Below are 55,820 nucleotides of genomic sequence, written 5' to 3'. Positions count from 1 at the left end.
CTGAAGAGCTCGCCGTTACCATGAGCAACAGGGGCGACCCTGTGGGTAACCTTGATGAGTTCAAAGTGCTGGCCACGGATTACGAAGCCATGTTGTTAAAGCAGGGTTACATCGAGCCGCGTCGTGAAAGCGAAGGCGGAACGGGTGAAAACTATGAGCTGACAGAACGTGGGTCTCGCTTGCTAAGCCTGATCGACAGCTCAATACCGGGCGACAGCCATCCGTTAGAGGTGCTGGATGCGCAACAGGATCCGCTCGATCCGCAGACCTTTGATGCGCTGACTGCGCAGCCGCAAATTGCTTGAATGACGCTGCGGTAGTTGCAGGATCAGTAAAACGCGCGCTCGGCCTTGAAGGTGACCAGTCCGTCACATTGCGCGTTTTGCCCCGAATAGGCTGAGCATTGCGTGCCATCAAGGTTTGAGTCGCTGTAGATCAGATTTAGATCAATGCCCATGAACGGGCGTGAGAATTTGATCGACCAGTCATTGAAGGTGCGCACACTCCCGCCCTCGGCAATCGAGACCGGCGAACTGAGCTGGTGCGTGGTGTATTTCATGCTTACGCCAATGCCCAATGGCTGGTTGACACCCAAATCTGCAAACAGGGTGGTGTCCTTTCGGTCCGGGTCGTTGCTGAAGGCCGCGCCGAAGCGGGTGCCCAGAATGGTCAGCCCGGCATAGAACTGTTGGCTGTCGAGCGGGCTGAGCTTGGGGTAGCTGTAGTGAATCATTCCCAGCTCATAGCTCAGGGTCTGGTCGAAGGGGTGTTTGTAGCCCAGATAAGAGTCGATTTCGAGGTTCGTGCCAGGCTTGATGCCCATGGTGGGCGCCCATTGGCCGACGTACCAGCCGCTGTCGTGGGTCAGGTCAAGGCCGCCGTGGAAGGTTGAACCCGCGCTGGTGGGTTTGACCAGGCCCTGTGCCATGCTGCGGCTGGGTTGAGTGGCCAGTTTGAGGTCGAAATCCCCCAGCTCGCGGGAGAAGACGTGTGCATCAACTAATGTGCTGGTCAACAGGGTGCCGGCCAGCATCAATGCCCGGGTGAGCATGGTTCCCTCCTGTATAGGCTCAAAGGCTTGATCTAGAGGCCTTAGAGGATACGGATGAATGCCGGGCACAGGGTGCCGTTGGTCGATTACTCGACGATGGGAGGCGGATCGGGGAGTAGGGCTCGGTAGTCCTAGCGCTTTGTAGGCAAAGCGCAAGAGGACCAGGTCATGCGAGGGGTATTACTTTTTGCCGAGCGTGATTTGCTTGGACGGGCCGAAAGTTTGACCGCTGACACCTTTATCAATTTGCTGAATTTCGCCACCGGATTTCAGGAAGGCGGCAATTTGTGCATTGATAGAATCACTGGTTTCAACAGCAGGAGCTGGCTTTGCTTTGCTGGCGGATGCTTTTACACGCATGGCGGCTATTGACCTGTAGAAAATAACTTGGCCAGCGATAATACCTGAAAGGCTTGACAATTGCTTGTTAAATATCGGCGTAAAATAATTAACGCGTGCGAACATAAGTATGTTGAACCGCTTATTACTCCGCTAACTCGCTGTTTTAATTCATAACGGCGGGCGTTTTTTAGCCTTTTGCTACTGCCTTTCAGCACCGGCGGACTGACGAGCGGCACTTGGTAGCGCCCGCGCATGCCGCCAAATCAGGCGTGGCGCAGATTTTTTAAGGCCGCGACCTTGCGGCTTCGATGTGCCCGCCCAAACTCGGGTAGAATGCCGCCCACGTAATGAGGGTATTGGACATGGCTTTAATCGGTCGCTACAACAGTTTGCAAGTGGTTAAACACACTCACTTTGGTTTGTATCTCGATGGCGGGGCTGACGGGGAAATCCTGTTGCCCAATCGTTATATTCCCAAGGATATTCCCAGTGAAGATGAAGATTGGCTCAACGTATTTGTTTATTTGGACAGTGACGACAAGTTAATTGCCACCACTGAAAAACCAAAAGTTCAGGTCGGTGAATTCGCCAGTCTTAAAGTGGTTGAAGTTAATAGCATCGGTGTTTTCCTGGATTGGGGTTTGCCCAAGGATTTGCTGCTGCCGTATTCGGAAGAAAAGCGCCAGATGAAGGCGGGCGAATACGTGGTGGTGCACGTCTATCTGGACAAACATACGCGCCGCATTACGGCCACTGCGCGTCTGGACCGTTACCTGGATAAAACCCCGGCCACCTATCAAGTGGGGCAGGAAGTCGACTTGCTGGTGGCTGAAGCCACTGACATGGGTTTCAAGGCGGTGATCAACAACAAGCATTGGGGCCTGATTCACAAGAATGAAATCTTCAAGTTCATGCGCGCAGGCAAGCAAGAGAAAGGCTTCATCAAAGAAATTCGCGCAGATGGCAAGATCAGCCTGAGCTTGCAGCCGGTCGGCCAAGAGGCCGCCAGCAGCCTGAACTCGAAGATCCTCGGCAAATTGCGCGAAAATGATGGGGTGCTCCCGGTGAGCGATAAAAGCGCCCCTGAATTGATCAGCAGTCTCTTTGGCGTGAGCAAGGGCAACTTCAAAAAAGCCATCGGTTCGTTGTACAAGGAAGGCAAGATTACGATCCACCCGGACCGTATCGAATTGATCTGATCCACCAGCCAAGAGGGTTGTCGAGATGAGGAAAAGTGTTTGGGCGTATATCGGCGTATTACTGGCTTTCCTGATTCTCGACGGCCTGTGGTTGGGCGTGCTCATGAGCTCTACCTATAAAGAGCTGTTCGGCCCCTTGATGCTGGCCTCCCCCAACTGGGGGCCGGCGGCTGTGTTCTATTTGCTGTATGTGGTGGGCGTGGTGTTTTTTGTCGTGCGCCCGGCGTTGGCTCACGGCAGTGCGCGCAGGGCGGCGGTCACCGGCGCCTTCTTTGGCCTGATCGCCTACGGCACCTATGACATGACCAACTGGGCCACCCTCAATGGCTGGTCGGCGCAACTGGCGCTGATGGACATGGCATGGGGCACTTTGCTGACATGCCTGGCCTCGCTTTCAGGGTATTGGACTGCCCGTAAAATGGCTGCGTGACAGACGTGCGTGACCGACGCGTTCTTTGATGGACCCAGGGTGTTGATATGAATGTTTCGCGGCGGCCGACGGATGCGTTTGCACTGCAAGTGATGGTGGGTCTTTGCCTGATCTGGGGCGTGCAGCAAGTGGTGATCAAGACGGCGGCCCCGGACATCGCGCCAGTCATGCAGGCGGCAGGGCGTTCCGGGATTTCAGCGTTGCTGGTGGGTTTGCTGATCTGCTGGAAAGGTGGCTGGGACCAAGTACCGGCTACGTGGCGCGGTGGCTTGCTGGCTGGCAGTCTGTTCGGTCTGGAGTTCTTCTTTATTGCCGAAGGTCTGCAACTGACCAGTGCTGCGCATATGTCGGTCTTCCTTTACACAGCCCCCATTTTTACTGCCCTTGGCGTCAACTGGCTGTTGCCCAGTGAGCGCTTGCGACCGTTGCAGTGGCTGGGGATCTTTCTTGCGTTCCTCGGCATCGTGTTTGCCTTCGCGGGCGGCGTGTCGTTGGCCGACATGGATCGCAACATGCTGTTGGGCGATGCCTACGGGATTTTCGCCGGCATGGCCTGGGGCGCGACGACGGTAGTGGTGCGTGGCTCGCGATTGTCTGAAGCACCGGTCACCCTGACCCTGTTTTACCAATTGATGGTCGGTTTTATTGGGTTGCTGGTGATCGCGGCGGCCAGTGGCCAGATCAGTCATGTCAGCCTGACCACCGTGGCGGTGGCCAGCGTGCTGTTTCAAGGGTTAGTGGTGTCGTTTTTCAGTTATCTGGTGTGGTTCTGGATGCTCAAGCGTTATCTGGCGTCCAACCTGGCGGTGTTCTCGTTCATGACCCCGCTGTTCGGCGTGACCTTTGGCGTGCTGGTGCTCGACGAGCCGCTGAGTTTCAACTTTGTCGTCGGTGCCGTCCTCGTGCTGTTCGGCATCACATTCGTAAGTGCAGAGCAGTGGTTGCGGCGGCGTCTACGCACGCTGTTGGGCCATTGAGCGCGTGCAACGCCGGGTCTAGGGTAAGAGGCTGCAACATGGCGTAATGCCTTCAGTGCAACTTGCTGCATTGGCATGAGTTAGAGTTGTGCGAGATTAGCCTAAAGTCCATTGACTTCTGGCAAGCATTGCGTAGGACTTAGGACTATTATCTGTACGAAGCGACCAAGGATTAAGGGTTGCCGTCGTCACCCCAAGGGGGATCTATGAAAGACAAACTGCAAAGCTGGCTCCATGACTTGGGCGTAGCGCTTGGGCTGATTGAGCCGCCGCTGCAACCTGTACCGATTCCGGTCGAGGAACCGCGTCGTCGTCCGCAACGCCGCCGCTAAGTTCACACCTGCACGGGTTGCAGGTGTTGGCTGTCATAAAAAAACGGGTACGACTTGCATCGTCGCACCCGCTGAAGAAAGTATTGAGTCAATCAAAAGCCCTCAAGCCGTGCGGGTCACCGGGGCAAGTTGCCACGCCATCAGGCTGACCCGTGCGTAATTCACCCCGATGTCGCCGAGGTGCAGTAGATCGGTCTATTGACATCCGCCCCCTCCTTGAACATAAACACCCTCGCTGTAATCAAGCCCAGGCTCCTGCTGCAAATTTGAAGAGTTTTTGATCCATGTCTCGTGCCCACTGCCCGCACTGCTTACGCCCCCAGTCCCACTGTTTATGTGAATTGATCCCACGGTTGGATAGCCGCACCCGAGTGTTGTTGCTGCAGCATCCGAGCGAGGTCAACCATGCACTCAATACGGCGCGTCTGGCTGCGCTGGGGCTGATAAATGCCGAGCTGCGGGTCGGTGAAACGTTTGATGATCTGGACGTGCTGCTTAACGCGCCGGGTTATCAGGTGCGGTTGTTATTCCCAGGGGACGATGCACAGTTAATTGGGGCGTCATCCTCTTCAGAGGACACTCGGCCATGGTTGCTGGTGGTACCGGACGGCACGTGGCGCAAGGCACGCAAGCTGCTGCACCTCAATCCGCGGTTGGCGCAACTGCCGCGGGTGACGCTGGCGCCGGGGGCTGTCTCGCGCTATCGCTTGCGCAAGGCACCGGGGCCGGGGGCTTTGTCTACGCTGGAAGCCATTGTGCAAACCCTGGACATTCTTGAAGCACCGAAGTCCTTTGCGCCCCTGCTGCGCCCGTTTGAAGCATTGATCGAGGGTCAGATTGCCGCGATGGGGCACGACACCTTCCAGCGTAACCATGGGCAGGCTTGAGTTGGAGGGCTCGACCAGAAGGTGAGGGAGAGTCAGGGCTTTTCGAGGGTTTTTTGACGCAGGATGTAAATGCTGACCAGCACTGCACTGGTCAACATGAAGCCGCGGGCCCAGGGGAGCGGCACCAGGTAGCACGACACGCCAATGCTCAACCACATCAAACCGATTGCATAGACTTTGCCTTTAAGCGGGATACCGTTGCCGTCCAGGTAATCGCGTATCCAGGGTCCCAGTCGCGGGTGATCCACCAGCCATTGATAAAAGCGCGAGGAGCTGCGAGCGAAACAGGCGGCGGCCAAAAGCAGAAACGGGGTGGTGGGCAAGACGGGGAGGAAGATACCGATAACCCCCAGCGCTACACTCAGCCAGCCGATGGCGAACAGTGTGTAGCGCAGCAACCGGGGCCGGTTGCCGGGTAAGGGGTTAGCCACTGATCACTCAGTGATGACGAGGTTTGAGAATCGCCGGTTTTTCATCAGGTGCCTGGCACAACAGGTACAGGGCGGTCAGCGCCTCGGGGATCTGAACGATCATGTCGTCCATCAGGTTAGCGTCCTTGGCGATGTCTTCGAACTCGGGTTGCTCGTCGAACAGGCCCGATCCGACCATGATCGGCAGGAGCATTTCGCTGACTTCGTCTTCAGCGGTTTCAAACCAGGCTTCTTCACGCATGAAGACGCCTTCCATAAAGCCGATGCACCAGCCGCGCAGCTCGGAATCGTCCGGCTCATCACCCAGATCCAGGTCGCACGGCAGCTCGAACTCTTCGTCGGACGCCAGTTGGCGGGCGATGTGGGCCTTGAGTTGAATCAGCGTCGCTTCGATCTCTTCGCGCTGGGCGTCGTCTTTGTAATGCGGTGGCTCAGAGAAAACAGCGTCGATCCACTCGCGCTCAGGAACGTCTTCAGCGCAGATGGAAAGGGCGGTCAGAAAGCCGTGGGTGGCCACGTAGTCCAGCGCCTCGTCATGCAGATCGTCAGCGTCGAGGAAGACTTGCAGGCGGGTTAGTTGCTCAGCGAAGGACATTAGGACTACCTAGAAAATATACGATGCCGAATTCTAGGCTTTCTTGAGCCCGCAGGCCAGCCGCAGCACGCATTTGCCATCACTTCCCGGTGATCGGTCACGCAATCACAAGGCCCTGCGCAGTAGAGCGCTCGGGTATACTGCCGCGTTTTGTGATGCCCTGCGCTGTATGCAGTGCGTCCCGCGCTGTGTGCCCGGGCCTTTGAACGGGCCCGAGGCCGCGCCGGACGCCCCGCGTGCGCAGGGGTGTTTCAGCGATTTCTGGAGTTTCTATGCTCGAACAGGCTCAACGCGTACTCAAAGACATCTTCGGCTACGACAGTTTCCGTGGCCGTCAGGGTGACATCATTGAGCGCGTGGCCAGTGGCGGCGACGCGTTGGTGCTGATGCCGACCGGCGGCGGAAAATCCTTGTGCTTCCAGGTTCCGGCCTTGTTGCGTGACGGGTTGGCGGTGGTGGTCTCACCCTTGATCGCGCTGATGGACGACCAGGTCGCTACCCTGGAAGAACTCGGTGTGGCAGCAGCCTCACTGAATTCGACGCTGAGCGCTGAGCAGCAGCGTGATCTGGCCAATCGGATCAAGCGTGGCGAAGTAAAAATGCTTTACCTGGCGCCCGAACGACTGGTGCAGCCGCGCATGATGGCTTTTTTGCAGAGCCTCGATATTGCGCTGTTTGCCATTGACGAAGCCCATTGTGTGTCCCAATGGGGGCATGACTTCCGCCCGGAATACCTGCAGTTGGGCCAGTTGGCCGAAATGTTCCCCCAGGTGCCGCGCATCGCCCTGACCGCTACCGCCGATAAACGTACCCGCGAAGAAATCGTCACCCGGCTGCACCTGCAAGACGCTGAGCGTTTTCTGTCGAGTTTTGACCGCCCGAACATCTTTTACCGCATTGTGCCCAAAGAACAGCCGCGCAAGCAGCTGCTGGCGTTTCTTTCGGAACGGCGCAGCGATGCAGGCATTGTTTACTGTCTGTCGCGTAAAAAGGTGGATGAAGTCGCGCAGTTCCTCTGCGACCAAGGATTTCCGGCACTGCCGTACCACGCCGGTTTGCCCAGTGAGACCCGTGCTGCTAACCAGAAGCGCTTCCTGAACGAGGAAGGCCTGATCATGGTCGCGACCATCGCGTTCGGCATGGGCATCGACAAATCCAACGTGCGGTTTGTGGCGCATCTGGATTTGCCCAAGTCCCTTGAGGCGTACTACCAGGAAACCGGTCGTGCCGGTCGTGACGGTTTGCCGGCCGACGCGTGGATGGCTTATGGCCTGCAAGATGTGGTGATGCTCAAGCAAATGCTGCAAAACTCAGAGGGCGACGAGCGCCACAAGCGTCTTGAGCATCACAAGCTCGATGCCATGCTCGCCCTGTGTGAAGAAACGCGCTGCCGCCGTCAGACGCTGCTGGCCTACTTTGACGAAGACATGCCGCAACCTTGCGGGCATTGCGACAACTGTGTCGACGGTGTGCAAACCTGGGACGCCACCGAGCCGGCGCGCCAAGCGTTGTCGGCGATTTACCGCACCGGGCAGCGTTATGGCACCGGCCATTTGATCGACGTGCTGTTGGGCCGCGACAATGAAAAAGTCCGCAGTTTTGGGCATCAGCATTTGTCCGTTTTTGGCGTGGGCAAAGACCGTTCCGAAGGCGAGTGGCGCACCCTGTTCCGACAGTTGGTGGCCCGTGGTTTGGCTGATATTGATATCGAAGGCTACGGCGGCTTGCGCTTGAGCGACAGTTGCCGGCCATTGCTGCGCGGGGAGGTGACCCTTGAACTGCGTCGCGAACTCAAGCCGCAAACCACTGTGCGCAGCAGTTCTGCCAGCCCGGCCAGCCAGCTGGTGCGTGGCGAAGAGCGCGAACAATGGGAAGCACTGCGTGCACTGCGCCGCAAGCTGGCCGAAGAGCACGGCGTACCGCCTTACGTCATCTTCCCCGACTCAACCTTGCTGGAAATGCTGCGCAGCCAGCCCACCTCGTTGTCCGACATGGCCAAGGTCAGCGGCATTGGGGCGCGCAAACTGGAGCGTTACGGCGAAGCATTCCTCGAAGTACTGGGTGGGCAGGCCGAAACGCCGAAAGTGGTGGCCGATATTCGCCACGAGCTGATCAGCCTGGCCCGTGCAGGCATGACGCCGATGCAGATCGCCGGTCAGTTGCAGTGTTCTGAAAAGAATGTTTACACAATGCTGGCTGAAGCCATTGGTCGCCAGGAACTCTCGCTCGAGCAGGCGCTGGACCTGCCAGAAGCACTCATGGAGGAAGTCCAGGACGCTTTCCTGGACGGTGAAGGCGAGCTGCCGAGCGTGGCCAGCATCGCTGAGCAATTCAAGGGCCGGGTACCCGAAGGTGTGCTGTATTGCGTGCGCGCAGCCTTGCAATCGGAGTTTGAAATTTAAATCAAACAGCGATATGCAACGTTTCAGTGACTTCAGGGTCTTGCCTATTAACAGGCTCCATGCTTAGCTGCCTAACAATTAGTTTCACTCTATTTCAGTCTAATCATTGAGTTTTTTATGCCTTTAACCGATCAACACCGTTTCGGTATGCAACTGGCCCAAATGTCTCGCGGTTGGCGTGCCGAACTGGATCGGCGCCTCGCGGGTCTGGGGTTGTCGCAGGCGCGCTGGCTGGTGCTGTTGCATCTGGCCCGTTTTGAAGGGGCGCCCACTCAGCGCGAGCTGGCTCAAAGCGTTGGTGTAGAAGGGCCAACGCTTGCCCGTTTGCTGGACAGCCTGGAAGCGCAGGGCCTGGTACAGCGCCATGCTGTGATGGAAGACCGCCGGGCAAAAAAAATCGTTTTGAGTGAGACCGCTCGGCCCTTGATTGGCCAGATTGAAGCCATTGCTTCGGCCCTGCGCCAGGAGTTGTTTGTGGGCATTACCGAAGAAGAACAACAGATCTGCATGCGGGTGCACAAGCGGATCCTGGACAACCTCGAAAAAAATTGAGCAACCTCCTTTCCTGCAAGGGCCTGCGCCAGCCCTTGCAGTCCAGACGTCAGAACGTCTGTCCCAGATTCAAATACAACGCCTTCTGATCATCATCATTAAAGCCATAGCTGAAGTTGAGCGGGCCCAATGGTGTGTCGAACCCGATAAAGACGCTGGCGGCATTGATGTAACCGCTGTCGAATTCATTGTCGTTGTTCCAGGCGCGCCCGCGCTCCAGCGAGGCACCCGCATACAGCGGGAAATCAAACGGCAAGTAGGAGCGCGGCGTCAGGCGGCGGTAGTAGACGGCGCGCATCAGGCTGATGTTTTGCCCTGAGATGGCGTCCTGACGGAACCCGGACAGTTGCCGCGCACCGCCTAGCAGGAAGCTGGAGGTCACCACTTCGGCCTTGTCCAGTGTGCGTCCGTAGCGTCCACCCAGAATCCATGTGTTGGGACCGGCGCTCAGCGCTTTGTCCAGGTGGAATTCCCACTGGCGGTAACGATCGTCCGACCCAAGCGCCGGGTCGAACTGACGCACGCTTAAGCCAATGTCTTCGCCCTCATGGGGGAAGTACACGTTATCCAGCGAGTCGAATGAGTACTTAATGTCATAAAAGCCTTCGTTGAAGCTGGTGCTCGGCAGGTCGCGTTCGCCAATTCTCACGTCCGCTTTACCCCACGCTTCACCAACACCCAGACGAATCTCACCGCTATTGCCAATTTGACGGCCAAAGTTCAAGCCAAAACCGTAGCGCTCCAGCCGGTACTCGGCAATTGGGTCATTGTCGAGAATGGCTTCTACGTTCTGCGACTGTGCATGCAGGTAGGGCGCGACAAAATACCGCGAACCCGCATCGAGTGGCTGATAGAACTCGCTATACAGCTCTTGCTGATCGCCGATCTGCACCCGCGTCAGCCATTCGGCGCCCAGGGTGTTGATGCCGTTGACCCGGTAACTGGCGCCGATGTTGAAGGCGCTGTCGCCTCGCATGTCGTCGGACAGGTTCAGCCCCAGGCGCAGGTAATCGGTGCCGCTGCGTTTGCCGCGTGCGCTGATGACCAGGGTCCGCTCATTGCCCTTGTGCACCACGCGGTATTGCACCTGTTCGAAATAATCCAGCCCGTACAACGTGCCCATGTCCCGCTGCAGGCGACCCAAGTCCAACGGCTCGCCCACGGGTTGGCGGATGTAATAGCGAATCACCGAGTCGCCGATTTTCGAGTCGTTTTCGATTTTGATGGCGGTGATGACCGGGGTGCGCTCTTCGGGAGAACGGGCGGCGTTGAGCTGTGCGTCAGACGGCTGACGCAACCTGCTCATGCGCGTGGCGAGGACTTGAGTGGCGCGGTAGCCAGCGTCAATGATGTCTTGCGAGCGGCCAAAGTCGGTCACGCCATAACTGGCCAGTGCGGGCTGGATCAGGATGTCGTCGGGCGTCAAGGAGGCCAACTGCACTTCGGAGTTGCTGCGGGTCATCAGCGTGATGGATTGATTCAGGATGTCGAATACTGTGTTGAGCTGCTTGCGGCCGCGCAATGGCGTGCCGATATCGACCACGATCACCAGGTCGACGCCCATTTCGCGGGCCACATCCACGGGGATGTTGTCGACCATGCCCCCGTCCACCAGCAACTGCCCGTTGATCTCGACCGGTGCGAACACAGCCGGAATCGACATGCTGGCGCGGATCACTTGCGGGAGGTGGCCTTTACGAAAAACCACCTTCTCGCCATTGACGATGTCGGTGGCCACGGCGCGAAACGGGATCGGCAGCTTGTCGAAATCGCGGACATCACTGCTGTGTGCCAGCAGACTTTCGAGCAGCAATGACAGGTTTTGCCCCTGAATCACGCCGAGCGGCAGGCCCAGGCTGCCATCATCACGGAAGCTCAGTTTTTGCTTGACCAGAAAGTCGCGGTCATCCTGTTTACGTCGGAACGGGACGTCTTCGCGCGCCGGCGCGTCGGACAGCGCTTCTTGCCAATCGATGCCGAGTGCGAGTTTTTCCAGTTCGTCGATTTTGTACCCCGAGGCGTACAGCCCGCCGATCACTGCGCCCATGCTGGTGCCCGCGATCGCGTCAATGTGGATGCCTTGCTCTTCCAGCGCCTTGAGCACGCCCACGTGGGCCAGCCCGCGGGCAGCGCCGCCGGAGAGTACCAGCCCGATTTTCGGCTGCGTTTTTTCAGCGGCAAACAGCACCAATGGGCACAGGCAAAGCAGTAAACAACAAAGCAGGCGGCGCATCTTGAATCTCTGGGCAAGCGACAAAGGCGGCTATTATAGCGGCGCCTTTCTCTTCAAGAGCTTTCGAACATCATGTCAATGAACAAGCCGCACATCGTCATCACGTATTGCACTCAATGCCAATGGCTACTGCGCGCGGCGTGGCTGGCTCAGGAACTGCTCAGCACCTTCGCGGACGACCTTGGGCGTGTGGCGCTGGAGCCGGGCACTGGTGGTGTCTTTCGCATCACCTGTGACGACGTGCAGATCTGGGAGCGCAAAGCCGACGGTGGCTTCCCGGAGGCCAAGGTACTCAAGCAGCGGGTGCGGGACCAGATTGACCCGCAACGCGACCTGGGGCACAACGACCGGGCTCAGTGAGCGGCGTCCGGCTTCACGTTGGCCGGGACGGGTCCACTGGCCATACGGCTGGAAACCACAATCGCGATGATGATCAGCGCGCCGCCCAGCAGCATGCGCAGGCTTGGGGTTTCGTGGAACAACAGCCACGCCAGTGTGATGCCATACACCGGCTCTAGCGCGAACACCACGGCCGCCGTGCGGGCCTTGATGACCGCGAGGCTGGCCACGAACAGGCTATGGGCGACGCCGGTGCAGAGCACGCCGAGCAGGCCGATCCACAGCCAGTCGAGCGGGCGTACGGTGCTCAGTTGCGGCGCGCCAAACGGCAGCAGACACACAGCGACCACTGCGTTTTGCCACATGGCCGCTTGCACGGCGGGGACGCGCCCGGCATTGGCGCGGTTGTTGAGTGACAACAATGAAAACGTCAGACCTGAAGCGATGGCCCACAGCAGCCCTTCCGTGGCCTGACTCGCCAGGTCAAAACTGGGGGTGACCAGAATCAGCCCGACGCTGACCAGTACCACCAGCACGATTTCGTTGAAGCGAATGCGCTCGCGAAAGATCAGCCCTTCGAGCAGCACGGTGAACGCCGGGAAGCTGGCAAAGCCCAAGGTGGCAATGGCGACCCCGGCGACCTTGACCGCGATAAAAAAACTCACCCAGTGCGCGGCCAGCAGCAATCCGCTGAGCAGCAGGTTGCGTGCGTCTTTTAACGTAATCGGGTGCCAGCGCGATTGCCGGGAAAGGCTGGCGAAGCAGGCGAGGGCGATGACGGCGAAACCGGCGCGGCCCAACACAATCACACTGGCCGACGCCGCCGCAAGTTTGCCGAACACGCCGGTGAGGCCAAACATCAACGCGCCGATATGCAAGGCGCCCAAGGCGGTACGCGGAGTCATTACAATCCTTAAGTCGTTTCAGGCTTGGCGTGCAGTCTAGGGTGTCGGGCGAGCCGTTGTCTGTCGCGAAACAGGGCTTAATTGTCGCCAGACTCGCGGCGCAATGCGCGAGGGGACGCGCCGAACTCGCGCAGCATGGCCGCGGCAAAAGCACTTTGTGAGTTGTAGCCGACGCGGCTGGCCACCTCACCCACTGCCAGCGAGGTCTGGCGCAGCAGGTACAACGCGTGACGCAAACGGCGCTGGCGAGCGTAGTCCATAGGCGTTTGCCCGCACTCGCTAAGAAAGCGGCTGTGTAAACGGGCGCAGGACAGACCTGCAACACGTGCCAGATCGGCCACTTGCAGCGGGTAAGCAGCGTTCTGATCGATGTAGGCATCGAGCGTGGCAAAAGGCAGGCGTTTACCCGGGGCAGGGCTGGAGGCGTTCAAACTGGCGAGCAACAGGATCGCCCCTTGCCGGGCGATCAACGGGTCTGCTACCGGGCTTGCGGCGAGCCACTGCACCAGTTGCTCTTGACGCGGGTCGAGGGTGTGTTGGGCTGCGGTGCCCAGCAAGCGTCGACTGGCCTCGGCGTGGGTACCCAGCGTGTCGTCGAGCCATTGCTCGTCAGGCACATCCAGCACCAGGCATCGACTGCCCTGTGGGCTGTCGCAGGCATGGTGGGCACCGGCAGGGATCACCATGACGTGTTGCTGGCGCAACAGGCTGGCACGACCCTCGACTTCAAAATCAAGGGCGCCGGACACATTGATCACCATTTGCGCATGTTCATGAACGTGAGCAATCACGTCTTCATGGTAGTGGCGCAGGGAAAGAATGTGGCCCATTGAGACCTCCGGTCAGTGCCGCCAAAATGCCGGGATGCACAGCACGAACACGGTGATGATCTCCAACCGCCCGAGCAGCATGCCCAACGACAGGATCCACTTGGCCGCATCCGGCAGACTGGCGAAGTTGCCGGACGGGCCAATGATTTCGCCCAGCCCGGGACCCACGCCGGACACCGTACTGGCCGCGCCGGTCAACGCCGTCATCCAGTCCAGCCCCAGCAGCGACAGCGCCAGTGCAATCACGCAGATAGTGATGGCAAAGAAGAATGAAAACGTCAAAATCGAACGCACGATTTCTTCGTCGAGCCGATGGCCGTTGTATTTCTGTTTGATAACGGCGCGCGGGTGAATCAACTGATTAAGGTTGGCCTTGAGCAGGATGTACGCAACCTGAAAGCGGAAAATCTTGATGCCGCCCGCCGTCGAGCCGGAACAGCCGCCGATGAAGCCCAGGTAGAAAAACAGCATCAGTGAGAAGTTGCCCCACAAGCTGTAGTCGCCCAGCGCAAAACCGGTGGTGGTGACCACTGACGTTACGTTCAGCGCAACGTGGCGGAAGGCGTCCCACCAGGGCATGTCGGTGGTCCACCACAACCATGCGCTCAGTACCAGCCAGGTCACCAGCAGCAGGCCCAGCAAGCCTTGCACCTGCTGGTCCTTGATCAAGGCTTTGCGATGGCCGCGCAGGGTGGCGACGTAGAGTGTGAAGGGCATGCTGCCCATGATCATGACGCCGATGGCCACCCAGTGCACCGCCGGTTGCGACCATTTGGCCAGCGACTGGTCGGAGGTCGAGAACCCGCCGGTGGAAATGGCTGACATGGCATGGTTGATCGAATCGAACACGCTCATCCCGGCCCACCAGAATGCGAGGCTGCCGAGGATCGTAATACCGACGTAGGTCGCAACAATAAGGCGCGCAACCATGTGTGAGCGCGGCATGACTTTTTCGGAACGGTCAGAGGATTCGGTCTGGAACAGGCGCATGCCACCGATGCGCAGCAGCGGCAGGATCGCCACCGCCATGCCGATAAAGCCGATACCACCGAGCCAGTGCAGCATGGAGCGCCACATCAGGATGCCGGGGGACATGGTGTCCAGCCCGCTCAAGACAGTGGAGCCGGTGGCGGTGATGCCGGACATGCTTTCGAAAAACGAGTCGGTGTAACTGATGTGCTGGGTGAGCAAAAACGGCAGCGCAGCAAAGATGCACACGATGAGCCAGCTCGACACGGTCAGCAGGTACATGTCACGGGGGCGCAGGTGTACTTGCTCGGGGCGGCCCGGAAGCACCAGTGCCAGGCCGGCGATGAAGGTGATCAGGCTGGCCCACAGAAAGGACGGCAGATCGCCCATATGGTCGTAAATCACCAGGGTGAGCATGGGCACGGCCATGCTGATTGCCAACGTAATCAGGAAGATGCCGATTACAAAACCAATGATGCGTAGAGTCGGCAACGCCATGAAGTCAGCTCGGGCATGAAAGAGGGGCGCCATTCTACCTGTGGGCCCGGCTATGTAAACCGCCAGACATTGAGGAGATACCGTTAGAATAGCCGCACATTTTCTTCAGGAGGTGGCCAATGGAGGCTCTCGACGCTTTGCTCAATCGTGTTTCTGCCCCGCGTCTGGTTGAACCGGCGCCCACGGCCGAGCAACGTGAGGTACTGTTTGCGGCCGCCCTGCGCGCGCCGGATCACGGGCAATTGCGCCCATATCGGTTTTTGAGCATCGAAGGCGATGCGCGCAACCGTTTGGGTGAAGTCCTGGCGCAGGCCGTGCAGGCCCAGGGTGGCGAGGTGACGGAGGCTGCGTTGGACAAGGCGCGTGCCATGCCCCTGCGCGCACCGTTGGTGGTGGTGGTGATTGCGCGCTTGCAGGATCACGTCAAAGTGCCCAAAACCGAGCAGTTGATTACTGCTGGCTGTGCGGCGCACGCCATTGAACTGGCGGCTTATGCCCAAGGCGTTGGCGCTGTGTGGCGCACGGGCGAGTTGTCCCATGCACCGTTGGTCACGGCCGCTTTAGGGTTGCAAGAAGGCGAAGAAATCATCGCGTTCCTGTACCTCGGCACACCGCTCAAAGAAATGCGCGATGCGCCCAAGGTCGATACTGCCGAATTTGTAAAGGTGTGGTCGGCGGCCAACTGATCGCCACCCGCCCGCGCTGACCGGCCGTGCGAGGCAGCTTTACAGGTTGCCGTCAGGTATCAACGGCAACTCCAGCGTGGCGATGAACCCGCCTTCGGGATGGTTGGTCACGATCAGCCTTCCGCCATGCCGTTCAGCAGCGCGCCGGGCGATGGCCAGCCCAAGACCATGGCCTGCGGCTGTCTGGCCGGGCGCGCGAAAGAACGGCTCGCCCAATTGGGCCAAGTGCTCGGGCGCCACCCCCGGGCCGTGATCGCGCACGCTAACGTTGATGTGCTCGCCTTCACGATACGCCCGCAATTCAATCGGCTGGCCGGACGGGTTGAAGCGCTGCGCGTTGCGCAGCAGGTTATCCACGGCACGCTCGATCATAGTGGGCCAGCCCGTCAGGCTCAGCCCCGGCTCGGCCTCCAGTTGAATCCTTTGCTCCGGTGCGCTTAGGGCCGCGTCTTTTTGCAGGTTATTGAGCAACGGGTTGAGGTCAACGTGCTCGGCGCTGGCCTGGTCGGCGTCTACGCGGGCCAGCGCCAGAATTTCACTGATCAAAGATTCCAGCCGGTCACATTCGCGGGTCAGGCGCGGCCATAGCTTTTCGCGTTCTTCGGGGCCTGCGCGTTCAGCCAGCGCTAATGCGATGCGCAGACGCGCCAAGGGTGAGCGCAACTCGTGGGACACGTCGCGCAGCAGTTGACGCTGGCTGCTGATCAAGCTTTGCAGGCGCGCGCCCATACGGTTGAAGTCGGTGGCCAGGACACCAAACTCGTCGCGCCGCGAGGCCAGCCGCGCCAGGCTGTTCTGCTGGTAGGTGGTTTGTCCCAGGTCATGCACGGCCACGCGCAAGCGGCTGAGCGGGCGGGTGATAGACAAGGTCACCAGCAAGCTGAAGAGGGTCAGCACCACCAGCGCTATGCCCAGCGCACTCAGTGGCCAGATCAGGCTTTGACGGTGCCAGGCGTCCAGTTCTGGGTGCGGGATGCGGTAGATCAGCAGGTACGTGTCGGCTGTTTGCGGGCTGGTGTACTCGACGGTCAGGCGGCGCCATGGCAACGGGTCTTCGCCCGGATGCTGGCGGGCCTCCCAGGCAGCCGCCCGGCGTGGGAAGGTGCCGCGCACCACAGGGTCGCCGCTTTCGTTGAGCACCTGCACATCAATGTGATAACGGCGCTTGCGCCGCTCAAGGAATTCCTGGGCTGCGTCTGCGCCCTGGGTTTCATAGCGCTGGGTCCATTCTTGCGCCAGATTCGAGATGCCGGGGTGACGGCTCAGAATCCACGCGTCCTGGTTGAGCATGTGCCCCAGCAAGAGTGACAGCCCGGCGACCAAGGCTATCGCCAGCCAAAAGCTGGCCAGAATGCGCCAAAACAGTGATCGCACGGTAGGTCCTCATCATGACGTGAGTGAAACGCGCAAAGCCCAACGGCTGGGAGGCCGTTGGGCTTGGCATGTGCGCGGATTATTGCGCTTTTTGAGTTTGCTGTGCTTTCCAGTCTTTGAACTCTTTCCATTCAGCTTTACGTTCGGCGCGCTGCTTTTGCATTTCGTCGAAGCGCTTTTGCTGTTCAGGCTTGAGCAGGGCACGAATGTCCTTCTGGGTTTTTTCGTGCTTGGCTGCGATTTCGTCTTTCAGCGCTTTTTGATCAGCGGCTGGCAGTTTTTCCAGGTACTTGTCGACCAACTGTTTGCGTTCGTGCATTTGCTCGCCCATCAGCTTGCCGATTTGCTGGCGCTGTTCGCGGGTCAAGTCCAGTTGGCTGTAAGGTGCGTCGCCGCGACCATGGTGTTCACTGCCGTGACGTGGACCCATTGGGCCTTCGCTACCCGGCATGGCCATTGCGACGGTTGGCAGAGCTGCAGCAAACATCAAAGCAATAAGCGTCTTACGCATGGTGTGTCTCCTTTTAGTACGTTCCGGTGAATCCGGATGCGCTCAGTTTAGGGACATCAAGGTCAAGCGCTGTCAGCCAAGCGTAAAGCTTGAGTAAAGAGGGGTTTGCCTCGGGTTTACACACGCGCATCAAGCGCTATAGAAATACCCGCGGCTGCGCAGTGCCACAATGCGCGGGCGACCGTCCGGATGAGGGCCGATCTTCTTGCGCAGGTTGCTGACATGCATGTCCAGGCTGCGGTCATACAATGTCAGTTTGCGGCCCAGCGCCAGTTGCGCCAGTTCCTGCTTGTCAAGCGGCTCGCCCGGTTGGCGCAGCAGCGCTTCGAGGATGCGGCTTTCGGAGACAGTGAGGGTGATGTCATGTTGATTGAGGGTGACCACGCCGCGCATGGGGCTGAAGCACAGGTCGCCCAGCTCCATCTGGCTTGACGCGGGCGCCGGGTGGCTGCGTCGCAGCACGGCACGCAGGCGCGCGGTCAGCTCCCGCGGGTCGCAAGGCTTGGCCAGGTAATCATCGGCCCCCAGCTCCAGCCCCAGAATGCGGTCCAGCGGCTCGCCCCGGGCCGAGAGCATCAGCACCGGCAGCTCCGGGTGGTCGTTACGCAATTGCTTAAGCAGTTCCAGGCCGCTGCCGTCGGGCAGCATCACATCCAGAACTACGGCGTCGGGGCTTGATTCGCTCAATGCCTTGCGTGCGCTCAAACCATCGTGGCAGGCGCGCACATGAAAGCCTTCCTGGCTCAGCCAACTGGTCAGGAGTTCACACAACTCCTGGTCATCATCTATCAGTAACAGGTCGCTCATGACTCACTCTATTTATAGCCATTGCCGACGCTGTTTACGTCCGCCGCCGGCGAAGATACCGCAGAGTAGGGCCAATAGGGCAACTGCGCCACCAATCACAAACCACTGTTGTGAATCAGTCAGCAGATTAAAACCCGGGCTGGAACCGTTTTTTTCGAGCTGCTGCTTGAGTTGCTGGTTTTCCTTGCGCAGTTGTGCGAGCTGGCTGCTTTCGCGCGGGGTGTCGGCGTTTTTCAGGGCCTGAGTCAGTTCACCGCGCAGGCGTTCACTGTCGGCCAGGCGCTGCTGCAAGTCAGTGATGCGCGCACCGGCGCTCAATGAAAGCGGCACGGAAGTATCGGGGGCGAGAGCGTCTTCAGCATGGGCGAGGTGGCCCAGCGATAACATGATCAACAGCACACACAGCAAACCTTGGCGCATCGCAACTCCTCATTCCTGGCGGGATTCGGAGAGGTTGTCGGCCGCTGATCGGAAAGAATGAGGCCAACAGCGCAGCGAACCGCAGGTGCGGTCACGCTGCGCCGTGGGCTCAGGGCAGAACTTGCTTGAACGGCTTGACGGTCACGTGGGCATACACGCCGGCAGCCACGTACGGATCGGCGTCGGCCCATGCTTGCGCAGCGCTGAGCGAGTCGAACTCCGCGACAATCAGGCTGCCGCTGAAACCGGCCGGGCCCGGGTCATTGCTGTCGATGGCCGGGTGCGGACCAGCCAGGACCACTCGGCCTTCCTGTTTGAGTTGCTGCAAGCGCTCAAGGTGTGCCGGGCGTGCGGCCAGACGTGCTTCAAGCGAGTTGTCGACATCAGTGGCAATGATTGCGTAGAGCATGTCAATCCTCGGTTTTGGAGGTTGGAGTGTCGGAATCATGCAGGTGGCGCGACAGGTAAATGCCCTGGCCCACCAGGAACAGCACGGTCATGCCGAGGCTGCCGAAGACTTTGAAGTCGACCCAGATGCTCTGGAAAGTGAACGCCACAAACAGGTTGGCGGCACCGCAGAACACAAAAAAGGCGATCCACGCCAGGTTCAGGCGTGTCCACACGGCATCCGGCAGGCTCAGGGCGTGGCCCATGACGCGTTTGATCAGCAGTGTGTTACCGATAAAGTGGCTACCGGCAAACACCAGCGCAAACAGCCAGTTCACCACCGGGGCTTTCCACTTGAGGAAGGTCTCGCTGTGGAACGCAAGCGTCAGGCTGCCGAATACCAGGCAGGCAATCAGCGTCAGCCATTGGCTTTTTTCAAGTTTGCGTTGTTTGAAAAACAGAATGCCGTACACCACCAATGAGCTGATGATCAGCATGGCGGTCGCGCTGAAAATGCCACCGAAGGTCAGGCTATGGCCTGCAATGTCGACGGCGCGTGGCTCGATTTTGTAGACGATGAAAAACAGTAGCAGCGGGATGAAGTCGATGAATTGTTTCACAGTGGCAGCCAGAAGCAGGATGTGGCGGCATAATAACAAACATCAATGACAGCGAAAGCGTCAGCTAGAGGTTATTAAATCCCCGTGGAAATTGACTTGCATTGCCATAGCACAGCGTCGGACGGCGCGTTGGCGCCTGCGGTTCTGGTGGCGCGTGCGTTCGAGAAAGGTGTGCGAGTCCTGGCCCTGACCGATCACGACACACTTGAAGGCCTTGATGAGGCTCGCACAGCGGCTCAGGCGCTGAACATGCAACTGGTGAGCGGCGTTGAATTGTCCTGTACCTGGGGCGGCGCCACGATTCATATATTGGGTTACGGTTTTGACGTTCAGGCCCCGGCGTTGGTCCAGGCCATTGCGGCGTTGCATGATGGTCGCTGGCTAAGGGCCGAAGAAATCAGCCGCAAGCTTGCCCTTAAAGGCATGCCCGGCGCACTCGAAGGCGCGCGGGCCATTCAGGCTGCGCTGGGTGACAGCGGTAACGCCCCGGCGCGTCCACATTTCGCTGATTTTCTGGTCGAGGCCGGCTACGTCAAGGACCGCGCCGAAGCGTTTCGCAAATGGCTGGGCGCCGGCAAGCTGGGCGACGTCAAGCAGCATTGGCCGACGCTGGAAGAGACCGTGGGCACCCTGCGTGCAGCAGGGGCCTGGGTCAGCCTGGCGCATCCTTCGCATTACGATTTCACTCGCAGCAAGCGTCGGCGCCTGATTGGCGACTATATTCAAGCGGGAGGTCACGCAATCGAGGTGGTCAATGGCTATCAATCCGCCGATCAAGTGGGCAGCCTAGCGATTCTGGCCCGTGAGTTCGGTTTGCTGGTGACTGCCGGCAGCGATTTTCATGGCCCGGGAGGATGGTCCGAGATCGGCGAATACCGCCCGCTACCGGACGACCTGCCGCCTCTGTGGTCTCGTTTCAAATTGGACCCGTCCACAGCCAACGTCTGAACAGGTACACAACGTGAGTCAATTTTTCCAGATTCATCCGGAGAATCCTCAGCCGCGTCTGATCAAACAGGCGGTCGAGATCATTAAAAAAGGCGGTGTGGTGATTTACCCCACCGATTCGTCCTACGCTGTCGGTTGCCAAATGGGCAACAAGGATGCGATTGATCGCATCAAACGCCTGCGTAATCTGGACGACAAACACAACTTCACTTTGATGTGCCGCGACCTGTCGCAACTGGGCCTGTTCGCCAAGGTCGATACCGGCACGTTCCGCTTGCTTAAGGTTCATACGCCGGGCCCGTATACGTTCATTCTCAACGCCACCCGTGAAGTGCCGCGCCTGCTGTTGCATCCCAAGCGCCGTACCATCGGCATGCGCGTGCCCAGCCATCCGCTGGCCTTGGCCCTGCTGGCTGAACTGGGCGAGCCGCTGATGAGTGTCACGCTGATCCTGCCGGGTGAAACCGAGCCGATGGAAGATCCCTACGAGATCCGCGACAGGCTGGAAAAACAGGTCGACCTGATCATTGATGGCGGTTTCGGTGGGCACAAAGCCAGTACCGTAATCAGCCTGGTGGATGACGAACCGCAGGTGGTACGGGTGGGTTGCGGTGATCCCACGCCCTTTATGGTCGAGGCCTGATGTCTGACGTTGAAGTGATTGAACCTGTAGACCCGCAAGCCGATGCGCAGCAAGAGTTGCCGTTCGCCATGGTCTACGGCCAGGCCGTCATTGAAATGCCGCAAGACCTGTACATCCCCCCGGATGCGCTGGAGGTGTTTCTCGACGCGTTCGAAGGCCCGCTTGACTTGCTGCTGTACCTGATCCGCAAACAGAATATCGACATCCTCGACATCCCGGTGGCGGAAATCACTCGCCAGTACATGGGGTATGTCGAGCTGATGAAGACCGTGCGTCTGGAGTTGGCCGCCGAATACTTGGTGATGGCGGCCATGCTGGCCGAAATCAAATCGCGCATGCTGTTACCGCGTTCAGCCGAGGTTGAAGAAGACGAGGGCGACCCACGTGCCGAACTGATTCGCCGCTTGCAGCAGTACGAGCGTTTTAAAGCTGCGGCGCAAGGCATTGACGAGCTTGAGCGGGTAGGGCGTGACGTGTTTGTGCCCAAACTGGATGCCCCCGAAGCCCGGGCGCGCAAGCTGGTGCCGGACGTGGCCCTTGAAGAGTTGTTGATGTCGATGGCCGAGGTGCTGCGGCGCACCGACATGTTTGAAAGCCATCAGGTCAGCCGCGAAGCCCTGTCCACCCGCGAGCGCATGAGCGATGTGCTGGAACGCCTGAAAGGCGGTGGCTTTGTGCCCTTTGTCGAACTGTTTACGGCACAAGAAGGGCGTTTGGGTGTGGTGGTGACGTTTATGGCCATCCTTGAGCTGGTCAAGGAATCCTTGATCGAGTTGGTGCAAAACGAGCCCTACGCGGCGATCCATGTGCGGGCGCGAGCCGAATAAAGAGCTGAAACCATGAATTTGACTGATCCCCGCGAGCTGGCCCTGTTGCTGGAGGCGTTTCTGTTGGCCTCGGGCAAGCCGCAAAGCCTTGAGCGTTTGTTCGAGCTGTTTGAGGAAGGCGAGCGCCCGGAGCCGCCCGTGTTTAAAAAAGCGTTGGAGCTGCTGCGAAAATCCTGCCAGGGCCGCTCTTTTGAGCTTAAAGAGGTAGCGTCCGGCTACCGCCTGCAAATCCGCGACACGTTTTCGCCGTGGGTCGGGCGTTTGTGGGAAGAGCGCCCGCAGCGCTATTCCCGGGCGATGCTTGAAACCATGGCGCTGATCGCTTACCGACAGCCCATCACCCGTGGCGAGATCGAAGATGTGCGGGGCGTGGCGGTCAATAGCCACATCGTCAAAACCTTGCTCGAACGTGAGTGGATTCGCGTGGTGGGCTATCGCGAAGTGCCGGGCCGTCCTGCGATGTTTGCCACCACCAAGGCATTTCTCGATCACTTCAACCTGAAAAACCTCGACGACCTGCCGCCGCTGGCCCAATTGCGCGAACTGGAGCCCGACCCGATTCTCGATTTCGACGATGCGCCTGTGCCCGAGCACATTCAGGCGTTGGCGGATGCCAGCGCCGAGCCTGAAGAGCCGAAAGACGAAACCAGTTTCCGCACCCTGTTGACGGAACTGGATTCCATGGAAGAAGGTCTGAAAATCGACTTTGACGACTTGCTGCGTGACGACTTGGCCAAAGAGGCGGTGGTGCCTGACATGGCGGTAGAACCTGAAGTCGAACCCGCGCTGCCGCCAGGTGATGCGGAGCAGGCACGCAGCCAGTTACTGGCGGCGGTGGCGGCACTGGAGTTGCCCCCTGTCATGAGCGACGAAGCCGCCGAAGCGCTGGCATTGGCCGAAGCCATCGAGCAGGAGCGTCTTGAACGCGAAGAGTGATCCGGCTAACCGCGCATTCTCAGCGACCCCACGTAACGGGAGCACAGGTGATGAGCTCAACCAAAGACCCCTGCATCAGCGTCTGCAAGTTCTCCGATGACGTCTGTATCGGGTGCGGGCGCACCAAGCGTGAAATCAAGGCCTGGAAGAAACTCGACAAAGACGAAAAGCGTGGGGTGCTGGCGCAAGCTGACCTGCGTTTGCTTGCGCTTGGCGCCACCGGCCGGCGGAAAAAGAAATAGACCGGGCAGAACACGCCCGGCCTTTGATGCGAAATGCGCAAGATCAGCGTATGATTCACGACCCTTCGGCGCGCAGTCGCGTGCCAGGGCCTATTTTTAACACTTCAGGCGCCCGCCTGAATTGACACACCGGGAGGTGCCCAGATGAGTGATTTAACCCCTAAAGACGACCAGGAAATTGGCCCAGCAGGCGAGAAGCTGCAGAAGGTCCTCGCCCGTATTGGCGTCGGTTCGCGTCGCGACGTAGAGGCCTGGATCAGCCAGGGCCGGATCAAGGTCAATGGCAAGGATGCAACGCTGGGTTTGCGCGTTGACCTGCATGACGCCATTTCCATCGATGGCAAAGTGATCAAGCGCGAAGAGGCTGCCGAATCGGTGCGCCGCGTGATCATGTACAACAAGCCCGATGGCGAAATCTGCACCCGTGACGACCCGGAAGGCCGTCCAACCGTGTTCGACAAATTGCCGCGTCCGAAAGAAGGCCGCTGGATCAATATCGGTCGTCTCGACATCAACACCACCGGTTTGCTGATGTTCACCACTGACGGTGAGCTGGCCAACCGCCTGATGCACCCTTCCTACGAAATGGACCGTGAATACGCGGTACGTGTGCGTGGTGAAGTGGATGACGAGATGATCGAGCGCCTCAAGGCGGGCGTGGTGCTGGAAGACGGCCCTGCGCGCTTTACCGACATCAAACAGGCACCGGGTGGCGAAGGGTTCAACCACTGGTATCACTGCGTGGTGATGGAAGGCCGTAACCGCGAAGTGCGTCGTCTGTGGGAATCCCAAGGGTTGGTGGTCAGCCGCCTGAAACGCGTGCGTTTCGGCCCGGTGTTCCTCAACTCTGACCTGCCGATGGGTCGCTGGCGTGAAATGAGTCAGTACGAGGTGGACATCCTCAGTGCTGAAGTCGGTCTCACACCGGTTGCCATGCCTGAGATGAATGCCAAGAGCAAAGACAAGCTTGAGCGTATGCAGCGCAAGTCGTCGCGTCCTGTGGCCCGTGCCGACCGTGTTGCCCGCACCTTGCGCCCTGCCAACGGTGAGCCTGCTGCCCCGCGTCCAGCGCGTCAGCCGCACATCGAAGGTGAGCGCCCGGGTCGTCCGGCCCGTGATGAGGCTGCGCGTCCTGCGCGCAAGCAAGCCGGCCGCACTGATCGCGTGCCTGCGGGCCGCGGTGCGCCGGTTGCCGAGCGCCCGAGCGACGTCAACAAGCGTCCTGCCAAGCCGTCTCGCCAGGGTCCAAAACTGGTTGACGATGCGCCGTCAGGCAAGCGTCGTGGCGCCCCGGCCGGTTCGGGTCAGCGCCCTGGCTTCGGTCGTCGCAAGCCGCAATAAGCGTTTAACGCCGTTCAAGAAACGCCAGCCTTCGGGCTGGCGTTTTTTTTTGGGGTTTCAAAAACCCGATCCGCACAATGGCGCTGCCAGCTGACTGAGTGTTTGGTTTATTCATTCAAAATCAATGAATTAGACCTGCGGCAATCGGTCGCTCAGTGCCACGGGGCGTTTACAGTGGAAATATTTCTTTACGAGTCGTCAAGTAAACGTGACGTTTTGTGCCGTTTATCAAGCGTTCGCGCGAAATGATCACTTTGTGTATAGGAAATGTTCCGCGTTTTACAGATTTGTGACGTTTGAGGACTCATCTGCGGCTTGTTTCGTATTGCAAGCGGCGGTGTGATGGGATCTTGCCTTCGAGCAGGTGTACAATGCGCGGCGTTTTACCTGTGACTCAATTGCGTACCCGCGCATTTTGCGCCGCTCAGCGATGTGCTGACTGGCCAAAACCTCGAGGCAAACCCGCCTTGTAAACTCCGCGATGCCATAAGCATTGCGGGTCCGATTCCGTCACAGATAAAAACAAACAGGTGACGCATGACTCGTGAAACAACCTTGGATTCCTGGCGCCTGCGCTGGGGTTTGATTTGTGTTGTAGACCCTTCGATCACTGCCGGTGCTCAAGCGAAAACGCACTGAACGACATCAAACCTTGTGTGGGACCCTTTTCAATGAGTGGACAAACCTCGCATTCGGGCGAGCTTAAACGCGGCCTGAAAAATCGTCATATCCAACTGATTGCCCTGGGTGGCGCGATTGGTACAGGCCTGTTCCTCGGCTCGGCCGGTGTGCTGAAATCGGCCGGCCCGTCGATGATTCTGGGCTATGCGATCTGCGGCTTTATTGCCTTCATGATCATGCGCCAGTTGGGCGAAATGATTGTCGAAGAGCCGGTTGCCGGCTCTTTCAGCCACTTTGCACATAAATACTGGGGCGGTTTCGCTGGCTTCATGTCGGGCTGGAACTGCTGGGTGCTGTACATCCTGGTAGGTATGTCAGAGCTGACCGCGGTCGGTAAGTACGTGCACTACTGGTGGCCCGAGATCCCGACCTGGGCCTCGGCGGCGGCTTTTTTCGTGCTGATTAACGTCATCAACCTGACCAACGTCAAAGTCTTTGGCGAGGCTGAATTCTGGTTCGCCATCATCAAGGTCGTGGCCATTGTCGGCATGATTGCTCTGGGCAGCTATTTGCTGGTCAGTGGCAGCGGCGGCCCGCAAGCGTCGGTCAGCAACCTGTGGGAACACGGCGGGTTTTTCCCTAATGGCATGACCGGCCTGGTGATGGCCATGGCGTTCATCATGTTCTCTTTCGGGGGGCTCGAAATGCTCGGTTTCACCGCCGCTGAAGCCGACAAACCACGCACCGTGATCCCGAAAGCGATCAATCAGGTGATCTACCGCATCCTGATTTTCTACATCGGCGCCCTGGTAGTGCTGTTGTCCCTGACGCCATGGGATTCGCTACTTGAAACCCTGAACGCCGGTGGCGACAGCTACAGCAGCAGCCCGTTCGTGCAAGTGTTCTCGATGCTGGGCAGCAACACTGCGGCACACATCCTCAACTTTGTGGTCTTGACCGCTGCATTGTCGGTGTACAACAGCGGCACGTACTGCAACAGCCGCATGCTGTTGGGTATGGCTCAACAAGGTGACGCCCCGAAAGTGTTGTCCAAAATCGACAAGCGCGGCGTGCCGGTAAACTCGATTCTGGCCTCGGCTGCCGTGACCGTCATTGCGGTGCTGCTCAACTACCTGATGCCTCACGATGCACTGGAACTGCTGATGTCGCTGGTGGTAGCTACCTTGGTCATCAACTGGGCGATGATCAGCTTTTCCCACGTCAAGTTCCGCCAGCACATGAACAAAACGGCACAAACCCCGTTGTTCAAGGCCTTGTGGTACCCCTACGGCAACTATGTGTGCCTGGCGTTTGTGGCGTTCATTCTGGTCATCATGCTGATGATCCCGGGCATCCGCGTGTCGGTTTACGCGATCCCGGTGTGGGTGATCTTCATGTGGGTCTGCTACCTGATCAAGAGCAAGCGCGAGGTGCACGCCTCGGCAGCGGCTTACAGTTCAGCCAAATAAGCTGAGCGGTTCGTCATGACAAACCCGGCCATTGCGCCGGGTTTGTCGTTTGTGGGGTATCCTGCAGGCCCTGATAAAGGACCCTTTTTAATGCTGGTCATCTCCAACAACGTCCACATCCCTGACGCCGAGATCGAACTCACGGCCATCCGCGCCCAGGGCGCGGGCGGGCAGAACGTCAACAAAGTTTCAAGCGCCATGCACCTGCGCTTCGACATTCCCAACTCGTCTTTGCCGCCGTTTTACAAGGAGCGGTTGCTGGCGCTGCGTGACAGTCGGATTACCAGTGAGGGCGTGCTCATCATCAAGGCGCAGCAATACCGCACCCAAGAGCAAAACCGCGCCGATGCCCTTGAACGCTTGCTTGAGCTGATCGTCAGTGCAACCAAGGTTGAGAAAAAACGTCGTCCGACCAAGCCGACGTTAGGGTCTAAAACCCGTCGGCTGGAGTCCAAGAGCAAGCGCGGCACGATCAAGGCCGGGCGCGGCAAAGTGGATTTCTAGGCGTTGCTGGTTAGCGGTTGCGTGCCTGTCGGTACAGATACAGGCTCAGCATCAGCCCGCTGAACGCGGCCAGTGCGGCGAACAGGAAGATCGACGCAAAGCCGAAACCGGCTGCCACGGCGCCCACCAGCGGGCCAGTAATGCCCAGTGACAAGTCAATGAACAGCGAATACGCCCCAACGGCCGCGCCCCGGCTGGAAGCGGGCACCAGGTTCACCGCCTCGACCCCCAAGGCCGGGAACACCAGCGAAAAGCCAAACCCGCTCAATGCCGCACCGGCCAATGCCAGTTGCGGGTTTGGCGCCAGCCATAACAGCAGCAAGCCCACGGTTTCGACGCTCAGGCAGGCGATCGCTACCCGGAAGCCGCCAAGGCGATTGATCATGTTGCCAAACAGCAGCCGCGCCCCGATAAAGCTGGCGCCAAACAGGCTCAGGCACAGGACGGCGTTTTCCCAGTTGCGGGTTGCGTAGTACAGGGTGATAAACGTGGCGATGGTGCCAAAACCGATGGAGCCCAGTGCCAGCCCGGTGCCATGGGGCAGCACTCGGCCCAGCACATGCAGGAACGGCAGGCGTACGCCACTGACAATCGGCGCGGCCAGCTTTGGCCATGCCAGCAGCAGGCCCAGGGCGGCCAAGGCGATGATGCTTGCGCCCATGCTCCACATGCCCCAATGGTTGACCATCATTACCCCCAGCGGCGCGCCGATGGCGATTGCGCCATAACTGGCGATACCGTTCCAGGAAATGACCTTGGCCGTGTTCTGTGCACCGACGCGACCGATGCCCCAGCCGATCGAACCCGAGCCTACCAGGCTTTCGGCGCTGCCCAATACCAGTCGGCCGAGCAGCAGGCTGGTGAGGCTCAATGCAGGCATGGCCGACAACCCGCTGGACACCAGCATGAAGACGCCGCTCAGCCCGCACCCGGCCAGGCCATACATCACTGCGCGTTTGCTGCCCAGGTTGTCGATGATGCGGCTGGCATAAGGGCGGCTGAGCAAGGTGGCCAAATACTGCACGCTGATCACCAGCCCGGCGATGACCGTGCCGTAGCCCAAATGGTTGTGCACGTAGCCGGGCAGAACGGCCAGCGGGATGCCGATATTCAAATAGCCAATGAAGGTAAACAGAACGATGGACACCACTTGCAGGGTGATCGCCAGTGGACGTTGTTCGGTCATGGGGCAGGTCCTGCGGGGTTAGAGCGGTGCAACCAGTCGGGTTGCGATCAGGGCGGCCAGTGCGTTTTCTTGCGTGCCGAAACGCTGGAGCAGGGTGGCTTGTTTTTCCGGGGTAAGACGGTCCCACAGCTCGATCATTTGCTCGGCTGTGCCGATCAGTACGCTGGCCTGTGTGTCGTCGAAAGAGTCAGTCACGCTGTTGTCCGGGGGAATAGAGAAGAGGGGCGATTGTGTCAGGCGGTATGAAAAGCTGAAAGCTTTTCGCACCGCCTGAGTGCGAACCGTCAGTCTTCGCTGTCGGCCTTGAGGCTTTCAGGCGCCTCGTCCAGTGCGGTTTTTTCGCCGCTGGTGTGTGGCGGGGTTGGCTGCTGAGTTTCATGCAGGCTTGGGAAGGGGAGGTTTGGGATTTCGTGCATCGTCGCGCTCCTCGCAAGGTGTGTTTTTAAATCGCCGGGTAACTCCGCGCTTTTAAAAAGCTAGGGCAGGATACATGACCGGGTGTGACAATTTGTCTTTTTTTATGTCTGGCGGGGGATTGTGGCGAACGTTTCATGTAGCGGTTGTCGTGTTGCTGCCGGAGCGAATGTGCCCGCTCCGGCAGATTCAACGCGTCAGTGCGTGCAGACCTGTGCGATGGCTTTAGCCAGCAGGTTCAGGCGCGTGCCGTCGACCCCGGCCATGTTGGCGCGTCCAGAACCGACCATGTACACGCTGTGCTTGTCGCGCAGCAATTGCACTTGATCGGCGCTCAATCCAGTGTAGGAAAACATCCCGCGCTGTTGAGTGATATGAGCAAAATGCTCGGCCAGGCCAAAGGGCGTCAGTGCCTCCACCAGACCGCTGCGCAATTGCGCGATCCGGCTGCGCATGGCTTCTACTTCAGCGGCCCACAGGGTTTTAAGTTGCTCGTCACCCAGGATGGTCGCCACCACCGCAGCGCCATGGTCCGGCGGGTTGGACCACAGGTTGCGCGCCAGGTAGGCCAGTTGACTGCGGATGTCCGTCAGTTTCTCGGCGTCACTGGCGCACACGATCAAGGCACCCACACGTTCGCGGTACAGGCCGAAGTTTTTCGAGCAGGAGCTTGTGATCAGCAGTTCAGGCAGTTCACGGGCAAACAGGCGCGTGGACCACGCGTCTTGCTCAAGGCCATCACCGAAGCCCTGATAGGCGAAATCGATCAGCGGCAACAGCTCGCGACGCTTCACCACGTCCAGTACCTGATGCCAGTCGTCTTGCGACAGATCGAAGCCGGTAGGGTTGTGGCAGCAGGCGTGCAACAGCACCACGTCACCTTTGGGTGCCTGTTCCAGCGCCGCCAGCATCGCGGCCACGTTTAACGTGTTGTCACTGCCCACATACGGGTAGTGGCTGATCTTCAACCCGGCGGCGGCAAAAATGGTTTCGTGGATCGGCCAGGTCGGGTCGCTTAACCAGATACCACGCCCCGGCAAGCACTGAGCAATAAAGTCGGCACTCAAGCGCAAGGCACCGGTGCCACCCGGGGTTTGGGTGGCGCCGGCGTGTTTGGCGCTCAACAGTGGCGAATCGGCGCCCAGCACCAGTTCGCTGATCAACTGGCCAAAACGGCTGTCGCCATGCCCGCCGATGTAGGTTTTGGTCTGCTGCTGGTCCACCAGGCGCTGTTCGGCCTGTTTGACCGATTTCAAAATCGGCGTCAGTCCGTTGGCATCCTTGTACACGCCCACGCCCAAATCGAACTTGTTCGGGTTGGTGTCCTGATTGTAGGCGTCCATCAGGCCCAGAATCGGGTCCCCCGGTACCCGGCCAATGGCCGCGAAGTGCTTCATTTGCGGCCTTCGGCGGTTTTAGCCACTTCGTCAGTGCGCGCGGCCATGATGAAGTCGTTACGGTGCAAGCCCTTGATGGAGTGGCTCCACCAGGTCACGGTCACTTTGCCCCACTCAGTCAGCAGGCCCGGGTGATGGCCTTCCGCTTCGGAAATTTCACCGACGGCGTTGGTGAATGCCAGGGCGAATTTGAAGTTTTTGAACAGAAAGACCTTTTCCAGTTGCATCACGCCGTCGCGAACTTCGATGTTCCAGTCCGGGATCTGTTTGATCAGTACCGGCAGTTCTTCGTCGCTGACCTGTGGAGCATCGGCGCGGCAGGCTTCGCAGTGGGCTTGGTTCAGTGCGTTCATGGTGTGTTCCTGAAGTCAGTTTTTCTTATGTGTGCAAAAAAGTAAGCAAAGGGGCGGATCACGCCGCCTTGGGTTTAGGCGGAAACTTGGGCGCATGCAGGCCCAGCGCCATGCCTTTTTCAACCAGCCCCATGATGTCTTCATGGGCGAGGTCGAACAGTCGCTTCAAGTCCGGCAAGACAAAATACAGCGGCTGCAAAATGTCGATGCGGTAAGGCGTGCGCATCGCCTCCAGCGGGTCGAAGGCCTGATGTTCCGGTTCTGAGGACAGGCTGTAAACCGTTTCTTTTGGCGATGAAAGAATCCCGCCGCCATAGATGCGTTTGCCCTCTGGCGTATCCACCAGCCCGAACTCAATGGTCATCCAGTACAGGCGGGCCAAATACACGCGCTGTTCCTTGGTGGCTTGCAAACCCAGCTTGCCGTAGGTGTGGGTGAACTCTGCAAACCAGGGGTTGGTCAGCAGTGGGCAGTGGCCGAAAATCTCGTGAAAAATGTCAGGCTCTTGCAGGTAATCCAGCTCTTCAGGCGTGCGAATAAATGTCGCGACCGGAAACTGCTTATTGGCCAGCAATTCGAAGAAGGTTTGAAACGGGATCAGCGCCGGGACGCGTGCGACCTGCCACCCCGTGGTTTCACCCAGGACTTTGTTGATCTCGCTCAACTGCGGAATGCGGTCGTGGGGCAAGCCCAGTTTGTCGATGCCTTGCATGTACTCAGGGCAGGCACGGCCTTCAAGCAGCTTCAACTGGCGGGTGATCAGCGTGTTCCACACCCCGTGCTCGGCAGGTGTGTAGTCGATAAAGCCATCGGCATCAGGCTCGCGGGCGACGTATTTCGTTTGCTTCATGGGGCTCTCCGCAAGGAAATCGTTTTTATTATTCGGTGTGTGGCGATGACCTAGTGATACCCCAAAAGACCCGAGAGTGGTGCTGGCGAAAAGCCGTTAATGCTGGGATGATGCACGGCATTCGTAAACTATTCGTTACGAGTTGGGTTCCGGGCAGAGCTTCTTATGCCAATCGAACGTCAAACTGTCACAAAAACGTGACGTTGAAATCGCCGGTAGCGCACAAACGCACTGCTGCCTGGACCCTTCGCCCACCTATTCGAGCCTGCCGCCATGCGCATCAAAGTTCACTGCCAAAACCGGATTGGCATCCTGCGTGACATCCTCAACCTGTTGGTAGCCTACGGTATCAACGTCAAGCGCGGTGAAGTGGGCGGCGACCAGGGCAATGCGATCTACTTGTACTGCCCGAACCTGATTAACCTGCAGTTTCAGGCGCTGCGCCCCAAGTTCGAGACCATCGCCGGTGTCTTTGGCGTCAAGCGCGTAGGGCTGATGCCCAGCGAGCGTCGGCACATGGAGCTCAATGCATTGCTCGGCGCGCTGGAGTTTCCGGTCTTGTCCATCGACATGGGCGGCTCCATTGTGGCGGCCAACCGCGCTGCGGCTCAGTTGCTCGGGGTACGCGTGGATGAGGTGCCCGGCATCGCGCTGTCGCGCTACGCCGAAGATTTCGACCTGCCGGAGCTGGTGCGCGCCAACAAGTCGCGGATCAACGGGTTGCGGGTCAAGATCAAGGGGCACGTCTTTCTGGCGGATATTGCGCCCCTGCAATTGGAAAGCGATGACAGCGAGGCCATGGCCGGCGCCGTCCTGACCCTGCACCGCGCCGACCGCGTGGGCGAGCAGATTTACAACGTGCGCAAACAAGAGCTGCGCGGCTTTGACAGTATTTTCCAGAGTTCCAAAGTGATGGCCGCGGTGGTGCGTGAGGCGCGGCGCATGGCGCCTCTGGATGCCCCTCTATTAATAGAAGGCGAAACCGGTACGGGCAAAGAGCTACTGGCGCGCGCCTGCCATCTCGCCAGCCCGCGCGGGCAGTCGCCGTTGATGGCACTCAACTGCGCCGGATTGCCGGAGTCCATGGCCGAAACCGAGCTGTTCGGTTACGGCCCCGGGGCTTTTGAGGGGGCACGGGCCGAAGGCAAGCTCGGGCTGTTGGAGCTGACCGCAGGCGGTACGTTGTTTCTCGATGGTGTGGGCGAAATGAGCCCGCGGTTGCAGGTCAAACTCCTGCGTTTCTTGCAGGATGGTTGCTTCCGTCGGGTGGGCAGTGATGAAGAGGTCTACCTCGATGTGCGGGTGATGTGCGCCACCCAAGTGGATTTGTCGGAACTGTGCGCAAAAGGTGAATTTCGTCAGGACCTTTATCACCGCCTGAACGTGCTGTCGCTGCACATCCCGCCTTTGCGCGAATGCCTGGACGGGCTTGAGCCGCTGGTCGAGCATTTTCTGGATCAGGCCAGCCGTCAGATTGGCTGCGCGTTGCCGCGCCTGGCGCCCGCTGCGATGGACCGCCTGCGTCATTACCACTGGCCGGGCAATGTGCGCCAATTGGAAAACGTACTGTTTCAGGCCGTGTCTTTGTGTGATGGCGGCGTGGTCAAGGCTGAGCACATTCGCTTGCCGGATTACGGGGTGCGTCAGCCGCTGGGCGAGTTTTCGATGGAGGGCGGGTTGGATCAGATTGTCGGCCGTTTCGAGAAAACGGTGTTGGAACGTCTGTATTCCGAACACCCCAGTAGCCGTTTGCTCGGCAAGCGGCTGGGTGTTTCGCACACCACCATCGCCAATAAACTGCGCGAATACGACATCCTCAAACCCGGCAAAGACTGAGCCAGGCGTGTAATCGCTGCACCGGCACGGTGTCGCATGGGCGACGCCTTGCCGCAAACGGCACCCTTGCGCCGTTTTTACGTCTTATCGTCCTCTTCACTTTCCTGTCGTTTACCTCCTGGCCCAATCAAACCGGGCTTTTTCGCCGTCAAAAAAAAGTTGGTGCGCAAATTGCTTAGAGCTCTGCAGTACAGCGGTGGGCGGCAAGCGTCCGTCAGGCAGAGGAAAGACTGTGGACAAGTACCTTTATGTGGCAATGACCGGCGCCAGCCAGAACGCACTGGCGCAGAAGGCGCATGCCAACAATCTGGCGAACATCTCAACCAACGGTTTTCAACGTGACCTTGAACAGGCGCGTTCGATGCCGGTGTTCGGCGACAGCTTTCCGGCGCGTGCCTTTGCACTGTCGGAACGCCCGGCCACGGACTTCACACCCGGCGCACTGGTAGAAACCGGGCGTGACCTGGACGTGGCGGTGCAGGGCAATGGCTGGCTGGCCGTGCAAGCGCCTGACGGCAGCGAAGCCTACGTGCGCACGGCGAGCATGAACGTCGATGCCCTGGGCATTTTGCGGGCCGGCAACGGCATGCCGATCATGGGCAATGGCGGGCCGATTGCCGTACCGCCGCAGCAACAGATCGAAGTCGGGGAAGATGGCACCATCAGCATCCGCGCCATGGGCGAAGGCCCGCGGGTGATGGCTGAAGTCGACCGGATCAAGATGGTGCAGCCCGACCTGAAGAACATGACCAAGGGCCTCGACGGTTTGATCCACACCAAAGACGGTCAGCCAGCGGTGGCGGATGCCAACGTGCGTGTGGTGTCGGGCTTTCTGGAAGCCAGCAACGTCAACGCGGTGGATGAAATGACCTCGGTGCTGGCCCTGGCCAAGCAGTTCGAGCTGCACATCAAGATGATGAACACCGCCAAAGAAGACGATCAGGCCATGACGCGCGTCCTGTCCATCAGCTAATTATTTAACGCGGCGCCGAAAAACCGGCGCGCGAGGAGAACTGCATGCTTCCGGCACTCTGGGTTGCTAAAACAGGTTTGGCTGCACAAGACACCAACCTGACCACTATTTCCAACAACTTGGCCAACGTATCGACCACGGGCTTCAAGCGTGATCGGGCCGAGTTCCAGGACTTGCTTTACCAGATCAAACGCCAGCCCGGCGCGCAATCGACCCAGGACAGCGAGTTGCCTTCGGGCCTGCAAGTGGGTACGGGTGTGCGTATCGTGGGCACGCAGAAGAACTTTCAGGCCGGTAGCCTGCAAACCACCGAGCAGCCGCTCGACCTGGCCATCAACGGCCGTGGTTTTTTCCAGATCATGCAGCCGGACGGCACCACGTCTTACACCCGTGACGGTACTTTCCACCTCGATTCCAACGGCCAGATCGTGACGGCCAATGGTTTTGCGCTGGAGCCGGCGATTGTGGTTCCGCCTGACGCGCAGACCTTCACCGTGGGCCAGGACGGCACCGTGTCGGTGACCATCGCCGGCAACCCGGCCGCGCAAGTGATTGGCAACCTACAAACCGCCGACTTCATCAACCCGGCCGGCTTGCAGGCTCAGGGCGGCAACCTGTTCCTGGAAACCGCTTCCAGCGGTGCGCCGCAAATCGGTACACCGGGCCTGAACGGTTTCGGTCTGACCATGCAAAGCATGCTTGAGACGTCCAACGTCAGCACCGTGGAAGAAATGGTCAACATGATCACCACGCAGCGCGCCTACGAGATGAACTCCAAAGTCATCTCTACCGCCGACCAAATGCTGTCGTTCGTTACGCAAAATCTGTAATCACGTAGACAAGGCGGCCTGACGGTCGCCTGCACGCGCGGGAGAGGTCATGAAACGCTTGTTTTCTGTTCTGGCATTGGGCGGTATCACCTTGCTGGCCGGCTGTGTCAGCCCACCACCACGGGCGAACGATCCGTACTATGCGCCAGTGTTGCCGCGCACGCCGTTACCGGCGGCGGCCAATAATGGCTCGATCTACCAGGCAGGCTTTGAACAGAACCTGTACAGCGACCGCAAGGCGTTCCGGGTCGGTGACATCATCACCATCACCCTGAACGAGAAAACGCAGGCGAGCAAAAACGCCAACTCGCAGATCGGCAAGAACAGCAACACCAGTATCGGCCTGACCTCGTTGTTCGGCAGTGGCCTGACCACCAACAACCCGCTGGGCAGTGGTGACCTGAGCCTGAACGCCGGCTACAGCGGCAGCCGGGCCAGCAAGGGCGACAGCAAGGCCGGGCAGGGTAACAGCCTGACCGGTTCGATTACGGTGACGGTGGCTGACGTCTTGCCCAACGGCATCATCGCGGTGCGCGGCGAGAAGTGGATGACCCTCAATACCGGGGACGAGCTGGTGCGTATTGCCGGTCTGGTGCGTGCCGATGACATCGCCACCGACAACACGGTGTCGTCGACCCGTGTGGCCGATGCGCGCATCACTTACTCGGGCACCGGCTCGTTTGCCGATGCGAGTCAGCCGGGCTGGTTCGACCGTTTCTTCCTGAGCCCGCTGTTCCCGTTCTAAGCGGACCTTTTATCAGTGTTTTTATTCAAGTGATGGCCCGAACCATGTTCAACCTCAAGCATCTGCTGGCAGCTGTACTGCTACTGTCCACAGCCCTTGGCGCCCACGCCGAGCGGTTGAAGGACATCGCCAGCATTTCTGGCGTGCGGTCCAACCAATTGATCGGCTACGGCTTGGTGGTCGGGCTTAACGGCACGGGCGACCAGACCACGCAAACCCCGTTTACCCTGCAAACGTTCAACAACATGCTGTCGCAATTCGGCATTAAAGTGCCGCCGGGTTCGGGCAACGTACAGTTGAAAAACGTCGCCGCGGTGTCGGTCAGTGCAGACTTGCCCGCGTTTGCGAAGCCGGGGCAGGTGGTTGATATCACCGTTTCCTCCATCGGTAACTCCAAAAGCCTGCGCGGCGGGACGCTGTTGCTGACACCGTTGAAAGGCATCGATGGCAATGTGTATGCCATCGCCCAGGGCAACCTGGTGGTGGGCGGTTTTGATGCGGAAGGTCGCGACGGCTCGAAAATCACGGTTAACGTGCCCTCGGCCGGCCGTATTCCCGGCGGTGCTTCGGTTGAGCGCGCCGTGCCCAGTGGTTTCAACCAGGGCAACAGCCTGACGCTGAACCTCAATCGCTCTGACTTCACCACCGCCAAGCGCGTGGTGGACAAGATCAATGACTTGCTCGGCCCTGGCGTCGCGCAAGCCATCGACGGCGGCTCGATCCGCGTCACCGCGCCCCTGGACCCAAGCCAGCGCGTGGACTACCTGTCAATTCTGGAAAACCTGGAAGTGGACCCGGGTCAAGCGGTGGCCAAAGTCATCATCAATTCGCGTACGGGCACTATCGTAATCGGCCAAAACGTCAAGGTATCGCCTGCGGCGGTGACCCACGGCAGCTTGACCGTGACCATCACCGAAGACCCGATTGTCAGCCAGCCCGGCCCGTTGTCCAACGGCCAGACGGCTGTGGTGCCGCGCTCGCGGGTTAATGCGCAACAGGAAGCCAAGCCGATGTTCAAGTTCGGTCCGGGCACCACACTGGATGAAATCGTACGTGCGGTGAATCAGGTGGGGGCGGCGCCAGGCGACTTGATGGCGATTCTTGAAGCACTGAAACAGGCCGGCGCGCTGCAAGCCGACCTGATTGTGATCTGAGGCCTGCACCATGGATATGCGTAAGAGTGGTGTCGTCAGCGGCAGTGATTCGGGGGCGTTCACCGACCTGAACCGTCTGAACAACCTGAAAGTGGGCGACCGCGAAAGCGACGGCAACATGCGCAAAGTGGCGCAGGAATTCGAGTCGCTGTTCCTCAACGAAATGCTCAAGTCGATGCGCTCGGCCAACGAAGTGCTGGGCAAGGACAACCCGCTCAACACCCCGGCGGCCAAGCAGTATCAGGAAATGTACGACCAGCAGTTGTCCGTGACGTTGTCGCGGCAGGGTGGCGGCATTGGCCTGGCAGACGTGTTGATGCGTCAGATGTCGAAAAACAAAGCGGCCGTGCCGGGCGAAACACCCGCGGCTACGGCCCTGACCGCTGAGGCCAAGGCCGCCACCCCAACCGCAGCGGTGACCCCGGCTGACAGCCCGTTTGTCCGTTCCAATGGCCAGCGGCCGTTGTGGGCGGCGCGGGTGGCGCTGGCACCGGGTGCAGGGCAGGGCGGCCATCAAAATGACATGGCACTGCTCAATCAGCGGCGTCTGGCCTTGCCCACCAAACTCACCGACCGGTTGCTGGCAGGCATTGTGCCATCGGCTGACCCGGCCCGCGCCACGATCAATACGGCGGCAGTGCCGGAGCGCACCAGCGCGTCAATGGACGCCGTGCTCAAGGGCAGTCGGCAGCCGATGGTCAGTGCCGCTGGCGCGCAGGGGCGGATGCAGGTGTATGGCCGTGCCGTGGCCCAGCCACCCTTGGCGCCCGCCAAAAAAGCCTTTGAATCGCCGGATGCGTTCGTGGCCACCATGTTGCCGATGGCCCAGCAAGCCGCCGACCGCATCGGCGTCGACCCGCTGTACCTGGTGGCGCAAGCGGCACTGGAAACCGGCTGGGGTAAATCGGTCATGCGTCAACAAGATGGCACCAGCAGCCACAACCTGTTCGGCATCAAGGCCACCGGCAGTTGGCAGGGTGCTCAGGCGCGTGCCATCACCAGTGAGTTCAAAGGCGGGCAGATGGTCAAGGAAACGGCGGCCTTCCGTTCCTACGACTCTTACCAGGACAGCTTCCACGACCTGGTCACGTTGTTGCAGAGCAACAATCGTTATAAAGAAGTGCTGAGCGCTGCCGATAAACCAGAACAATTTGTACGCGAGCTGCAGAAGGCCGGTTACGCAACCGACCCGAATTACGCCAGCAAGATTTCGCAGATAGCCAAACAAATGAAGACCTACCAGAGCTATGCCTCAACAGGTTCCTTCGCGCATTTATAAGGTTTGAACCATGGCGAGTTTGATCAACATCGGGATGTCGGGGCTGAACGCCAGTCAAGGGGCATTGGCCACGGTCGGCAATAACATTGCCAACGCCAACGCGGCGGGCTATTCGCGCCAGCAAATCGTGCAGGGCACGGCAGGCTCGCAGCAAGTGGGCGGGGTCTTTATCGGCACCGGCACCACGCTGGCGGACGTGCGTCGCGTCTACAACGCCTACCTCGACGCCCAGTTGCAAACCACCACATCGCTCAATGGCGACGCGCAAGCCTACCTCGACCAAATCGGCCCGATCGACAAACTGCTGTCGGATAAGAGCACGGGCGTGTCGGCGGCGTTGAGCAGTTTCTTTGCCTCGCTGCAGACCGCAGCGGCAGCACCGGGCGACGCGTCGTCTCGTGACTTGCTGCTGGGCAATGCCAAGACCCTGAGCAACCGTTTCAACGCCATTGCCAGCCAGCTCAACCAGCAAAACGAAGGCGTCAACAGCCAGCTGGAAACCCTGACCTCTATGGTCAACCAGCACACGGCGACCATTGCTTCGCTGAACAAGCAAATCGCCCAGGCGACGACGGGCGGCAACACGCCCAACGACCTGCTGGATGCGCGTAACGAAGCTGTCCGTTCGCTCAACGAACTGGTCGGCGTGACGGTGCAAGAGCACGACAACGTGTACGACATCACCCTCGGCACCGGGCAATCGCTGGTGTTGGGCAACACGTCCAATACGTTGTCGGCCGTGCCGGGTAAAACCGACAAGAGCCAATACACGATCCAGATCAACTACGCGTCTTCCAGTTCGGATGTGACGTCTGTCATCAGCGGCGGCAAGATTGGCGGCCTGCTGCGTTACCGTGATGATGTGCTGGCGCCTGCGATCAATGAGCTGGGGCGCACCGCGCTGGTGGTTGCCGATGCGATCAATCAGCAACTGGGGCAGGGCCTGGATGCTAACGGCGAATTCGGCGCGTCACTGTTCAACAACATCAACAGTGCCAAAGCCATCAGCGAACGCAGCCTGGCCTCGACCGGCAACAGCGCCGGGTCAGGCAATCTGGATGTGACCATTACCAACAGCGGCGCGCTGACCACCTACGACTATGAGGTGACGTTCAGCAGCAGCAATGACTACACGGTGAAGCGTTCCGACGGCACGGTCATGGGCGCTTACAAACTGGACCAGAAGCCAGCACCTGAAATTGACGGTTTTACCCTCAATCTCAATGGCGGTGGTCTGGATAAGGGCGACACGTTCAAAGTCAGCCCGACCCGCAGTGGCGCGACCAATATAGGCGTGCAAATGACCGACGCCAGCAAGTTGGCGCTGGCCGGCCCGCTGGTGGCGAGCCAGGGTGGCTCCAACAGCGGCACCGGTTTGGTCAGTGGTCTGGACTTATCCCAGGCGCTGAATATCTACGGCGGCGCGGACCTGGGCCTGGCGCAAAGCGAGATCGAAGGCGCCATGCCTGTTCGTCTGGCATTTGATGAAGCGGCCAACGGCGTTCAGGGCTATCGCGTACTGAATGAAAAAGGCGAAGAAATCGGCAAAGGCACGATCGTGCCGGGTCAGGACAACAAGGTCACGATCAATGTGCCGGTACTGGACGCCGCCGGTCAGCCGGTGCTGAATCCGGACGGTTCGAAGAAAACCGTCGGCTTCGAGACCACCATCAGTGGTTCTCCCGGTAAGGGCGACAGCTTTGACATCAAGTTCAACAAAGACGGCAAGGCGGACAACACCAACGCCAACAAACTGCTCGACCTGCAAACCAAACCCACCGTCGGCGTGAACAGCGGCGGCGGTGGCGTGAGCATGGCCACGTCCTACAGCCAGTTGGTGTCCAAGGTGGGCGGCAAGGCCAGCCAGGCTCAAGTTGACGGCACGGCCACCAATGCAGCGTTGTCTTACGCAGCTGCCAGCCGCAGCTCGGTATCGCAGGTCAACCTGGACGAAGAAGCGTCCAACCTCGTCAAGTTTCAGCAGTACTACACGGCATCGTCGCAGATCATCAAGGTCGCGCAGGATACCTTCACGACGCTGATCAACAGTATTTAAGGGAGTTATCGACGATGCGTATTTCTACTGCCCAGTTCTTCGAGACCACCTCGTCCAAGTACCAGAGCAATTACTCCTCGGTGATTAAAACCCAGGAGCAGATCGATTCCGGCGTGCGAATCCAGACAGCCGCCGATGACCCGGTCGGTGCCGGGCGCCTGCTGCAACTGCAGCAACAGCAAGACATGCTGGCGCAGTACACCACTAACATGAACAGCATTAAATCGTCTCTGGCCAATCAGGAGTCGGTGCTCGACACGATCAACAATGCCCTGCAAAAAGCCAGCGAGCTGGCGTTGCAAGCGGGCGGTGGCGTGGTCAGTGATGCAGACCGGCTGTCGATAGCCAATGAATTGGGCAATATCGAAGATCAGGTGTTCAGCCTGCTCAACAGTAAGGACGCTTCGGGTAACTACATGTTTTCCGGCTCCAAAACCGATACGCCGCCGTATACCCGTAACAACGACGGGACCTACACCTATCAGGGTGATGACACGCAACTGAACCTGAAGGTGTCTGACACGCTCACCCTCGCGGGGAGTGACACTGCCAAAAGCATCTTTGATGGTGCTATCAATACCGGTCGCACGCAGGCTGAACTCACCACCAAGCCCGCGACGGCTGTGGATGGCACGGTCTCGGTGTCGGGTGGCCTGATCACCTCAAGTCCTGTGTTCAACAAAGATTTTTCCCAGGGCCAGCCTTATCAGGTGGAGTTCCTCAGCAGCACGCAGTACGTGGTGCGCGACGGCTCGGGCAACGACATCACCTCCGAAGTGCCGGGCAACGGCGTGTTCGACGCCACCAAGGAAGGCGCTCATAGCATCAGCCTGCGGGGGGTGGATTTTGATATCAACCTGAACCTTAAGGACGTCGCGGCAGCGGATCAGGACGATGCGGTCAAGGGCCACATCTTTACCCTTGAAGCCAAGCCGGACTCGTTCAACGCATCACGTTCGCCGGGTAATGCTTCGACCGCGCAAATCACTGGCAGCACCGTTAACGATCCTAAGGCCTATGGCGACAGCTTTCCGGCCAGTGGCGCGGTGATCAAATTCACCAGCGACACCGAGTATGAAATTTATGCTCAACCCATGACGGCCAACAGCAAGTCGATTGCCAAGGGCACCATGACGGGCGATTCACTGACGGCGATGGGCGTGACGTTTGACTTTAATGGCGCGCGCGCAGCGGGCGACCAGTTTGTGGTCAGCGCAAATAATCATCAGAGTCAGAGTGCGTTGGACACCATCAGCCAGTTGCGACAAGCGCTGGCCACGCCCAGTGATGGCGATGTGCTTGCGCAGCAGAAGCAGCGGGATGCGATCAACTCGGCCATTGGCAACCTGAAAAACGCCAGTGCCGGTGTCGACACGGCGCGGGGTTCGATTGGCGCACGATTGAAAGCCGTGGACACCCAGACGGCCGAAAACGAAAGCATGGTGATGGCCAACAAGTCGACGATTGCGGCTATTGGCAACACGGATCTGGCCGGGGCATCCATCGATCTGGCCTTCCAGAAAGCCATGCTCGAAGCCTCGCAGTTGGCCTTCGTGAAAATCTCCCAGTTGAGCCTGTTCAACAAGATCTGATCCCGCCTTGTGCGCCGTGAAAGCTTCTCGATGAGTGGCTTGTCACGGCGAGCGCACTGTAAACCCTCTCTTTTCCCCGGCTGGTGGCCCCTGTGGCGGCATCAGCGTGCGCGTGCTTATCTGAAAGTCGCGTTGAAACGTTTTGTATAAACCACACAAAATAGAGTGACCTATGAGTCATAACGCGCATCTTCACTGTATCGTGTGAAACGTACGGGCGGGTGCTGGGCTTTTCACAGGCCGTTTTGGGTATTTTCAGGCATCCACATTCGCTGCATTTTTTGCGCGGCGAAGCCCTTTTATTGTTAACGCCCCTCGATTCCTGAGCGGGTGATCTCCAGCTATTCAGTATTGGGAAGCCACAATGATTGGCATTAAAAGCATCGCCAGTTACGTGCCTGCAAACGGCGTAGATAACTATGCCCAGGGCGCGAAGTTCTCCAAGGACGAAGAATTTATTCTGGGCAAGATTGGTTCGGCATTCCTGCCGCGCAAAGATGCTGACCAGGAAACCTCGGATCTGTGTGTCGAAGCGGCCAATGCGCTGTTCGCCAATAACCCTCATCTCAAGCGCGAGTCCATCGATGCGCTGATCGTCATCACCCAAAACGGTGATGAAGAAGGCTTGCCCCATACCGCCGCCATCGTGCAGGACAAGCTCGGCCTGCCGACCCACGTCGCGGCATTTGATATTTCCCTCGGCTGCTCAGGCTATGTGTACGGCCTCTACGCGATGAAGGGCTTCATGGAAGCCACTGGCCTGAAAAACGGCCTGCTGATCACCGCTGACCCGTACTCCAAAATCGTCGACCCGGAAGACCGCAACACCACCATGCTGTTCGGTGACGCCGCCACGGCCACGTGGATGGGCGAAGACGCGCTCTGGCAGCTGGGCAAGGCCAAGTTCGGCACCGACGGTTCGGGCGCGCCGCACCTGAAAGTCACCGATGGCGTGTTCTTCATGAATGGGCGTCAAGTGTTCAATTTCGCGTTGCTCAAAGTGCCGGCGCACTTGCACGAGTTGCTCGATGAATCGGACCTCAAGGCTCAAGACATTGACGCGTTCTGTATCCACCAGGGCAGTGCGGCCATTGTGGATGCCGTGGCGCGGCGTTTTGAAGGCGAGCCCGAGAAGTTCATCAAGGACATGGTCGAGACCGGTAACACCGTGTCGTCGAGCATTCCGCTGCTGTTGGAAAAACACGCCATGGACACCACCTGGAAGCGCGTGGCGCTCAGTGGCTTTGGTGTGGGCCTGTCCTGGGGCTCGGCGATCATCTACCGCCCCTAAGTCGTTTTATGCAATTACCCAACGCCCGTGGCCGCCAAAGCCATGGGCGTTTTGCATTCTGCGGCCGCTTAACCCCCTGAAATACAAGGGATGGCACCCGGCCAGTAAAAAAAATCAAAAAAGCCCTCAAGCAACCTGCTTTCACGACGATAACTATTACGAAGGTTCTCTAGGCCACACCCGGCGGTTGCCAGGGCCGGAAGCCGCAGTATTCAACCCACGAGGAATTCGTCATGGCTTTATCAGTAAATACCAACATCACGTCGCTGGGTGTTCAGAAGAACCTCAACAAGGCTTCCGACGCTCTCAGCACCTCGATGAACCGCCTGTCTTCCGGCCTGAAAATCAACAGCGCCAAAGATGACGCTGCCGGCATGCAAATCGCCAACCGTCTGGGCAACCAGGTGAAAGGTCTGAACGTAGCCATCGCCAACGCCAACAACGGCGTCTCGATTGCTCAGACCGCTGAGGGCGCGATGCAAGAGTCCACCAACACCCTGCAACGTCTGCGTGAGCTGGCTCTGCAAGCGGCGAACGGTGATAAAAGCGACGCTGACCGTGTGTCCCTGCAGCAAGAATTCACCGCTAAAGTGGGCGAGCTGACCCGTACCGCCAACACCACTACCTTCGGTGGTCGTAACCTGCTGGACGGCTCGTTCAGCAACGTGGCTTTCCAGATCGGTGCTGACGCCAACCAGACCATCTCGTTCGGCATGACCGACATCAGCGCCACTGGCCTGAAAGGTACTTACAGCGAAGCGTCGGTTGACGGCACGGCCATGTCGGGCCTGAGCGCTACTGCTGTAGGTTCGAACATCGGTGGTATGAAAGCGACCACGTCGGCTACGCCACCAGGTGACGTAACTGCGGCTGGGAAAATCTCCATCAATGGCACTGAAATCACTCTGACGGGGGCTACAGGTGCCGCTGCCAGTGGTGTTGCCACTGCTGCTGATATCAACAAGGTTTCGGGTACAACAGGTGTTACTGCCTCTGTTGACGCCGCAACTGGCAAAATGACTCTGACCTCTAAGTCTGACTTCACTATTGAAGACGGTACACCGCCAGGTGCTCTGGCTGAGACTGGCCTGATCGCTGCGCCAGCTGCTACCCCTGTCAAGGCTGTTGCGGTTACTGATGCAACCCTTATGGGCTCGGATGGCGGTGTCAGTGTTAACGGCACTGAAGTCAAGTGGGGTGCTGCTGACAGCATTAAAACTGTTATTGATAAGTTGGCTGCTGAAGCCGGTACCGGCGCTACTGCTTCCTTCAAGGATGGTCGTGTAACTCTGACCTCGGGTGACGGTAAAGACATCAAGCTGGCTAACACCGCAAGCGGTTCGCTGTCGCAGTTGGGTCTGTCTGCCGGTACTTCGCAAGCCAAGCTGACTGCTGACACTTCGATCGAACTGAATGGCGTTGAGGTCAAGTTCAAAAAAGGTGACACCTCTGACGCGATCGTTGCTTCGATCAACAGCGCCAGCACCGGTGTAACGGCCAGCAAGAATGCTGACGGCACCCTGAAGCTGTTCGCTGACAAAGACATCACTGTTAAAGACGGTAGCGCGGGCACTGGCTTGGCTGCACTGGGTCTGAAAGATGTTTCTACGGCTGGCACTAAATCTGCCACCACCATGGAAACCACTGTTGCCGATCTGAGCGTTCTGTCTGCAGCTTCTGCCCAGCAAGCAATTCAGGCTCTGGACGGCGCAATGCAGCAGATCGACAGCCAGCGTTCGCAGCTGGGTGCTGTACAAAACCGTTTCGCAAGCACCGTGTCCAACCTGCAAAGCATCGCGCAGAACTCCGCTGCAGCCAAAGGCCGCGTAGAAGACGCCGACTTCGCCGCTGAAACCGCTGAGCTGACCAAGCAGCAAACCCTGCAACAGGCTTCCACTGCGATCCTGTCTCAGGCTAACCAATTGCCATCCTCCGTACTGAAACTGCTTCAGTAATCACGGCGCTTGGTCAATAACGGAAGGGCGCGTTTACGTGCCCTTTCGTTTTTTCAGTGTTGAGGTGATGACATGGACATGAGCGTCAAGCTGAACGCGGCTTACACCGCCACTGTTGCTCAACAAGCTGCTACGGCATCGACTCCGGCTCCTGCCGCCCCGTCCACGGTTCAAGACGCAGTGACCCCTGCGCCAGCGCCCAAGCGCGAAGACCTGGAAAAGGCCGTCAACGACATTCGTGAGTTCGTGCAGTCCACCCAGCGCCAGCTGGATTTTTCCATTGACGACTCCACCGGTGTGGTCGTGGTCAAGGTAATCGCCACGCACAGTGGTGAAGTGATACGTCAACTCCCCTCAGAAACCGCATTGAAGCTGGCTCAAAGCCTGAGCGATGCCGGTAGCTTGTTATTTCAGACAAATGCCTGAGGTGGCATGAATTTTGTTGTTGTCTGCCGAGAAGGTGCAGTTAGCCAATAAAACGGCAGCCAACGAAAAGGAGATAAAAAGATGGCCAGTTCAACGATAAGCGGCGTCGGTTCGGGGGTTGATACACAATCCATCGTCAAGGCTCTGGTGGCTGCCGAAAAGGCACCCAAGCAGGCGCAAATCACTGCCCAACAAACCAACACGACTATCCAGCTGTCCTCATTAGGAACAGTGAAGAGTGCGCTGGAGGCTTATCGTACGGCCATCGACAAGCTCAAGGATCCCTCCAGCTTTAGCGGCATGGCGGGTTCGAGTTCGGACGATAAAAAGTCCAAGGTGACGATTGACGCCACCGCGTCGACCGGTAAATACGATTTGGTGGTAGAGCAGTTAGCCACTGCTTCCAAGGTGAGCAGTCCGGTGTATACCGATGGCGCCTCATCCATCGTCAACACAACCGACGAAGCTACCACGCTGACCATCTCTCAGTCGGGCGTTGACTACAACGTCAACGTCCCCGGCGGCGCAACCCTTAAAGAAATGCGTGAAGCCATTAACACGCAACTGGGCTCTAAAGGGATCAGTGCCAACGTTCTGACAGATGCGTCGGGTTCGCGACTGGTGCTGACGTCCTCAACGATGGGCGAGGGTACCGATATAACCTTGAGTGGTGACTCGGATCTGTCCAAGGGTGCAACCACTCTAATTGCTCCGCAAAATGCCAAGTTCACCATCGACGGTCTGGAGATGGAATCAAATAGCAACAAGGTCGATTCTGCCATCAGCGGGGTGACGCTGGAGCTGTTGGTGGGGGATAAGGCTGCCACAACGATTACCGTGGGTGCCAACACCGATACATTGAAAATCTCGGTTCAAAGCTTCGTCTCGGCGTACAACACGCTGATGACTGCGATCAATACCCAAACCAAAGTCACGGCGACCGGCGATGCGGCAACTACGAAATCGGGCGCCCTGACGGGTGATGCTTCCATGCGTCAGTTGGTCTCTAGCTTGCGCAATGAACTGCTCAACAGCAGTGGCGGCGGGTTGTCGCAAATGGGCATCAGCACGGACTCTAAAACGGGCCTGCTGACTCTGGATGACAAGGCGTGGACCAAAGCGGTCGCCACGCAGAGTGGCGCAACCAATATTGCCAAAGTGTTCACGGGCGACGCGGGTCTGATTTCGCGCATGATCAAATCGACCGCGTCCTATGTTGGTACAGCCGGCACACTGGCGCAGCGCACCACCGACCTGAACAACAAACTGACCGATCTGACGACCCAGCAAGCTGAGCTGGACCGCCGTATCGAGAGCCTGCAAACTTCGCTGTCGGCCAAATACAACGCCATGGACACCCTGGTGGCCCAGCTCAATGCCAGCAGCTCCAGCATCATGACCACGCTGAACTCGCTGAATAATCCGAAGTCGAGCTAAGGCGGGCAGGGCAGGGCCGGTTAAAGTTTTGACGGGCCCGGTCGAAACAAGTAGTAAGTCACCCTATTTTTGCCGGTCATCTGTTACGAGGTAGAAACATGAACCCGATGCGCGCCCTTCGTCAGTACCAGAAGGTCAATTCCCACGCTCAAATCTCCGAGGCCAGCCCGCACCGGTTGATTCAGATGCTGATGGAAGGTGCTCTGGAGCGCATGGCTCAAGCCAAAGGTGCCATGGCGCGAGGTGATATTGCTCAGAAGGCCCTGCTGATAACCAAGACCATCGACATCATCACCGGCTTGCGTGCGGGCCTGCGTGAAGAGAATACCGATGACAAGGAAGCGCTGCGTCAATTGGACAGTCTGTACGAATACATGACCAAACAATTGACCCTGGCCAATGCCAAAAACGATCCAGAACTGATCGACGAAGTCGCCCGCCTGCTGATCACTGTGAAAAGTGGTTGGGATGCAATCGCGCCAGAATAAGCCTGCCGGTCCGAGGAGTGCATCATGAGCCAACTGCAACGAATTCAACAAACCCGTGATGCGCTGATCGATGCCCTGGCCGAGCGTAACTGGGAAGCCATTGGCGAGCTGGATACCGCTTGTCGGGATTGTGTTGAGCACGTGCTGGACGAAAAGCCGGTAGACGAAGCCGTGCTACGCGAGAATCTTGAGGGCTTGCTGGTGGTGTATCGCATGCTGCTGGAAGCCGCGACAGGGGAGCGTCAGCTCGTGGTTAACCAGATGGCGCAGATCAACCAAGCAAAAAGTGCTTCAAAGGTTTACCATCTATTTGGTTAAGACCTAAAAATTTTGTGGTTAAGCGTGTTTTGAGCGCCATAAAATTGACTGCATACAATTTTTTGACTTAACTAGTGCTGTTTTCTGATTTCAGTCGTCTTAAATATCCAAACGGGTCAAGGCGTCTACCTTGCCCCTCAATCAGGGCATTGAGTTGACTAGGGAAGTTGCTATTGCATGTGGCGTGAAACCAAGATTCTGCTAATCGATGACGATAGCGTCCGTCGCCGCGACCTGGCGGTGATTTTAAATTTTCTGGGTGAAGAAAATTTAACTGCCGCGAGTAACGATTGGCAGCAGGCTGTCGGTTCCCTGGCGTCCAGCCGTGAAGTGCTCTGCGTGCTTGTAGGCAACGTGAGTATTGCAGGCGGGACTGCGAGCTTGCTTAAGACACTCGCTACGTGGGATGAGTTCCTTCCAATTTTGCTTTTGGGTGAAATTTCTTCGGTTGACCTGCCCGAAGACCAGCGCCGCCGCGTGTTGTCCAGCCTCGAAATGCCCCCCAGCTACAGCAAATTGCTCGATTCGCTGCACCGTGCCCAGGTCTATCGCGAGATGTATGACCAGGCCCGCGAGCGCGGTCGGCACCGTGAACCCAATTTATTCCGCAGCCTCGTAGGCACCAGCCGTGCAATTCAGCACGTGCGCCAGATGATGCAGCAAGTGGCCGACACCGACGCCAGCGTCCTGATCCTTGGTGAGTCCGGCACCGGCAAGGAAGTGGTTGCGCGTAACCTGCATTACCATTCCAAGCGCCGTGACGCGCCGTTTGTGCCAGTCAACTGCGGGGCGATTCCCGCTGAGCTGCTCGAAAGCGAACTGTTCGGCCACGAGAAGGGCGCATTCACCGGCGCCATCACCAGCCGCGCCGGGCGTTTTGAGCTGGCCAATGGCGGCACGCTGTTCCTGGACGAGATCGGCGACATGCCCCTGCCGATGCAGGTCAAACTGCTGCGTGTGTTGCAGGAACGCACGTTTGAGCGCGTGGGCAGCAACAAGACCCAGTGTGCCGACGTGCGCATCATTGCGGCGACCCACAAAAACCTCGAAAGCATGATTGAAGTCGGCGCCTTCCGCGAAGACTTGTACTACCGCCTGAACGTGTTCCCGATTGAAATGGCCCCCTTGCGCGAACGCGTTGAAGACATTCCGTTGCTGATGAACGAGTTGATCTCGCGCATGGAGCACGAAAAGCGCGGGTCTATCCGCTTCAATTCAGCCGCCATCATGTCTTTATGCCGCCACGGCTGGCCGGGGAACGTGCGTGAACTGGCCAACCTGGTGGAGCGCATGGCGATCATGCACCCGTACGGGGTGATCGGTGTCGCTGAGTTACCCAAGAAATTTCGCTACGTGGATGATGAAGACGAGCAACTGGTCGACAGCCTGCGCAGCGACATGGAAGAGCGCGTGGCCATCAACAATGCCACACCGGATTTCACGGCCACCGCCATGCTGCCGCCAGAAGGGCTGGACCTTAAGGACTACCTCGGCGGCCTTGAGCAAGGGCTGATTCAGCAAGCGCTGGACGACGCCAATGGCATCGTGGCCCGTGCCGCTGAGCGTCTGCGAATCCGTCGCACCACCTTGGTGGAAAAGATGCGCAAGTACGGCATGAGCCGTCGTGAAGGCGAAGAACAGGCGGATGATTGACGCCTGTTTTTTAACCTGCTGATTTTTAAGTCCTTTTTTTTAGGCACGGGTATTGCTAAGTCTCTGCTAACGAACCGTTTAATGACGGTCAGCCACGCGAGAAAGTCCCATGCCTCAGTCCGCCCAGCAGTCCTCCGTCCCTGATCTCGCAGGGCAAGCCATGTCTCTCGCCGCTCAGCCCTTGAACGCAGTTGAGCAGGCCAGTCGGGAAGGGCTCGAGCAGGCGTTCTCGCTGTTCAGTCAGATGTCGACTCAACTAACCGATTCCTACAGCTTGCTGGAAGCCCGGGTGACCGAGCTCAAGGGCGAGTTGGCTGTGGTCAGCGCCCAGCGCATGGCCGAGCTGGCGGAAAAGGAGCGGCTGGCCAATCGCCTGCAACACCTGTTGGACCTGCTGCCGGGCGGCGTTATCGTGATCGACGACCGTGGCCGTGTGCGCGAAGCCAACCCGGCTGCCTGTGAACTGCTGGGGCTGCCGCTGGAAGGCGAACTCTGGCGGCATGTCATCGCACGCTGCTTTGCGCCTCGCGAAGACGATGGTCACGAAATCTCCCTGATTGACGGTCGGCGCTTGTCGATTTCCACCCGCTCGCTGGATGCCGAGCCGGGTCAACTGGTCTTGCTCAACGACCTGACAGAAACCCGTCGCCTGCAAGACCAATTGGCGCGCCATGAGCGCCTGTCCTCGTTGGGCCGCATGGTCGCATCGCTGGCGCATCAGATCCGCACCCCGTTGTCGGCGGCGTTGATCTACGCCAGCCATTTGACTGAGCAACAGCTGCCGGTCGAGACCCAGCAACGCTTCGCCGGGCGCCTTAAAGAGCGTCTGCATGAATTGGAGCATCAGGTCCGGGACATGCTGGTGTTCGCCCGCGGTGAATTGCCCCTGACAGATCGCGTCACACCCAAGGCGCTGATGCAGTCCCTGCAAGCCGCCGCGCAGCCCCATGTGGAAGGCGTTGCAATGCGCTGGCAGTGCGACATCCATGATGGCGAAGTGCTTTGCAATCGCGACACGTTGGTCGGTGCGCTGCTGAACCTGATTGAAAATGCGCTCCAGGCGGGCACCGCGCAGGTGCGACTCAAGGTGCATGTGTACGCCCGCCATAACACCCTGCGCCTTTGCGTGAGTGACAGCGGCAGCGGTATCGAACCTCGCGTGCTGAGCCGTTTGGGGGAGCCGTTTTTCACCACCAAAGCCACGGGCACCGGTCTGGGGCTGGCCGTGGTCAAGGCCGTGGTGCGCGCGCATCACGGCGAGTTGCAACTGCATTCTCGCCTGGGGCGTGGCACCTGTGCGCTGCTCAGCTTGCCGCTGATCACTGGCGCTGGGGAGGCGAACTGATGGTGATGCGCATCAACGTGCTGCTGGTGGAAGACGATCGGGCCTTGCGTGAAGCGTTGTCAGACACCTTGCTGCTGGCCGGTCATGGCTTTAAGGCGGTGGGTTCTGCCGAAGAAGCGCTACAAGCCGTTTCGCGCGAAGCCTTCAGTCTGGTGGTTAGCGACGTCAACATGCCGGGCATGGACGGTCATGAATTGCTCGGCCTGCTACGGGCGCAGCAACCCCAATTGCCGGTGTTGTTGATGACCGCCCATGGCGCGGTTGAACGGGCGGTGGACGCCATGCGCCAAGGCGCAGCGGATTATCTGGTCAAGCCGTTCGAGCCCAAGGCATTGCTGGACCTGGTGGCGCGCCATGCGCTGGGCAGTTTGGGCGCGGCCGAAGCCCAAGGCCCGGTGGCCATCGAGCCGGCCAGCGTGCAGTTGCTGGAATTGGCTGCCCGCGTGGCGCGCAGCGATTCCACGGTGCTGATCTCGGGTGAATCCGGTACCGGCAAAGAAGTGTTGGCGCGTTACATTCATCAGCATTCCCGTCGGGTGGATCAGCCCTTTGTCGCAATCAACTGTGCGGCGATTCCGGACAACATGCTGGAAGCGACGTTGTTCGGCCACGAAAAGGGCTCTTTCACCGGTGCGATTGCGGCCCAGGCGGGCAAGTTTGAACAAGCGGACGGCGGCACCCTGCTGTTGGACGAAATTTCCGAAATGCCCTTGGGCTTGCAGGCCAAGCTGTTGCGGGTGCTGCAGGAACGTGAGGTCGAGCGGGTGGGCGGGCGCAAGCCAATTGCGCTGGATATTCGCGTCGTGGCCACCACTAACCGCGATCTGGCGGGCGAAGTGGCGGCGGGGCGGTTTCGTGAAGATTTGTACTACCGGCTTTCAGTGTTTCCACTGGCTTGGCGCCCGCTGCGCGAGCGCACTGCCGACATTCTGCCGCTGGCTGAGCGGTTGTTGGCCAAGCACATCAGCAAAATGAAGCACACCGCCGTGCGTTTTTCGCCTGACGCGCAGGCGTGCCTGACCCACTATGGCTGGCCGGGGAATGTGCGTGAACTGGACAACGCTATTCAGCGCGCATTGATCCTGCAGCAGAGCGGGCTGATCGAGGCGGCGGATTTTTGTCTGTCGGGGCCTGTGGCTTGTGCGCCGTTGTCAGCTGCCGGTGGCGCCAGATTGTCGGCGCCTGTCGAAGCCTTGGGCGTGGAGCCGCTAGAGTCGGCGGGCGCGTTGGGCGATGACCTGCGTCGCCGCGAGTTTCAGATGATTATTGACACCTTGCGCGCCGAACGCGGTCGCCGCAAAGAGGCCGCCGAGCGTTTGGGGATCAGTCCGCGCACTTTGCGCTACAAGTTGGCGCAAATGCGCGATGCGGGCATGGATGTCGAAGCGTACCTGTTCGCCACCCCTTAATAGCTGACGCTTGTCACGGCAGCGGCTCGGGCGCCACTCATCCGTCTGCGACCATTTGTAACGCTATTTGTTCCAGATCAATAAATAACTGGCACCCTTGTTGCTAACACCTCAGTAGATGCTGTGTGAGTGTCAAAAAATTGCGGGCCGTCGGAGACAGTAGTCCATGAGCCAAGGTATTGAATTTAATCGAATGATGTTGGACATGCGGGCCATGCAAATGGACGCCATGGCCCAGCCTAAATCGGCTGTGCAAGCGCCGGCTGAAATGGGTGCGCCCAGCTTCTCCGACATGCTCGGCAACGCGATCAACAAGGTCAGCGAAACCCAGCAGGCATCGACCCAGTTGTCGAATGCGTTTGAAATCGGCAAGAGCGGTGTTGACCTGACTGACGTGATGATTGCATCGCAGAAAGCCAGTGTTTCTTTTCAGGCATTGACCCAAGTACGCAACAAGCTGGTTCAGGCGTACCAAGACATCATGCAGATGCCGGTTTAAGGACGATATTAGGTCATGGCAGAAGCAGTCGCTGATAACGTCCCGGCTAAAGCGGGCTCTACAGAAAGCAAGCCGCCGCTGTTCGGGCTGTCTTTTCTGGAAAACCTTTCCGAGATGACCATGCTGCGTCAGGTCGGCCTGATGGTCGGCCTGGCGGCGAGCGTGGCGATTGGTTTTGCCGTGGTGCTGTGGTCGCAACAGCCCGATTACCGGCCGCTGTACGGCAGCCTGGCCGGTATGGATGCCAAACAGGTCATGGAGACCCTGGCCACCGCCGACATCCCCTACACCGTCGAGCCCAACTCCGGCGCCTTGCTGGTCAAGGCCGATGACATCGCCCGTGCCCGCCTGAAGCTGGCAGCTGCGGGTGTGTCACCGACGGACAGCAACATCGGCTTCGAGATTCTGGACAAGGATCAGGGCCTGGGCACCAGCCAGTTCATGGAAGCGACGCGTTATCGCCGTGGCCTTGAAGGCGAGCTGGCGCGCACCATTTCCAGCCTGAACAACGTCAAGGGTGCCCGCGTGCACCTGGCCATTCCGAAAAGCTCGGTGTTTGTACGCGACGAACGCAAGCCCAGCGCCTCGGTACTGGTTGAGCTGTACTCGGGCCGCTCGCTGGAGCCGGGTCAGGTGCTGGCGATTATCAATCTGGTGGCCACCAGTGTCCCGGAGTTGACCAAGTCGCAAATCACCGTTGTCGACCAGAAGGGCAACTTGCTGTCGGATCAGGCGGAAAACTCCGAACTGACCATGGCTGGCAAGCAGTTCGACTACAGCCGCCGCATGGAAAGCATGCTCACACAGCGCGTGCACAACATCCTGCAACCGGTATTGGGCAATGACCGCTACAAGGCGGAAGTGTCTGCCGACGTGGATTTCAGCGCCGTCGAGTCGACGTCCGAGCAGTTCAACCCGGACCAACCGGCGTTGCGCAGCGAGCAGTCCACCAATGAACAACGCACCGCCAGCAATGGCCCGCAAGGTGTGCCGGGCGCATTGAGCAACCAGCCGCCAGCGCCTGCTTCGGCGCCGCAACAAACCGGTCAGGCAACCGCCGCCGCAGGCATGGTGCAGCCGGGGCAGCCGCTGCTGGACGCCAACGGTCAGCAAATCATGGACCCGGCCACGGGCCAGCCGATGCTGGCGCCATACCCGGCCGACAAGCGTTCGCAATCGACCAAAAACTTTGAGCTGGATCGCTCCATCAGCCACACCAAGCAGCAGCAGGGTCGAGTCAATCGCCTGTCGGTCGCGGTGGTGGTGGACGATCAGGTCAAGGTTGACCCGGCCACCGGCGACGTCACCCGTGAGCCGTGGAACACCGATCAACTGGCGCGTTTCACGCGTCTGGTGCAAGACGCCGTGGGCTTTGATGCCAGCCGTGGCGACAGCGTGAGCGTGATCAACGTGCCGTTCTCCGCCGAGCGTGGCGAAGTGATTGCCGACATCCCGTTCTACTCGCAGCCCTGGTTCTGGGACGTCGTCAAGCAAGTGTTGGGCGTGCTGTTCATTCTGGTGCTGGTGTTCGGCGTGCTGCGCCCGGTGCTCAACAACATCACCGGTCACGGCCGCAACAAACAAATGGCGCTTGGCAGTGATGCCGAGCTGGGCGGTCTGGGTGGCATTGGCGGTCTGGATGGCGAGTTGGCCAACGACCGCGTCAGCCTGGGTGGCCCACAAAGTATTCTGTTGCCTAGCCCGAGCGAAGGGTATGACGCTCAGTTGAACGCAATCAAAAGTCTGGTAGCAGAAGACCCGGGCCGCGTGGCTCAGGTCGTGAAAGAGTGGATCAACGCTGATGAGTGACAACCGAGCCGCCACCAACCTCAAGCTGACCCGGGTCGACAAAGCCGCGATCCTGCTGCTGTCCCTGGGTGAAACTGACGCGGCCCAGGTGCTGCGGCACATGGGGCCTAAAGAAGTCCAGCGCGTGGGTGTGGCGATGGCGCAAATGCGCAACGTGCACCGTGAGCAGGTTGAGCAGGTGATGAGCGAGTTCGTCGAGATTGTCGGCGACCAGACCAGCCTTGGCGTTGGCTCTGACAGCTACATCCGTAAAATGCTGACCTCGGCACTGGGCGAAGACAAGGCCAATGGCCTGATCGACCGCATCCTGTTGGGGGGCAACACCAGTGGCCTGGACAGCCTGAAATGGATGGAGCCGCGCGCAGTGGCGGACGTCATCCGCTTCGAGCACCCGCAAATCCAGGCCATTGTGGTGGCGTACCTCGACCCCGACCAGGCAGGCGAAGTGCTTGGCCACTTTGACCACAAGGCGCGGCTGGACATCATCCTGCGCGTCTCGTCCCTCAATACCGTGCAGCCTGCCGCCCTTAAAGAGCTGAACCAGATTCTCGAGAAGCAATTCTCCGGCAACTCCAATGCCGCCCGTACCACCTTGGGCGGGATCAAGCGTGCGGCCGACATCATGAACTTCCTCGACAGCTCGACCGAAGGTCAGCTGATGGACTCGATTCGCGAAATCGACGAAGACCTGTCCGGTCAGATCGAAGACCTCATGTTCGTGTTCAACAACCTGGCCGATGTCGACGACCGTGGCATTCAGGCGCTGTTGCGCGAAGTGTCCTCGGACGTGCTGGTACTGGCGCTCAAAGGCTCGGACGACAACGTTCAGGAAAAAATCTTCAAGAACATGTCCAAGCGTGCGTCCGAACTGCTGCGCGACGACCTCGAAGCCAAAGGCCCGGTGCGTGTCAGCGACGTCGAAACGGCGCAGAAAGAAATCCTCACCATTGCCCGCCGTATGGCCGAAGCCGGAGAAATCGTTCTCGGCGGGAAGGGCGGCGAAGAGATGATCTAAGTGAGCAATGCCAAGGGTGAGTCGCCCAGTGATGTGATTCGTGCCCGCGATGTCGGCGGTTTTGACGTGTGGTCATTGCCCAGCTTTGACCCGTTTCGCGAAGCGCCGGAACCCGAGCCCGAACCGGTCGAAGAACTGCCGGTCGAGAGCGAAGAAGTGCCGCTGGATGAAGTCCAGCCACTGACCCTCGAAGAGCTCGAGA

General features: G+C 59.0%; 59 protein-coding genes (2 of these 59 running past the window's edge). 39 read left to right on the top strand and 20 right to left on the bottom strand.

Features of this window, described 5'->3' with window-relative positions:
• A protein-coding gene (locus tag CJF39_RS04465; protein WP_094992334.1) for a transcriptional regulator crosses the window boundary here: on the top strand, positions 1-305 show its 3' portion. Its footprint begins 88 nt before the window's first position; the window shows 305 of its 393 coding nt (coding positions 89-393); the start codon falls outside the window, past its left edge; its stop codon occupies positions 303-305.
• Positions 306-328: 23 nt separating this feature from the next.
• Here CJF39_RS04465 and CJF39_RS04460 read toward each other — a convergent pair whose 3' ends face one another.
• Positions 329-1,051 (bottom strand): TorF family putative porin, encoded by a 723-nt coding sequence (locus CJF39_RS04460; RefSeq protein ID WP_094992333.1) that lies wholly within the window; start codon positions 1,049-1,051, stop codon positions 329-331.
• A 180-nt stretch (positions 1,052-1,231) separates the two neighbouring features.
• The gene (locus CJF39_RS04455; protein WP_019410559.1) at positions 1,232-1,411 is read right to left on the bottom strand and encodes a hypothetical protein; all 180 of its coding nucleotides are present in this window, start codon (positions 1,409-1,411) and stop codon (positions 1,232-1,234) included.
• A gap of 344 nt (positions 1,412-1,755) precedes the next feature.
• Here CJF39_RS04455 and CJF39_RS04450 point away from each other — a divergent pair, with 344 nt between their 5' ends.
• The 5 genes from CJF39_RS04450 (at position 1,756) to CJF39_RS04435 (ending at position 5,218) form a co-directional block, all read left to right on the top strand.
• Positions 1,756-2,592, top strand: coding sequence for a CvfB family protein (locus CJF39_RS04450; RefSeq protein WP_094992332.1), 837 nt, complete (start codon positions 1,756-1,758; stop codon positions 2,590-2,592).
• 25 nt (positions 2,593-2,617) lie between these two features.
• Positions 2,618-3,022, top strand: coding sequence for a DUF2177 family protein (locus CJF39_RS04445; RefSeq protein WP_094992331.1), 405 nt, complete (start codon positions 2,618-2,620; stop codon positions 3,020-3,022).
• Between the two features lie 47 nt (positions 3,023-3,069).
• Positions 3,070-3,999, top strand: coding sequence for a DMT family transporter (locus CJF39_RS04440; protein ID WP_094992330.1), 930 nt, complete (start codon positions 3,070-3,072; stop codon positions 3,997-3,999).
• 206 nt (positions 4,000-4,205) lie between these two features.
• Entirely contained in the window at positions 4,206-4,331 is a 126-nt protein-coding gene (locus CJF39_RS23465) for a PA1414 family protein (RefSeq protein WP_262373483.1), read from the top strand.
• 284 nt (positions 4,332-4,615) lie between these two features.
• Complete coding sequence (locus tag CJF39_RS04435; protein ID WP_094992329.1) at positions 4,616-5,218, top strand: tRNA-uridine aminocarboxypropyltransferase; 603 nt, start codon at positions 4,616-4,618, stop codon at positions 5,216-5,218.
• A 32-nt stretch (positions 5,219-5,250) separates the two neighbouring features.
• Here CJF39_RS04435 and CJF39_RS04430 read toward each other — a convergent pair whose 3' ends face one another.
• Together CJF39_RS04430 and CJF39_RS04425 are read right to left on the bottom strand one after the other, a co-directional pair.
• Entirely contained in the window at positions 5,251-5,649 is a 399-nt protein-coding gene (locus CJF39_RS04430; protein ID WP_170942639.1) for a YbaN family protein, read from the bottom strand.
• Between the two features lie 7 nt (positions 5,650-5,656).
• The gene (locus CJF39_RS04425) at positions 5,657-6,244 is read right to left on the bottom strand and encodes a YecA family protein (protein WP_094992328.1); all 588 of its coding nucleotides are present in this window, start codon (positions 6,242-6,244) and stop codon (positions 5,657-5,659) included.
• A gap of 272 nt (positions 6,245-6,516) precedes the next feature.
• Here CJF39_RS04425 and recQ point away from each other — a divergent pair, with 272 nt between their 5' ends.
• Both recQ and CJF39_RS04415 read left to right on the top strand, forming a co-directional pair.
• Complete coding sequence (gene recQ / locus CJF39_RS04420; protein ID WP_094992327.1) at positions 6,517-8,646, top strand: DNA helicase RecQ; 2,130 nt, start codon at positions 6,517-6,519, stop codon at positions 8,644-8,646.
• Between the two features lie 117 nt (positions 8,647-8,763).
• Entirely contained in the window at positions 8,764-9,198 is a 435-nt protein-coding gene (locus CJF39_RS04415) for a MarR family transcriptional regulator (RefSeq protein ID WP_094992326.1), read from the top strand.
• Between the two features lie 49 nt (positions 9,199-9,247).
• On the opposite strand, the gene CJF39_RS04410 is transcribed toward CJF39_RS04415, so the two are convergent.
• A complete protein-coding gene (locus CJF39_RS04410) occupies positions 9,248-11,431 on the bottom strand; it encodes a patatin-like phospholipase family protein (protein WP_094992325.1) in 2,184 nt (727 codons plus the stop codon).
• A gap of 72 nt (positions 11,432-11,503) precedes the next feature.
• Between CJF39_RS04410 and CJF39_RS04405 the strand changes: the two genes are divergently transcribed.
• Positions 11,504-11,791 carry a SelT/SelW/SelH family protein gene (locus tag CJF39_RS04405; protein ID WP_094992324.1) on the top strand — a complete coding sequence of 96 codons (288 nt, stop codon included), beginning with the start codon at positions 11,504-11,506 and terminating at the stop codon, positions 11,789-11,791.
• Here the strand turns inward: CJF39_RS04405 and CJF39_RS04400 are convergent.
• The 3 genes from CJF39_RS04400 to CJF39_RS04390 form a co-directional block, all read right to left on the bottom strand.
• A complete protein-coding gene (locus tag CJF39_RS04400) occupies positions 11,785-12,675 on the bottom strand; it encodes a DMT family transporter (RefSeq protein ID WP_094992323.1) in 891 nt (296 codons plus the stop codon). The genes CJF39_RS04405 and CJF39_RS04400 overlap by 7 nt on opposite strands.
• 77 nt (positions 12,676-12,752) lie before the next feature.
• Positions 12,753-13,505 (bottom strand): helix-turn-helix transcriptional regulator, encoded by a 753-nt coding sequence (locus CJF39_RS04395; protein WP_094992322.1) that lies wholly within the window; start codon positions 13,503-13,505, stop codon positions 12,753-12,755.
• A 12-nt stretch (positions 13,506-13,517) separates the two neighbouring features.
• The gene (locus CJF39_RS04390; protein WP_094992389.1) at positions 13,518-14,972 is read right to left on the bottom strand and encodes a TrkH family potassium uptake protein; all 1,455 of its coding nucleotides are present in this window, start codon (positions 14,970-14,972) and stop codon (positions 13,518-13,520) included.
• Between the two features lie 119 nt (positions 14,973-15,091).
• Here CJF39_RS04390 and CJF39_RS04385 point away from each other — a divergent pair, with 119 nt between their 5' ends.
• Positions 15,092-15,658, top strand: a complete 567-nt coding sequence (locus tag CJF39_RS04385; protein ID WP_094992321.1) for an NAD(P)H nitroreductase — start codon at positions 15,092-15,094, stop codon at positions 15,656-15,658.
• A gap of 39 nt (positions 15,659-15,697) precedes the next feature.
• On the opposite strand, the gene CJF39_RS04380 is transcribed toward CJF39_RS04385, so the two are convergent.
• The 6 genes from CJF39_RS04380 to CJF39_RS04355 all read right to left on the bottom strand — a co-directional run bounded on the left by CJF39_RS04380 (position 15,698) and on the right by CJF39_RS04355 (position 19,777).
• The gene (locus tag CJF39_RS04380; RefSeq protein ID WP_094992320.1) at positions 15,698-17,032 is read right to left on the bottom strand and encodes a sensor histidine kinase; all 1,335 of its coding nucleotides are present in this window, start codon (positions 17,030-17,032) and stop codon (positions 15,698-15,700) included.
• A gap of 79 nt (positions 17,033-17,111) precedes the next feature.
• Positions 17,112-17,543: a Spy/CpxP family protein refolding chaperone gene (locus CJF39_RS04375; protein ID WP_094992319.1), complete on the bottom strand. Its 432-nt coding sequence runs from the start codon at positions 17,541-17,543 to the stop codon at positions 17,112-17,114.
• Between the two features lie 129 nt (positions 17,544-17,672).
• The gene (locus CJF39_RS04370) at positions 17,673-18,350 is read right to left on the bottom strand and encodes a response regulator transcription factor (RefSeq protein ID WP_094992318.1); all 678 of its coding nucleotides are present in this window, start codon (positions 18,348-18,350) and stop codon (positions 17,673-17,675) included.
• A gap of 12 nt (positions 18,351-18,362) precedes the next feature.
• Positions 18,363-18,770 (bottom strand): translation initiation factor 2, encoded by a 408-nt coding sequence (locus CJF39_RS04365; RefSeq protein ID WP_094992317.1) that lies wholly within the window; start codon positions 18,768-18,770, stop codon positions 18,363-18,365.
• Positions 18,771-18,879: 109 nt separating this feature from the next.
• Complete coding sequence (locus tag CJF39_RS04360; protein WP_094992316.1) at positions 18,880-19,179, bottom strand: YciI family protein; 300 nt, start codon at positions 19,177-19,179, stop codon at positions 18,880-18,882.
• Position 19,180: 1 nt separating this feature from the next.
• Positions 19,181-19,777 carry a septation protein A gene (locus CJF39_RS04355; RefSeq protein ID WP_094992315.1) on the bottom strand — a complete coding sequence of 199 codons (597 nt, stop codon included), beginning with the start codon at positions 19,775-19,777 and terminating at the stop codon, positions 19,181-19,183.
• Between the two features lie 84 nt (positions 19,778-19,861).
• Between CJF39_RS04355 and CJF39_RS04350 the strand changes: the two genes are divergently transcribed.
• From CJF39_RS04350 to arfB, 8 genes are all read left to right on the top strand, one after another.
• Positions 19,862-20,725 (top strand): PHP domain-containing protein, encoded by an 864-nt coding sequence (locus CJF39_RS04350; protein WP_094992314.1) that lies wholly within the window; start codon positions 19,862-19,864, stop codon positions 20,723-20,725.
• 13 nt (positions 20,726-20,738) lie between these two features.
• Complete coding sequence (locus tag CJF39_RS04345; protein ID WP_094992313.1) at positions 20,739-21,368, top strand: L-threonylcarbamoyladenylate synthase; 630 nt, start codon at positions 20,739-20,741, stop codon at positions 21,366-21,368.
• Between the two features lie 128 nt (positions 21,369-21,496).
• On the top strand, positions 21,497-22,195 hold the full coding sequence (locus CJF39_RS04340) for a segregation and condensation protein A (protein WP_169963634.1): 699 nt from the start codon (positions 21,497-21,499) through the stop codon (positions 22,193-22,195).
• A 12-nt stretch (positions 22,196-22,207) separates the two neighbouring features.
• Positions 22,208-23,131 (top strand): SMC-Scp complex subunit ScpB, encoded by a 924-nt coding sequence (scpB, locus tag CJF39_RS04335; protein WP_094992311.1) that lies wholly within the window; start codon positions 22,208-22,210, stop codon positions 23,129-23,131.
• Between the two features lie 50 nt (positions 23,132-23,181).
• Positions 23,182-23,373: a DUF1289 domain-containing protein gene (locus CJF39_RS04330; protein ID WP_094992310.1), complete on the top strand. Its 192-nt coding sequence runs from the start codon at positions 23,182-23,184 to the stop codon at positions 23,371-23,373.
• A gap of 144 nt (positions 23,374-23,517) precedes the next feature.
• On the top strand, positions 23,518-24,714 hold the full coding sequence (gene rluB / locus CJF39_RS04325) for a 23S rRNA pseudouridine(2605) synthase RluB (protein ID WP_094992309.1): 1,197 nt from the start codon (positions 23,518-23,520) through the stop codon (positions 24,712-24,714).
• Positions 24,715-25,385: 671 nt separating this feature from the next.
• Positions 25,386-26,804, top strand: a complete 1,419-nt coding sequence (locus CJF39_RS04320) for an amino acid permease (protein WP_094992308.1) — start codon at positions 25,386-25,388, stop codon at positions 26,802-26,804.
• A gap of 90 nt (positions 26,805-26,894) precedes the next feature.
• Positions 26,895-27,308 carry an alternative ribosome rescue aminoacyl-tRNA hydrolase ArfB gene (arfB, locus tag CJF39_RS04315; protein ID WP_094992307.1) on the top strand — a complete coding sequence of 138 codons (414 nt, stop codon included), beginning with the start codon at positions 26,895-26,897 and terminating at the stop codon, positions 27,306-27,308.
• Positions 27,309-27,318: 10 nt separating this feature from the next.
• Here the strand turns inward: arfB and CJF39_RS04310 are convergent, their stop codons facing one another.
• From CJF39_RS04310 to phhA, 6 genes are all read right to left on the bottom strand, one after another.
• Positions 27,319-28,494: an MFS transporter gene (locus CJF39_RS04310; protein ID WP_094992306.1), complete on the bottom strand. Its 1,176-nt coding sequence runs from the start codon at positions 28,492-28,494 to the stop codon at positions 27,319-27,321.
• Positions 28,495-28,512: 18 nt separating this feature from the next.
• A complete protein-coding gene (locus tag CJF39_RS22950) occupies positions 28,513-28,689 on the bottom strand; it encodes a hypothetical protein (RefSeq protein WP_094992305.1) in 177 nt (58 codons plus the stop codon).
• 89 nt (positions 28,690-28,778) lie between these two features.
• The gene (locus tag CJF39_RS23460) at positions 28,779-28,910 is read right to left on the bottom strand and encodes a hypothetical protein (protein ID WP_283163023.1); all 132 of its coding nucleotides are present in this window, start codon (positions 28,908-28,910) and stop codon (positions 28,779-28,781) included.
• A gap of 195 nt (positions 28,911-29,105) precedes the next feature.
• On the bottom strand, positions 29,106-30,305 hold the full coding sequence (locus tag CJF39_RS04300; RefSeq protein ID WP_094992304.1) for an amino acid aminotransferase: 1,200 nt from the start codon (positions 30,303-30,305) through the stop codon (positions 29,106-29,108).
• On the bottom strand, positions 30,302-30,658 hold the full coding sequence (locus tag CJF39_RS04295) for a 4a-hydroxytetrahydrobiopterin dehydratase (protein WP_094992303.1): 357 nt from the start codon (positions 30,656-30,658) through the stop codon (positions 30,302-30,304). Before CJF39_RS04295 ends, CJF39_RS04300 begins: the two co-directional genes overlap by 4 nt.
• Before the next feature lie 58 nt (positions 30,659-30,716).
• Positions 30,717-31,508, bottom strand: coding sequence for a phenylalanine 4-monooxygenase (gene phhA, locus CJF39_RS04290; protein WP_094992302.1), 792 nt, complete (start codon positions 31,506-31,508; stop codon positions 30,717-30,719).
• A 273-nt stretch (positions 31,509-31,781) separates the two neighbouring features.
• Between phhA and CJF39_RS04285 the strand changes: the two genes are divergently transcribed.
• The 21 genes from CJF39_RS04285 to fliH form a co-directional block, all read left to right on the top strand.
• Positions 31,782-33,344: a sigma-54-dependent transcriptional regulator gene (locus CJF39_RS04285; RefSeq protein WP_094992301.1), complete on the top strand. Its 1,563-nt coding sequence runs from the start codon at positions 31,782-31,784 to the stop codon at positions 33,342-33,344.
• 232 nt (positions 33,345-33,576) lie between these two features.
• Positions 33,577-34,317, top strand: coding sequence for a flagellar basal body rod protein FlgF (locus tag CJF39_RS04280; protein ID WP_047275987.1), 741 nt, complete (start codon positions 33,577-33,579; stop codon positions 34,315-34,317).
• Positions 34,318-34,361: 44 nt separating this feature from the next.
• Positions 34,362-35,147, top strand: coding sequence for a flagellar basal-body rod protein FlgG (gene flgG, locus CJF39_RS04275; RefSeq protein WP_047275985.1), 786 nt, complete (start codon positions 34,362-34,364; stop codon positions 35,145-35,147).
• Positions 35,148-35,196: 49 nt separating this feature from the next.
• On the top strand, positions 35,197-35,892 hold the full coding sequence (gene flgH / locus CJF39_RS04270; protein WP_094992300.1) for a flagellar basal body L-ring protein FlgH: 696 nt from the start codon (positions 35,197-35,199) through the stop codon (positions 35,890-35,892).
• A 44-nt stretch (positions 35,893-35,936) separates the two neighbouring features.
• Positions 35,937-37,046 carry a flagellar basal body P-ring protein FlgI gene (locus CJF39_RS04265; RefSeq protein ID WP_094992299.1) on the top strand — a complete coding sequence of 370 codons (1,110 nt, stop codon included), beginning with the start codon at positions 35,937-35,939 and terminating at the stop codon, positions 37,044-37,046.
• 10 nt (positions 37,047-37,056) lie between these two features.
• The gene (gene flgJ / locus CJF39_RS04260) at positions 37,057-38,325 is read left to right on the top strand and encodes a flagellar assembly peptidoglycan hydrolase FlgJ (RefSeq protein WP_094992298.1); all 1,269 of its coding nucleotides are present in this window, start codon (positions 37,057-37,059) and stop codon (positions 38,323-38,325) included.
• Positions 38,326-38,335: 10 nt separating this feature from the next.
• Complete coding sequence (flgK, locus tag CJF39_RS04255) at positions 38,336-40,381, top strand: flagellar hook-associated protein FlgK (protein ID WP_094992297.1); 2,046 nt, start codon at positions 38,336-38,338, stop codon at positions 40,379-40,381.
• Between the two features lie 14 nt (positions 40,382-40,395).
• Complete coding sequence (locus tag CJF39_RS04250; RefSeq protein ID WP_094992296.1) at positions 40,396-41,973, top strand: flagellar hook-associated protein 3; 1,578 nt, start codon at positions 40,396-40,398, stop codon at positions 41,971-41,973.
• Between the two features lie 364 nt (positions 41,974-42,337).
• Positions 42,338-43,264, top strand: a complete 927-nt coding sequence (locus tag CJF39_RS04245) for a ketoacyl-ACP synthase III (protein WP_047294556.1) — start codon at positions 42,338-42,340, stop codon at positions 43,262-43,264.
• A gap of 233 nt (positions 43,265-43,497) precedes the next feature.
• Complete coding sequence (locus CJF39_RS04240) at positions 43,498-45,219, top strand: flagellin (RefSeq protein WP_094992295.1); 1,722 nt, start codon at positions 43,498-43,500, stop codon at positions 45,217-45,219.
• A gap of 72 nt (positions 45,220-45,291) precedes the next feature.
• Positions 45,292-45,645 (top strand): flagellar protein FlaG, encoded by a 354-nt coding sequence (locus tag CJF39_RS04235; RefSeq protein WP_094992294.1) that lies wholly within the window; start codon positions 45,292-45,294, stop codon positions 45,643-45,645.
• 81 nt (positions 45,646-45,726) lie between these two features.
• Complete coding sequence (gene fliD, locus CJF39_RS04230) at positions 45,727-47,082, top strand: flagellar filament capping protein FliD (RefSeq protein WP_094992293.1); 1,356 nt, start codon at positions 45,727-45,729, stop codon at positions 47,080-47,082.
• A 98-nt stretch (positions 47,083-47,180) separates the two neighbouring features.
• Positions 47,181-47,570, top strand: coding sequence for a flagellar export chaperone FliS (gene fliS / locus CJF39_RS04225; RefSeq protein ID WP_048375740.1), 390 nt, complete (start codon positions 47,181-47,183; stop codon positions 47,568-47,570).
• 24 nt (positions 47,571-47,594) lie between these two features.
• Positions 47,595-47,888, top strand: a complete 294-nt coding sequence (locus CJF39_RS04220) for a flagellar protein FliT (protein WP_094992292.1) — start codon at positions 47,595-47,597, stop codon at positions 47,886-47,888.
• A gap of 177 nt (positions 47,889-48,065) precedes the next feature.
• Positions 48,066-49,541, top strand: coding sequence for a sigma-54 dependent transcriptional regulator (locus CJF39_RS04215; RefSeq protein ID WP_094992291.1), 1,476 nt, complete (start codon positions 48,066-48,068; stop codon positions 49,539-49,541).
• Positions 49,542-49,701: 160 nt separating this feature from the next.
• Positions 49,702-50,886 carry a sensor histidine kinase gene (locus CJF39_RS04210; RefSeq protein ID WP_169963524.1) on the top strand — a complete coding sequence of 395 codons (1,185 nt, stop codon included), beginning with the start codon at positions 49,702-49,704 and terminating at the stop codon, positions 50,884-50,886.
• A gap of 5 nt (positions 50,887-50,891) precedes the next feature.
• Positions 50,892-52,295, top strand: coding sequence for a sigma-54-dependent transcriptional regulator (locus CJF39_RS04205; protein WP_094992388.1), 1,404 nt, complete (start codon positions 50,892-50,894; stop codon positions 52,293-52,295).
• 166 nt (positions 52,296-52,461) lie between these two features.
• Positions 52,462-52,794, top strand: a complete 333-nt coding sequence (gene fliE / locus CJF39_RS04200; RefSeq protein ID WP_094992289.1) for a flagellar hook-basal body complex protein FliE — start codon at positions 52,462-52,464, stop codon at positions 52,792-52,794.
• A 15-nt stretch (positions 52,795-52,809) separates the two neighbouring features.
• Entirely contained in the window at positions 52,810-54,603 is a 1,794-nt protein-coding gene (fliF, locus tag CJF39_RS04195; RefSeq protein ID WP_094992288.1) for a flagellar basal-body MS-ring/collar protein FliF, read from the top strand.
• Positions 54,596-55,618 carry a flagellar motor switch protein FliG gene (gene fliG / locus CJF39_RS04190; RefSeq protein WP_047275955.1) on the top strand — a complete coding sequence of 341 codons (1,023 nt, stop codon included), beginning with the start codon at positions 54,596-54,598 and terminating at the stop codon, positions 55,616-55,618. The genes fliF and fliG overlap by 8 nt, the downstream gene beginning before the upstream one ends.
• Positions 55,619-55,820, top strand: partial view of a flagellar assembly protein FliH gene (fliH, locus tag CJF39_RS04185; RefSeq protein WP_094992287.1) — the 5' end (the start) only. The gene runs 572 nt beyond the window's last position; 202 of the gene's 774 nt are visible here — the first part of the coding sequence; it begins with the start codon at positions 55,619-55,621; its stop codon lies beyond the right edge, outside the window.

Origin of the sequence: Pseudomonas lundensis (assembly GCF_002269125.1) — a bacterium.
Lineage (GTDB): Bacteria > Pseudomonadota > Gammaproteobacteria > Pseudomonadales > Pseudomonadaceae > Aquipseudomonas > Aquipseudomonas lundensis_A.
Note: the sequence above shows the minus strand (reverse complement) of the source record. Positions and strands in the feature narration are given on the sequence as shown.

Excerpts from the sequence above, each read along its gene's own strand:
- CJF39_RS04460 (WP_094992333.1), bottom strand. The coding sequence starts at position 1,051 with ATGCTCACCCGGGCATTGATGCTGGCCGGCACCCTGTTGACCAGCACA.
- CJF39_RS04455 (WP_019410559.1), bottom strand. The coding sequence starts at position 1,411 with ATGCGTGTAAAAGCATCCGCCAGCAAAGCAAAGCCAGCTCCTGCTGTT.
- CJF39_RS04450 (WP_094992332.1), top strand. The coding sequence starts at position 1,756 with ATGGCTTTAATCGGTCGCTACAACAGTTTGCAAGTGGTTAAACACACT.
- CJF39_RS04445 (WP_094992331.1), top strand. The coding sequence starts at position 2,618 with ATGAGGAAAAGTGTTTGGGCGTATATCGGCGTATTACTGGCTTTCCTG.
- CJF39_RS04440 (WP_094992330.1), top strand. The coding sequence starts at position 3,070 with ATGAATGTTTCGCGGCGGCCGACGGATGCGTTTGCACTGCAAGTGATG.
- CJF39_RS23465 (WP_262373483.1), top strand. The coding sequence starts at position 4,206 with ATGAAAGACAAACTGCAAAGCTGGCTCCATGACTTGGGCGTAGCGCTT.
- CJF39_RS04435 (WP_094992329.1), top strand. The coding sequence starts at position 4,616 with ATGTCTCGTGCCCACTGCCCGCACTGCTTACGCCCCCAGTCCCACTGT.
- CJF39_RS04425 (WP_094992328.1), bottom strand. The coding sequence starts at position 6,244 with ATGTCCTTCGCTGAGCAACTAACCCGCCTGCAAGTCTTCCTCGACGCT.
- recQ (WP_094992327.1), top strand. The coding sequence starts at position 6,517 with ATGCTCGAACAGGCTCAACGCGTACTCAAAGACATCTTCGGCTACGAC.
- CJF39_RS04415 (WP_094992326.1), top strand. The coding sequence starts at position 8,764 with ATGCCTTTAACCGATCAACACCGTTTCGGTATGCAACTGGCCCAAATG.
- CJF39_RS04410 (WP_094992325.1), bottom strand. The coding sequence starts at position 11,431 with ATGCGCCGCCTGCTTTGTTGTTTACTGCTTTGCCTGTGCCCATTGGTG.
- CJF39_RS04405 (WP_094992324.1), top strand. The coding sequence starts at position 11,504 with ATGTCAATGAACAAGCCGCACATCGTCATCACGTATTGCACTCAATGC.
- CJF39_RS04400 (WP_094992323.1), bottom strand. The coding sequence starts at position 12,675 with ATGACTCCGCGTACCGCCTTGGGCGCCTTGCATATCGGCGCGTTGATG.
- CJF39_RS04395 (WP_094992322.1), bottom strand. The coding sequence starts at position 13,505 with ATGGGCCACATTCTTTCCCTGCGCCACTACCATGAAGACGTGATTGCT.
- CJF39_RS04390 (WP_094992389.1), bottom strand. The coding sequence starts at position 14,972 with ATGGCGTTGCCGACTCTACGCATCATTGGTTTTGTAATCGGCATCTTC.
- CJF39_RS04385 (WP_094992321.1), top strand. The coding sequence starts at position 15,092 with ATGGAGGCTCTCGACGCTTTGCTCAATCGTGTTTCTGCCCCGCGTCTG.
- CJF39_RS04375 (WP_094992319.1), bottom strand. The coding sequence starts at position 17,543 with ATGCGTAAGACGCTTATTGCTTTGATGTTTGCTGCAGCTCTGCCAACC.
- CJF39_RS04370 (WP_094992318.1), bottom strand. The coding sequence starts at position 18,350 with ATGAGCGACCTGTTACTGATAGATGATGACCAGGAGTTGTGTGAACTC.
- CJF39_RS04365 (WP_094992317.1), bottom strand. The coding sequence starts at position 18,770 with ATGCGCCAAGGTTTGCTGTGTGTGCTGTTGATCATGTTATCGCTGGGC.
- CJF39_RS04360 (WP_094992316.1), bottom strand. The coding sequence starts at position 19,179 with ATGCTCTACGCAATCATTGCCACTGATGTCGACAACTCGCTTGAAGCA.
- scpB (WP_094992311.1), top strand. The coding sequence starts at position 22,208 with ATGAATTTGACTGATCCCCGCGAGCTGGCCCTGTTGCTGGAGGCGTTT.
- CJF39_RS04330 (WP_094992310.1), top strand. The coding sequence starts at position 23,182 with ATGAGCTCAACCAAAGACCCCTGCATCAGCGTCTGCAAGTTCTCCGAT.
- rluB (WP_094992309.1), top strand. The coding sequence starts at position 23,518 with ATGAGTGATTTAACCCCTAAAGACGACCAGGAAATTGGCCCAGCAGGC.
- CJF39_RS04320 (WP_094992308.1), top strand. The coding sequence starts at position 25,386 with ATGAGTGGACAAACCTCGCATTCGGGCGAGCTTAAACGCGGCCTGAAA.
- arfB (WP_094992307.1), top strand. The coding sequence starts at position 26,895 with ATGCTGGTCATCTCCAACAACGTCCACATCCCTGACGCCGAGATCGAA.
- CJF39_RS04310 (WP_094992306.1), bottom strand. The coding sequence starts at position 28,494 with ATGACCGAACAACGTCCACTGGCGATCACCCTGCAAGTGGTGTCCATC.
- CJF39_RS23460 (WP_283163023.1), bottom strand. The coding sequence starts at position 28,910 with ATGCACGAAATCCCAAACCTCCCCTTCCCAAGCCTGCATGAAACTCAG.
- CJF39_RS04300 (WP_094992304.1), bottom strand. The coding sequence starts at position 30,305 with ATGAAGCACTTCGCGGCCATTGGCCGGGTACCGGGGGACCCGATTCTG.
- CJF39_RS04295 (WP_094992303.1), bottom strand. The coding sequence starts at position 30,658 with ATGAACGCACTGAACCAAGCCCACTGCGAAGCCTGCCGCGCCGATGCT.
- phhA (WP_094992302.1), bottom strand. The coding sequence starts at position 31,508 with ATGAAGCAAACGAAATACGTCGCCCGCGAGCCTGATGCCGATGGCTTT.
- CJF39_RS04285 (WP_094992301.1), top strand. The coding sequence starts at position 31,782 with ATGCGCATCAAAGTTCACTGCCAAAACCGGATTGGCATCCTGCGTGAC.
- flgG (WP_047275985.1), top strand. The coding sequence starts at position 34,362 with ATGCTTCCGGCACTCTGGGTTGCTAAAACAGGTTTGGCTGCACAAGAC.
- flgH (WP_094992300.1), top strand. The coding sequence starts at position 35,197 with ATGAAACGCTTGTTTTCTGTTCTGGCATTGGGCGGTATCACCTTGCTG.
- CJF39_RS04265 (WP_094992299.1), top strand. The coding sequence starts at position 35,937 with ATGTTCAACCTCAAGCATCTGCTGGCAGCTGTACTGCTACTGTCCACA.
- flgJ (WP_094992298.1), top strand. The coding sequence starts at position 37,057 with ATGGATATGCGTAAGAGTGGTGTCGTCAGCGGCAGTGATTCGGGGGCG.
- flgK (WP_094992297.1), top strand. The coding sequence starts at position 38,336 with ATGGCGAGTTTGATCAACATCGGGATGTCGGGGCTGAACGCCAGTCAA.
- CJF39_RS04250 (WP_094992296.1), top strand. The coding sequence starts at position 40,396 with ATGCGTATTTCTACTGCCCAGTTCTTCGAGACCACCTCGTCCAAGTAC.
- CJF39_RS04245 (WP_047294556.1), top strand. The coding sequence starts at position 42,338 with ATGATTGGCATTAAAAGCATCGCCAGTTACGTGCCTGCAAACGGCGTA.
- CJF39_RS04240 (WP_094992295.1), top strand. The coding sequence starts at position 43,498 with ATGGCTTTATCAGTAAATACCAACATCACGTCGCTGGGTGTTCAGAAG.
- CJF39_RS04235 (WP_094992294.1), top strand. The coding sequence starts at position 45,292 with ATGGACATGAGCGTCAAGCTGAACGCGGCTTACACCGCCACTGTTGCT.
- fliD (WP_094992293.1), top strand. The coding sequence starts at position 45,727 with ATGGCCAGTTCAACGATAAGCGGCGTCGGTTCGGGGGTTGATACACAA.
- fliS (WP_048375740.1), top strand. The coding sequence starts at position 47,181 with ATGAACCCGATGCGCGCCCTTCGTCAGTACCAGAAGGTCAATTCCCAC.
- CJF39_RS04220 (WP_094992292.1), top strand. The coding sequence starts at position 47,595 with ATGAGCCAACTGCAACGAATTCAACAAACCCGTGATGCGCTGATCGAT.
- CJF39_RS04215 (WP_094992291.1), top strand. The coding sequence starts at position 48,066 with ATGTGGCGTGAAACCAAGATTCTGCTAATCGATGACGATAGCGTCCGT.
- CJF39_RS04210 (WP_169963524.1), top strand. The coding sequence starts at position 49,702 with ATGTCTCTCGCCGCTCAGCCCTTGAACGCAGTTGAGCAGGCCAGTCGG.
- CJF39_RS04205 (WP_094992388.1), top strand. The coding sequence starts at position 50,892 with ATGCGCATCAACGTGCTGCTGGTGGAAGACGATCGGGCCTTGCGTGAA.
- fliE (WP_094992289.1), top strand. The coding sequence starts at position 52,462 with ATGAGCCAAGGTATTGAATTTAATCGAATGATGTTGGACATGCGGGCC.
- fliF (WP_094992288.1), top strand. The coding sequence starts at position 52,810 with ATGGCAGAAGCAGTCGCTGATAACGTCCCGGCTAAAGCGGGCTCTACA.
- fliG (WP_047275955.1), top strand. The coding sequence starts at position 54,596 with ATGAGTGACAACCGAGCCGCCACCAACCTCAAGCTGACCCGGGTCGAC.